The 57,671-nt window shown below is 31.8% G+C and carries 56 protein-coding genes and 1 tRNA gene (2 of these 57 cut by a window edge); 30 read left to right on the top strand and 27 right to left on the bottom strand.

Annotated features, from left to right (window positions below):
• Together Z053_RS0115990 and Z053_RS0115985 are read left to right on the top strand one after the other, a co-directional pair.
• Positions 1-75 carry the end of a hypothetical protein gene (locus tag Z053_RS0115990; RefSeq protein WP_025666002.1) on the top strand. The gene continues 111 nt to the left of window position 1, outside the view, so 75 of the gene's 186 nt are visible here — the last part of the coding sequence; its start codon lies off the left edge, out of view; its stop codon occupies positions 73-75.
• A gap of 71 nt (positions 76-146) precedes the next feature.
• Positions 147-353, top strand: coding sequence for a hypothetical protein (locus Z053_RS0115985; RefSeq protein ID WP_035096297.1), 207 nt, complete (start codon positions 147-149; stop codon positions 351-353).
• A gap of 130 nt (positions 354-483) precedes the next feature.
• Here the strand turns inward: Z053_RS0115985 and Z053_RS0115980 are convergent, their stop codons facing one another.
• Entirely contained in the window at positions 484-2,688 is a 2,205-nt protein-coding gene (locus Z053_RS0115980) for a RecQ family ATP-dependent DNA helicase (RefSeq protein ID WP_025666000.1), read from the bottom strand.
• Positions 2,689-2,923: 235 nt separating this feature from the next.
• Here Z053_RS0115980 and Z053_RS0115975 point away from each other — a divergent pair, with 235 nt between their 5' ends.
• The 4 genes from Z053_RS0115975 (at position 2,924) to lptB (ending at position 5,900) form a co-directional block, all read left to right on the top strand.
• Positions 2,924-3,892, top strand: a complete 969-nt coding sequence (locus tag Z053_RS0115975) for a KpsF/GutQ family sugar-phosphate isomerase (protein ID WP_025665999.1) — start codon at positions 2,924-2,926, stop codon at positions 3,890-3,892.
• On the top strand, positions 3,892-4,728 hold the full coding sequence (gene tatC / locus Z053_RS0115970; RefSeq protein WP_025665998.1) for a twin-arginine translocase subunit TatC: 837 nt from the start codon (positions 3,892-3,894) through the stop codon (positions 4,726-4,728). The genes Z053_RS0115975 and tatC overlap by 1 nt, the downstream gene beginning before the upstream one ends.
• Positions 4,729-5,079, top strand: a complete 351-nt coding sequence (locus tag Z053_RS0115965) for a carboxymuconolactone decarboxylase family protein (RefSeq protein ID WP_025665997.1) — start codon at positions 4,729-4,731, stop codon at positions 5,077-5,079.
• 80 nt (positions 5,080-5,159) lie between these two features.
• Complete coding sequence (gene lptB, locus Z053_RS0115960) at positions 5,160-5,900, top strand: LPS export ABC transporter ATP-binding protein (protein ID WP_025665996.1); 741 nt, start codon at positions 5,160-5,162, stop codon at positions 5,898-5,900.
• Positions 5,901-5,955: 55 nt separating this feature from the next.
• On the opposite strand, the gene Z053_RS0115955 is transcribed toward lptB, so the two are convergent.
• The 5 genes from Z053_RS0115955 to Z053_RS31565 all read right to left on the bottom strand — a co-directional run bounded on the left by Z053_RS0115955 (position 5,956) and on the right by Z053_RS31565 (position 8,294).
• Positions 5,956-6,720 carry a CDP-alcohol phosphatidyltransferase family protein gene (locus Z053_RS0115955; RefSeq protein WP_025665995.1) on the bottom strand — a complete coding sequence of 255 codons (765 nt, stop codon included), beginning with the start codon at positions 6,718-6,720 and terminating at the stop codon, positions 5,956-5,958.
• A gap of 318 nt (positions 6,721-7,038) precedes the next feature.
• Positions 7,039-7,233: a hypothetical protein gene (locus tag Z053_RS0115950; protein ID WP_025665994.1), complete on the bottom strand. Its 195-nt coding sequence runs from the start codon at positions 7,231-7,233 to the stop codon at positions 7,039-7,041.
• Between the two features lie 38 nt (positions 7,234-7,271).
• Complete coding sequence (locus tag Z053_RS31575; RefSeq protein WP_160170110.1) at positions 7,272-7,448, bottom strand: hypothetical protein; 177 nt, start codon at positions 7,446-7,448, stop codon at positions 7,272-7,274.
• A gap of 498 nt (positions 7,449-7,946) precedes the next feature.
• On the bottom strand, positions 7,947-8,111 hold the full coding sequence (locus tag Z053_RS31570; protein WP_160170109.1) for a hypothetical protein: 165 nt from the start codon (positions 8,109-8,111) through the stop codon (positions 7,947-7,949).
• Between the two features lie 18 nt (positions 8,112-8,129).
• The gene (locus Z053_RS31565) at positions 8,130-8,294 is read right to left on the bottom strand and encodes a hypothetical protein (protein ID WP_160170108.1); all 165 of its coding nucleotides are present in this window, start codon (positions 8,292-8,294) and stop codon (positions 8,130-8,132) included.
• A 718-nt stretch (positions 8,295-9,012) separates the two neighbouring features.
• Between Z053_RS31565 and lnt the strand changes: the two genes are divergently transcribed.
• Positions 9,013-10,605 carry an apolipoprotein N-acyltransferase gene (gene lnt, locus Z053_RS0115925; protein WP_025665993.1) on the top strand — a complete coding sequence of 531 codons (1,593 nt, stop codon included), beginning with the start codon at positions 9,013-9,015 and terminating at the stop codon, positions 10,603-10,605.
• A gap of 10 nt (positions 10,606-10,615) precedes the next feature.
• Here the strand turns inward: lnt and Z053_RS30250 are convergent, their stop codons facing one another.
• Positions 10,616-12,052, bottom strand: coding sequence for a C-type lectin domain-containing protein (locus Z053_RS30250; protein ID WP_025665992.1), 1,437 nt, complete (start codon positions 12,050-12,052; stop codon positions 10,616-10,618).
• Between the two features lie 483 nt (positions 12,053-12,535).
• Between Z053_RS30250 and Z053_RS0115915 the strand changes: the two genes are divergently transcribed.
• Complete coding sequence (locus Z053_RS0115915) at positions 12,536-14,404, top strand: ABC-F family ATP-binding cassette domain-containing protein (RefSeq protein WP_025665991.1); 1,869 nt, start codon at positions 12,536-12,538, stop codon at positions 14,402-14,404.
• 43 nt (positions 14,405-14,447) lie between these two features.
• Positions 14,448-15,020: a hypothetical protein gene (locus Z053_RS0115910; protein ID WP_025665990.1), complete on the top strand. Its 573-nt coding sequence runs from the start codon at positions 14,448-14,450 to the stop codon at positions 15,018-15,020.
• A 125-nt stretch (positions 15,021-15,145) separates the two neighbouring features.
• Here Z053_RS0115910 and Z053_RS0115905 read toward each other — a convergent pair whose 3' ends face one another.
• Positions 15,146-15,742, bottom strand: coding sequence for a PAS domain-containing protein (locus tag Z053_RS0115905; protein ID WP_025665989.1), 597 nt, complete (start codon positions 15,740-15,742; stop codon positions 15,146-15,148).
• A 251-nt stretch (positions 15,743-15,993) separates the two neighbouring features.
• Between Z053_RS0115905 and Z053_RS0115900 the strand changes: the two genes are divergently transcribed.
• On the top strand, positions 15,994-16,680 hold the full coding sequence (locus Z053_RS0115900; protein ID WP_025665988.1) for an ABC transporter ATP-binding protein: 687 nt from the start codon (positions 15,994-15,996) through the stop codon (positions 16,678-16,680).
• Between the two features lie 32 nt (positions 16,681-16,712).
• Here the strand turns inward: Z053_RS0115900 and Z053_RS0115895 are convergent, their stop codons facing one another.
• Together Z053_RS0115895 and Z053_RS0115890 are read right to left on the bottom strand one after the other, a co-directional pair.
• Positions 16,713-17,519: a ThiF family adenylyltransferase gene (locus Z053_RS0115895; RefSeq protein WP_025665987.1), complete on the bottom strand. Its 807-nt coding sequence runs from the start codon at positions 17,517-17,519 to the stop codon at positions 16,713-16,715.
• Between the two features lie 127 nt (positions 17,520-17,646).
• Entirely contained in the window at positions 17,647-18,321 is a 675-nt protein-coding gene (locus Z053_RS0115890) for a hypothetical protein (RefSeq protein ID WP_025665986.1), read from the bottom strand.
• Positions 18,322-18,538: 217 nt separating this feature from the next.
• Between Z053_RS0115890 and Z053_RS0115885 the strand changes: the two genes are divergently transcribed.
• Positions 18,539-19,978, top strand: a complete 1,440-nt coding sequence (locus Z053_RS0115885) for a sodium:solute symporter (protein WP_025665985.1) — start codon at positions 18,539-18,541, stop codon at positions 19,976-19,978.
• On the opposite strand, the gene Z053_RS0115880 is transcribed toward Z053_RS0115885, so the two are convergent.
• Positions 19,955-20,317: a CoA-binding protein gene (locus Z053_RS0115880; protein WP_025665984.1), complete on the bottom strand. Its 363-nt coding sequence runs from the start codon at positions 20,315-20,317 to the stop codon at positions 19,955-19,957. The two genes, Z053_RS0115885 and Z053_RS0115880, sit on opposite strands and share 24 nt — an antisense overlap.
• A 438-nt stretch (positions 20,318-20,755) precedes the next feature.
• Between Z053_RS0115880 and Z053_RS0115875 the strand changes: the two genes are divergently transcribed.
• Complete coding sequence (locus Z053_RS0115875; protein ID WP_025665983.1) at positions 20,756-23,125, top strand: TonB-dependent receptor domain-containing protein; 2,370 nt, start codon at positions 20,756-20,758, stop codon at positions 23,123-23,125.
• A 272-nt stretch (positions 23,126-23,397) separates the two neighbouring features.
• Here the strand turns inward: Z053_RS0115875 and Z053_RS0115870 are convergent, their stop codons facing one another.
• From Z053_RS0115870 to Z053_RS0115855, 4 genes are all read right to left on the bottom strand, one after another.
• Positions 23,398-24,405, bottom strand: coding sequence for a 3-oxoacyl-ACP synthase III family protein (locus Z053_RS0115870; RefSeq protein WP_025665982.1), 1,008 nt, complete (start codon positions 24,403-24,405; stop codon positions 23,398-23,400).
• Between the two features lie 218 nt (positions 24,406-24,623).
• Positions 24,624-24,896 (bottom strand): T9SS type A sorting domain-containing protein, encoded by a 273-nt coding sequence (locus tag Z053_RS0115865; protein WP_025665981.1) that lies wholly within the window; start codon positions 24,894-24,896, stop codon positions 24,624-24,626.
• A 136-nt stretch (positions 24,897-25,032) separates the two neighbouring features.
• Positions 25,033-25,665: a response regulator gene (locus Z053_RS0115860; protein ID WP_025665980.1), complete on the bottom strand. Its 633-nt coding sequence runs from the start codon at positions 25,663-25,665 to the stop codon at positions 25,033-25,035.
• A complete protein-coding gene (locus Z053_RS0115855; protein WP_025665979.1) occupies positions 25,658-27,712 on the bottom strand; it encodes a tetratricopeptide repeat-containing sensor histidine kinase in 2,055 nt (684 codons plus the stop codon). Before Z053_RS0115855 ends, Z053_RS0115860 begins: the two co-directional genes overlap by 8 nt.
• Positions 27,713-28,582: 870 nt before the next feature.
• Between Z053_RS0115855 and htpG the strand changes: the two genes are divergently transcribed.
• From htpG to Z053_RS0115820, 7 genes are all read left to right on the top strand, one after another.
• Positions 28,583-30,472, top strand: coding sequence for a molecular chaperone HtpG (gene htpG, locus Z053_RS0115850; protein ID WP_025665978.1), 1,890 nt, complete (start codon positions 28,583-28,585; stop codon positions 30,470-30,472).
• A 136-nt stretch (positions 30,473-30,608) separates the two neighbouring features.
• Positions 30,609-31,598 carry a response regulator transcription factor gene (locus Z053_RS32155; RefSeq protein ID WP_025665977.1) on the top strand — a complete coding sequence of 330 codons (990 nt, stop codon included), beginning with the start codon at positions 30,609-30,611 and terminating at the stop codon, positions 31,596-31,598.
• A gap of 83 nt (positions 31,599-31,681) precedes the next feature.
• Positions 31,682-34,000 (top strand): outer membrane beta-barrel family protein, encoded by a 2,319-nt coding sequence (locus Z053_RS0115840; RefSeq protein ID WP_025665976.1) that lies wholly within the window; start codon positions 31,682-31,684, stop codon positions 33,998-34,000.
• Positions 34,001-34,158: 158 nt separating this feature from the next.
• Positions 34,159-34,392: a hypothetical protein gene (locus tag Z053_RS0115835; protein ID WP_025665975.1), complete on the top strand. Its 234-nt coding sequence runs from the start codon at positions 34,159-34,161 to the stop codon at positions 34,390-34,392.
• Positions 34,393-34,495: 103 nt separating this feature from the next.
• The gene (locus Z053_RS0115830; RefSeq protein WP_025665974.1) at positions 34,496-35,221 is read left to right on the top strand and encodes a LexA family transcriptional regulator; all 726 of its coding nucleotides are present in this window, start codon (positions 34,496-34,498) and stop codon (positions 35,219-35,221) included.
• Between the two features lie 18 nt (positions 35,222-35,239).
• Complete coding sequence (locus Z053_RS0115825) at positions 35,240-35,455, top strand: DUF2024 family protein (protein ID WP_262482490.1); 216 nt, start codon at positions 35,240-35,242, stop codon at positions 35,453-35,455.
• 72 nt (positions 35,456-35,527) lie between these two features.
• Entirely contained in the window at positions 35,528-36,133 is a 606-nt protein-coding gene (locus tag Z053_RS0115820) for a MarR family winged helix-turn-helix transcriptional regulator (protein ID WP_025665972.1), read from the top strand.
• Positions 36,134-36,187: 54 nt separating this feature from the next.
• Here the strand turns inward: Z053_RS0115820 and Z053_RS0115815 are convergent, their stop codons facing one another.
• Positions 36,188-38,500 (bottom strand): S9 family peptidase, encoded by a 2,313-nt coding sequence (locus tag Z053_RS0115815; RefSeq protein WP_081748279.1) that lies wholly within the window; start codon positions 38,498-38,500, stop codon positions 36,188-36,190.
• A 168-nt stretch (positions 38,501-38,668) separates the two neighbouring features.
• On the opposite strand from Z053_RS0115815, the gene Z053_RS0115810 reads away from it, so the two are divergent.
• The gene (locus Z053_RS0115810; protein ID WP_035096295.1) at positions 38,669-40,318 is read left to right on the top strand and encodes a serine hydrolase; all 1,650 of its coding nucleotides are present in this window, start codon (positions 38,669-38,671) and stop codon (positions 40,316-40,318) included.
• 105 nt (positions 40,319-40,423) lie between these two features.
• A complete protein-coding gene (locus Z053_RS0115805) occupies positions 40,424-41,278 on the top strand; it encodes a DUF6503 family protein (protein WP_025665969.1) in 855 nt (284 codons plus the stop codon).
• 83 nt (positions 41,279-41,361) lie between these two features.
• Here the strand turns inward: Z053_RS0115805 and Z053_RS0115800 are convergent, their stop codons facing one another.
• Complete coding sequence (locus Z053_RS0115800; RefSeq protein WP_025665968.1) at positions 41,362-42,414, bottom strand: M12 family metallopeptidase; 1,053 nt, start codon at positions 42,412-42,414, stop codon at positions 41,362-41,364.
• A 202-nt stretch (positions 42,415-42,616) separates the two neighbouring features.
• Here Z053_RS0115800 and Z053_RS0115795 point away from each other — a divergent pair, with 202 nt between their 5' ends.
• Together Z053_RS0115795 and Z053_RS32195 are read left to right on the top strand one after the other, a co-directional pair.
• The gene (locus Z053_RS0115795) at positions 42,617-43,081 is read left to right on the top strand and encodes a hypothetical protein (protein WP_025665967.1); all 465 of its coding nucleotides are present in this window, start codon (positions 42,617-42,619) and stop codon (positions 43,079-43,081) included.
• Positions 43,078-43,425, top strand: a complete 348-nt coding sequence (locus tag Z053_RS32195; RefSeq protein WP_025665966.1) for a DoxX family protein — start codon at positions 43,078-43,080, stop codon at positions 43,423-43,425. The genes Z053_RS0115795 and Z053_RS32195 overlap by 4 nt, the downstream gene beginning before the upstream one ends.
• A gap of 148 nt (positions 43,426-43,573) precedes the next feature.
• Here the strand turns inward: Z053_RS32195 and Z053_RS0115785 are convergent, their stop codons facing one another.
• Positions 43,574-43,990: a hypothetical protein gene (locus tag Z053_RS0115785; protein ID WP_025665965.1), complete on the bottom strand. Its 417-nt coding sequence runs from the start codon at positions 43,988-43,990 to the stop codon at positions 43,574-43,576.
• Positions 43,991-44,198: 208 nt separating this feature from the next.
• On the opposite strand from Z053_RS0115785, the gene Z053_RS0115780 reads away from it, so the two are divergent.
• Positions 44,199-45,056, top strand: coding sequence for a helix-turn-helix domain-containing protein (locus Z053_RS0115780; protein WP_025665964.1), 858 nt, complete (start codon positions 44,199-44,201; stop codon positions 45,054-45,056).
• A gap of 8 nt (positions 45,057-45,064) precedes the next feature.
• On the opposite strand, the gene Z053_RS0115775 is transcribed toward Z053_RS0115780, so the two are convergent.
• Positions 45,065-45,847 (bottom strand): S1/P1 nuclease, encoded by a 783-nt coding sequence (locus Z053_RS0115775; RefSeq protein WP_025665963.1) that lies wholly within the window; start codon positions 45,845-45,847, stop codon positions 45,065-45,067.
• 258 nt (positions 45,848-46,105) lie between these two features.
• Here Z053_RS0115775 and Z053_RS0115770 point away from each other — a divergent pair, with 258 nt between their 5' ends.
• From Z053_RS0115770 to Z053_RS0115750, 5 genes are all read left to right on the top strand, one after another.
• Positions 46,106-47,032 (top strand): alpha/beta hydrolase, encoded by a 927-nt coding sequence (locus tag Z053_RS0115770; RefSeq protein WP_025665962.1) that lies wholly within the window; start codon positions 46,106-46,108, stop codon positions 47,030-47,032.
• Between the two features lie 39 nt (positions 47,033-47,071).
• Positions 47,072-47,878, top strand: a complete 807-nt coding sequence (locus Z053_RS0115765; protein ID WP_025665961.1) for a Cof-type HAD-IIB family hydrolase — start codon at positions 47,072-47,074, stop codon at positions 47,876-47,878.
• 2 nt (positions 47,879-47,880) lie between these two features.
• Entirely contained in the window at positions 47,881-49,779 is a 1,899-nt protein-coding gene (locus Z053_RS0115760; protein ID WP_241459837.1) for a M61 family metallopeptidase, read from the top strand.
• An 83-nt stretch (positions 49,780-49,862) separates the two neighbouring features.
• On the top strand, positions 49,863-51,167 hold the full coding sequence (locus Z053_RS0115755) for a DUF819 family protein (RefSeq protein ID WP_025665959.1): 1,305 nt from the start codon (positions 49,863-49,865) through the stop codon (positions 51,165-51,167).
• Between the two features lie 103 nt (positions 51,168-51,270).
• Positions 51,271-52,008, top strand: a complete 738-nt coding sequence (locus Z053_RS0115750) for a DUF4369 domain-containing protein (RefSeq protein ID WP_025665958.1) — start codon at positions 51,271-51,273, stop codon at positions 52,006-52,008.
• 156 nt (positions 52,009-52,164) lie between these two features.
• Here Z053_RS0115750 and Z053_RS31560 read toward each other — a convergent pair whose 3' ends face one another.
• Positions 52,165-52,311, bottom strand: coding sequence for a hypothetical protein (locus Z053_RS31560; protein WP_160170107.1), 147 nt, complete (start codon positions 52,309-52,311; stop codon positions 52,165-52,167).
• Between the two features lie 194 nt (positions 52,312-52,505).
• Here Z053_RS31560 and Z053_RS0115745 point away from each other — a divergent pair, with 194 nt between their 5' ends.
• On the top strand, positions 52,506-52,721 hold the full coding sequence (locus Z053_RS0115745; protein WP_025665957.1) for a hypothetical protein: 216 nt from the start codon (positions 52,506-52,508) through the stop codon (positions 52,719-52,721).
• 105 nt (positions 52,722-52,826) lie between these two features.
• Here the strand turns inward: Z053_RS0115745 and Z053_RS0115740 are convergent.
• The 7 genes from Z053_RS0115740 to Z053_RS0115710 all read right to left on the bottom strand — a co-directional run.
• Positions 52,827-52,900, bottom strand: a tRNA-Thr gene (locus Z053_RS0115740).
• Positions 52,901-52,959: 59 nt separating this feature from the next.
• Positions 52,960-53,226, bottom strand: coding sequence for a hypothetical protein (locus Z053_RS0115735; RefSeq protein WP_025665956.1), 267 nt, complete (start codon positions 53,224-53,226; stop codon positions 52,960-52,962).
• Positions 53,227-53,324: 98 nt separating this feature from the next.
• Complete coding sequence (locus tag Z053_RS0115730; protein WP_025665955.1) at positions 53,325-53,786, bottom strand: peroxiredoxin; 462 nt, start codon at positions 53,784-53,786, stop codon at positions 53,325-53,327.
• A 3-nt stretch (positions 53,787-53,789) separates the two neighbouring features.
• On the bottom strand, positions 53,790-54,200 hold the full coding sequence (locus Z053_RS0115725) for a 6-pyruvoyl trahydropterin synthase family protein (protein WP_025665954.1): 411 nt from the start codon (positions 54,198-54,200) through the stop codon (positions 53,790-53,792).
• Positions 54,197-54,763 (bottom strand): isopentenyl-diphosphate Delta-isomerase, encoded by a 567-nt coding sequence (gene idi / locus Z053_RS0115720; protein ID WP_241459836.1) that lies wholly within the window; start codon positions 54,761-54,763, stop codon positions 54,197-54,199. The genes Z053_RS0115725 and idi overlap by 4 nt, the downstream gene beginning before the upstream one ends.
• Positions 54,764-54,993: 230 nt before the next feature.
• Positions 54,994-56,955: an OmpA family protein gene (locus tag Z053_RS0115715; RefSeq protein WP_025665952.1), complete on the bottom strand. Its 1,962-nt coding sequence runs from the start codon at positions 56,953-56,955 to the stop codon at positions 54,994-54,996.
• Between the two features lie 29 nt (positions 56,956-56,984).
• Positions 56,985-57,671 carry the 3' portion of a PorP/SprF family type IX secretion system membrane protein gene (locus tag Z053_RS0115710; protein ID WP_025665951.1) on the bottom strand. Its footprint extends 270 nt past the window's final position, so 687 of the gene's 957 nt are visible here — the last part of the coding sequence; the start codon falls outside the window, past its right edge — the gene reads right to left on this strand; the stop codon is at positions 56,985-56,987.

Below are 57,671 nucleotides of genomic sequence, written 5' to 3'. Positions count from 1 at the left end.
TGTTTTGCAGGCGCTCCTTTCTACTGTAACACACAAGGTTTACCAATTTGCGACCCTATAGATGCAACCAATTAGCAAAATTTAAGACATAAACCTTGAGTGTCTATAAATGTTCGGGGCTCTTAATTATTAAAATGACAAAAATCATGAAGAAAAAAAAGTTAAAAAGCTTATCCTTAAACAAAATGGCGATTTCAAGACTCAACAGCACTACTATTACAGGAGGAACCGGACTTAGTGCTAATGCTTGTTCTGCAGCACTTCCGTGTTTTTCAAAAGATTGTGTTGTGAAAACATCAGAATGTGGGCCTACAGAAGTATTATGCCAATCTATTCAGGTAGCTTGCCAATAATTCTTAATCCTTAAGATTTTAAATCTAAATTATTTTTATTATTTACTATAGCTCATGCTGAAAGTAAATAATAAGGATATAAAAAAGCGGTTTACATTTGAAACCGCTTTTTACATTATATTTATTTTGCTTAATTAGCCACTTCACTAATAAATTTGATGCGATATAGGCGCAATTCTTCATCATCATAATCTCCATCAAATTCTTCTATTGCTGTATCTATTTTATCATTTTCGGCTTCAATAAAATATTCATGAATTTCTTCTTGTTGGTCTTCATCAAGGATTTCATCTATCCAATAGGCAATATTAAGTTTTGTACCACTGTATACAATTGCTTCCATTTCTTTAATAAAGGTAGGCATATCCATCCCTTTTGCAGCAGCAATATCATCTAATGGTAATTTACGATCTACATTTTGTATGATATATAATTTAAGACCACTATTCGCTCCCGTACTCTTCACTACAAAATCATCGGGTCGCATAATATCGTTTTCTTCTACATATTCTGCAATAAGCGCTACAAATGCAGGGCCGTATTTTTTAGCTTTACCTTCACCTACACCATGAACATTTGCTAATTCTTCTACAGTAACAGGGTATTTAAGCGCCATATCATCTATAGAAGGATCCTGAAAAACCACAAATGGAGGGACTCCTAGTTTCTTGGATACCGTTTTTCTCAAATTTCGTAGCATTCCGACTAACTTCTCATCGCTACCACCTTTAGCTCCAGATTTTGCTGCGGTTATTATAGAATCATCATTAGTTTCATCATATATATGATCCTCGGTCATCATAAAGCTAACCGGGTTATCAATAAAACTTTTTCCTTCTGCAGTAATCCTAATCACTCCATAAGTCTCGATATCCTTACGTAAATACCCTTGTACTAATACCTGGCGTGCAAGAGCCATCCAGTATTTATCATCTCGTTCTTTACCACTTCCAAAGAAATCTTGTTGATGCGTTCTATGCGAAATGATTAAGGCATTGCTCTTACCAATAAGTGTATTAACCAGATCTTTAGATTTATAAATCTCTCCTGTTTTATTAACTACTTCAAGTAATAACTTTACTTCATCTTTGGCTTCGTGCTTTTTCTTAGGGTTACGCACATTGTCATCCATATCAGCACCATCACCATTTACATCATCAAACTCTTCACCAAAATAATGTAATATAAATTTACGTCTGGATATAGAGGTTTCTGCAAATGCTACTATTTCTTGTAACAAAGCGTGACCTATCTCCTGTTCGGCAACAGGTTTACCGCTCATAAATTTTTCTAACTTTTCTATATCTTTATATGCATAGTATGCCAAACAATGTCCTTCACCGCCATCTCGGCCGGCACGTCCTGTTTCCTGATAATAGCTCTCTATACTTTTAGGCATATCATGATGGATCACGAAGCGTACATCGGGTTTATCGATTCCCATCCCGAAAGCAATCGTAGCAACCACTACATCTACATCCTCCATCAAAAACATATCCTGATGTTTAGCTCTGGTCTTGGCGTCTAATCCTGCATGATAAGGAACAGCTTTTACGCCATTAACTTCTAATGTCTGCGCCAGCTCTTCTACTCTTTTTCTACTAAGACAATATATAATCCCACTTTTACCACTATTCTGTTTCACGAAACGGGTTATATCTGCATCTACATTTTTTGTTTTAGGGCGTATTTCATAAAACAAATTAGGGCGATTAAAAGATGCTTTAAATGTTTTAGCATCACTCATCCCTAAATTTTTAAGAATATCTTCCTGTACTTTTGGAGTTGCAGTTGCGGTAAGTCCTATAATAGGAATATCTTCTCCTATTCTTTTAATAATATTACGTAGATTTCTGTATTCGGGTCTAAAATCATGTCCCCATTCACTAATACAATGCGCTTCGTCTACAGCTAAAAAAGAAATTTCCTGAGATTTTAAAAAATCTACATACTCTTCTTTAGTAAGTGATTCTGGTGCAACGTACAATAACTTGGTGACCCCATTAATTATATCTTCTTTTACCCTTTTTACTTCGGATTTATTAAGAGAAGAATTAAGTACATGGGCAATACCCTCTACTGATGAAATACTTCGAATAGCATCCACTTGATTTTTCATTAATGCGATCAGGGGTGAAACCACGATAGCGGTCCCTTTACACATTAAAGCGGGCAGTTGATAACATAGGGATTTACCCCCGCCTGTAGGCATGATTACAAATGTATTTTGTTTTTCCAAAATACTCTGTATTACCTTTTCCTGTAGTCCTCTAAATTGACTAAACCCAAAATGTTTTTTTAAAGCACTTTGCAAGTCAGTTTCATTCAAACTCATTAAATCATTTAACTTTTATATACCAATTAAATAAAGATTCACTAACACTAAATCTATTTCCCCAAATACAGACTTAGTGGATGTTTCGTTTTTAATTTTAGTATGCCAAAGATAAACAAAGCATAAATTAATACGCTTTTTTTTATCACTATTTAAAATTAATAAGGTATTGTATACCTTTGCGTAAATTAAAGATAGTAAAATCTTTATTTATAACACGAAAATTTTTTAAATTTTGAACACCCAGGACACTATAATTTCATATGCTAAAAAAACTGTTGCCGAGGAAGCTCGTGCAATTGCCCACCTAGAAGAGCTCATTGATAAAGAATTTTCTGATGCTGTAGAAACGATACATAACTCAAAAGGTAGAGTTATTATTACCGGTATAGGCAAAAGTGCTATTATTGCCACCAAAATTGTTGCTACAATGAATTCTACAGGTACCCCTGCAGTTTTTATGCATGCTGCCGATGCCATTCATGGTGATTTAGGAAATATTCTCGAAGATGATGTTGTTATTTGTATTTCTAAAAGTGGGAATACTCCAGAAATAAAAGTTCTGGTTCCCTTGATTAAAAACTTTAAAAATCCTTTAATTGGTATTACAGCTAATAAAGAGTCTTTTTTAGGTCAGGAAGCTGATTACGTATTGCATGCCTATGTAGAAAAAGAAGCATGCCCTAATAATCTAGCCCCTACAACAAGTACCACTGCGCAGTTGGTTATAGGAGATGCACTCGCAGTATGCTTATTGCACCTGCAAGGGTTTTCTAGTAGGGATTTTGCCAAATATCATCCAGGAGGTGCATTGGGGAAAAAACTATACCTTCGAGTAAGCGATATCACATCTCGAAATGAAAAACCTGAAGTATCTCCAGAGTCTAATATAAATAATGTAATTGTTGAAATGACAGAAAAAAGATTAGGAGCTACCGCAGTTACAGAAAACGGGGCTATTCTTGGTATTATAACTGATGGAGACTTACGTAGAATGTTAACAAAAGGAACTACTTCTTTTGAAGGTTTGACTGCTAACGACATTATGTCTCCTAACCCCAAACGTATTGATAATGATGCTATGGCAGTAGATGCTTTAGAGAAATTAGAGGAAAACTCAATAACTCAATTACTAGCAGAAAAGGATGGTAAATATGTGGGGTTACTACACATTCATGATTTAATGAGAGAAGGTATTTTATAATGGCTGACAACACTACTCAAAAAGATCCTCAGTCTATGTCTTTTCTAGATCATCTAGAAGAGTTACGCTGGCATTTAATTCGGGCTACTGTTGCAGTACTCATTGCCGGGATCATAGCTTTTGTATCAAAAGAATTCATCTTCGATGTTATAATTTTTGGTCCAAAAAAACCAGATTTCCCTACTTATAATGGTCTCTGTAATCTATCTAAACTTCTAGGTTTAGATGAAAGTTTATGCTTTAAAGAATTACCTTTTAGCGTACAGAGCAGAAAAGTAGCAGGTCAATTTTCTGTTCATATCTGGACCTCAATAACAGCGGGTTTTATTATAGCATTTCCTTATGTACTATATGAATTCTGGAAATTTATTTCTCCCGCGTTATATGATAAAGAGAAAAAGAATTCTAAAGGATTTATTATTATCTGTTCCTGTTTATTTTTCTTGGGAGTACTTTTTGGATACTACGTAATTACGCCATTATCCATTAATTTCTTAGGAGGTTATCAAGTGAGTAAAGAGGTCCTTAACGAATTTGATATTGATAGCTATATAGCACTGGTAAGGGCTTCTGTAATCGCCTGTGGTCTAATATTCGAACTTCCTGTTATTATGTTTTTCCTTACCAAAGTAGGGTTAGTTACTCCTGAGTTCTTAAAAAAATACAGAAAATTTGCTTTAGTAATTGTATTAATACTTTCTGCCGTAATTACGCCACCTGATATTGCTAGTCAGGTTATTGTTGCTATTCCGGTTTTAATATTATACGAGGTAAGTATTTTTATATCTAAAGCCGTTATAAAAAAAGAAAAGAAAAAATTACAAAAAACAATCTAAATGAGTGATATAGTTGACGAATTCAACAGTTACAGAGAGAAAATGAATTCTCGTATTCTGGAGGACAATAATAAAATAATTAAGAGAATCTTTAACCTGGATACTAATGCCTATATGGAAGGTGCTCTAAATGTAAAAACTAAAGAATTATTAGGGTTGGTAGCTTCTGTAGTGCTGCGCTGTGACGATTGTGTACGCTATCATCTTGAAACTTGTCATAAAGAAGGGTTAACCAAAGAAGAAGTGGTCGAATCTCTTAGTATTGCTACCCTGGTAGGAGGTACTATCGTTATCCCTCATTTACGTCGCGCTTATGAGTTTTGGGACGCACTTGAAGCAAAAGCTTCTTAAGTATGTAGCAGTTAAAAAGAATAATGTAAATTTACCAGCTCATTTTAGCAACACCCCCGATATAAAGAAGTCATTCTGATATGAAGTTAAAAGCAGATAATCTTATAAAATCATATAAAGGTAGAAAAGTAGTAAAAGGAATCTCTCTGGAAGTGAATCAAGGAGAAATTGTTGGACTTCTGGGACCAAATGGTGCTGGTAAAACAACCTCTTTTTATATGATTGTTGGTTTGGTAAAACCTAATGGAGGGAAAATTTCATTAGACAATATCGACATCACCAAATACCCAATGTATAAGCGTGCCCAAAATGGTATCGGTTATTTAGCTCAGGAAGCTTCTGTGTTTAGAAAATTAAGTATCGAAGATAATATCTTAAGTGTACTTCAGCTCACCAAACTTTCTAAAAAAGAGCAATTGCATAAAATGGAAGCGCTTATCGAAGAGTTTGGCTTAGGACATATCCGTAAAAATCGTGGCGATCTCCTAAGTGGTGGTGAGCGTCGTCGTACAGAGATCGCAAGAGCACTCGCTACAGATCCTAATTTTATCCTTTTAGACGAACCCTTTGCCGGAGTAGATCCAGTAGCCGTAGAAGATATACAACGTATTGTTGCCCAGTTAAAAGATAAAAACATCGGTATTCTGATTACAGATCATAACGTACAGGAAACTCTTGCGATAACAGATAGAACCTATTTGATGTTTGAAGGAAGTATTCTAAAAGCTGGTATTCCCGAAGAATTGGCCGAAGATGAAATGGTACGTAAAGTTTATCTGGGGCAAAATTTCGAGCTTAGAAAAAAGAAATTGAACTTTTAATGATAATACCGGTATTTGGTTTTTGAATCTTATCGTAAAAAATACTGATCAAAAACTATTCTTCGGTCGGCTTTTTTTCTTTGAAAAATAAAGACATCAAAATATAAAGTAATATCACACAAGGTATTGCTATAAATTTTAAGAGTACAATTAAAATAACAGTAAGTATTATAAAAATATAACGAACCTTATTTTCTGCAAACTTCCAATTCTTAAATTTTAAAGCAAATAAAGGAATCTCTGCATTAAGCAAGTAACAACTTAGTATAGTTAACCCTATCAAAAACCATTTATTAAGGATAATTTCTAAAATCCAGGGTTCTTGTTGAAACTTGAGTATTAATGGCAAACTAACAATTAGTAATGTATTTGCTGGTGTTGGCAAACCAATAAATGAAGTAGTTTGACGGGTATCTATATTAAATTTAGCTAATCGATATGCAGAAGCCAAGGTTATCAATAAACCCAGTAAGGATACATAAGACATATCAAAACTCGCTAAAATCTGTTCAGAATTCCAAGAACCAGGAGTTACATAAAATGGTTTCCCAAAAACTTGAGACAACAATTGATACATCACAATACCAGGTGCGACCCCACTGGTAACCATATCTGCCAAAGAATCAAGTTGCAACCCTAATTCACTCTTAACATCTAATATTCTCGCTGCAAAACCATCAAAAAAATCAAATCCTATACCTAGCATTACAAACAATGCAGTAAATTCTAATTGCCCCAAAACAGCAAAAATAACAGCAATACATCCACAAAAAAGGTTGAGAAGTGTAATGAAGTTTGGAATTTGTCTTTTAATAAACATGAAGTCTGATTTTGTGTAAAAATAGTAAACTTAATGGATACTTTATCTGATAATGGTTTCTAACCAAAAAAGAATTATTCTGCTAGTTACAAATCGTAGATTATAATCAAATTACTATCATAGTATCCTATCATTTTTTCAAATAAAATAAGTCATAACAACCTAATTAAATTTATTTAGAATTAGCTTTCCAAAAATGATTATTTACTACAAAAAAGCACTGATATCTTTATAAAAAAACATCAGTGCTTCATATCAGCGTTTAACTTTTTTGAAAAGAAGAAAAATAATCAGTCTTCTTTATTAACTATTAATCATTTATATATTGCAATATTTTATATACTGCTCAAACACCATACACAGCCCTAATCCGCTACCTCCAGGTCTACAACACCCCATTGATCCAGGGCAATCCTGATGAGAATAGCATGCTGGATGTCCCCCTCCTCCATTAATTTGTTTTTGTTGTGTTTTGGTTAAAATTTTACCTAAGTTTAAAATGTGATTTTTCATAATATAAGTTTTAAGATTACTTTTTATACTCCTAGCAATTAAAGTGGACCTGGATTAAGTCCGCAATTTCCATCAATACATGCATACGCATCTTCTGGTCCCAAAAAATTAGCCCATTCCCAACATTGAAATGCATTTTGACATCTACCTCCATTAATTTGTTTTTGTTGCGTTTTGGTTAAAATTTTACCCAAGTTTAAAATGTGATTTTTCATGATATAGGTTTTAAGATTATTTTTTTACGACAAACATTTTAAGACACTCATCGTTTGTGTCTATTCTGTATAAAAAACATTATTCCTAATTCAAACAATACAAAAGCCATAAAAAGCATTTTATATTTTTATATTTTGAATAAAACAATAGTAACCGATTATTTTCTTCCAAATCCGTAATAAAAAAGAGTAAACCCACTATTAACAACACTATATCAAAATGGATTCTAGCCCTCTGTTTATCCAAAGTTAGGTTGAGGGGTTGGGGTAATAAAACACAACTAATATAATATATCTTATTGAAAAAAAGTAATTTATATTTACATATAACTTTTTATCACATACTTAGAAAAACTTTAGTACTTTCTTGAAAAAAAGCTGAGTTGCTTTTTAATAAAAAGCAACTGCAGCCAAGTTATCAATAACCTACAGTAATATGAACTTTAAAACAATGGTTGTTTACTTTTAAACATATAATTGTAGAATTAATTATACATTCTACCTATCTCCAGGTTCATGCATACATACGTCTGTACATATTGGTCCCATAAAAATATAACATGGATCTCCTAGAGTACATAAATATGGGGCAATACCTCCGTTAATTGATTTTTGTTCTGCTTTACTTAAAGCTTTTCCTAAATTCAAAATTGATTTTTTCATTTTAGAATGATTTAATAATTAACAACATTTAAGATAATTGATATCAGAAGCCGATGATCCATATTTACAAGTTGATTCGTTCCACCCTAATTCTTCGCAAGAGGCTTCCATCTTTCCACCATTAATAGTTTTTTGTTTAGCTTTATTTATAACTTTTCCTAAATTTAAAATTGATTTTTTCATAATTTAAATATTCAATATTTACAGTTGTGATGAACATTTTAAGACACTCATCATGTGTGTCTATTCCTCGCGAGAGAATATTTTCACATTCAAAGCTCATCTTAGAGCTTTGTTTGTTTATGATACTGTTTGCATTCTTTTTTAGGAGTCATCGACTGATATGTTTTTTCATTAAGATCTTTGATAAAGAAAATCAAATCTGATAGGTCATCCTCTTTTCGAATATGATTGCCCATTTACTAATATTTATGGAATAAAATTGAGAGTATTTTTTTTACACATCAGATATATTATTGCTCTAATTGAAGCCTTTACTTTTCTTTTTCCCGACAGTGATCCCAATGCACAAAACAAGTATTAACAACCGAATCAAATATAGTATAAAGGCTAGTAGAAATACAAGGGAATTAGCCATATACCCCTAAAAACGAGGTATGAATTTATAAATTTTGACCGCTATAAATTTTACAAATATCAAGCTGTCAAAACATAAAAAACCTAGAAAAGAAATTAAAAAAGTAACTCTATACTCTTTAAAATAAAATATAGTTTTAAGCAATGAATTTCGTAAACATCGCATTGCAAAGAATTATATCAAATCGCCAGTTTAAGCATTTAAAAGATTATCTATTACTAAACGTTACAAAAAAGAAACATTCAATTATATTAATTGTAACTAAATAAGTTTAATTTCGTTATTAATAAGGAAGCTTTTTTTATGAGAAACATCATATTGTGTATTATTTCAGGCCTTTTACTCGCCATTAGCTGGCCGACCTATGGTTTTCCTTTATTTTTATTCTTTGGATTTGTTCCACTTTTGATTGCAGAATATAGCATTCGCAAAAATAAATACAGTAAAAGCCAGACTTTTGCCTTTGCTTTTCTTACCTTTTTTATTTGGAATATAATTACCACCTGGTGGATCTATAATTCTACTGCGTTTGGTATGTGGTTTGCAGAAATTGTAAATAGCCTTGTGATGACTTTGGTATTTTTGATTTATCATATTGTTGCCAAAAGAACCACATTTACGATTAGTAGTATATTTCTGGTTTGCTTTTGGATGACTTTTGAATATACACACTTACAATGGGAGTTTTCCTGGCCCTGGCTTAATCTGGGTAATGGATTTGCAGGCTTTACCTCCTGGGTACAATGGTATGAATACACAGGAACTTTTGGTGGTACGCTTTGGATCTGGGTCATTAACATTGGTATTTTTAAAAGTATACTGCTTTTTAAAGAACATAAGGATAAAACTATTCTATACAGATCTGCAATTAGTAATGGATTGATTATTTTAATACCTATTATAATATCATTTATTATTCTAAAAACGTATAAAGAAGAAGGTAGCGATATCGAAGTGGTTATTCTACAACCAAACATAAATCCCTATACCGAAAAATATAACACCACAGACACCCGAATAGGTAAATTATTAGACTCATTAACAAATACAGTTGCTACTTCAGAAACAGATTTTATTATTGCTCCAGAAACTGTTTTTGCAGATAACAATAGGCTTACCAATTTCTCTATTTCTATTGCCAAAAAAACAGCACAACATATACTTAACCAATATCCTAATGCAAATGTATTATCAGGAATATCATTAATAGATGTATTTAATGATCCTGGTAAAATTCGCAAACAAACGAACACTTATAAAGAAGGTATTTATTATGATGACTATAATTCTGCATTTTTTGTTCGCCCCGACGGCACTGATGAGTTATATCACAAAAGCAAACTAGTTGTTGGTGTAGAAAATTTTCCATATCAAAGTGTTTTAAAACCTATTTTGGGTGATGCTATGATTGATCTTGGCGGAACAGTCGCCAAGAAAACTACGCAAGAAGATAGAGAAGTATTCTTCTCTAAAGATAGTATTGGAGTAGGAACTTTAATCTGTTATGAGAGTATATATGGAGAATTTGCCACAGGGTATATTAGAAATAAGGCTAACTTTCTGGCAATTATTACTAATGATGCCTGGTGGGGTAATACTCAAGGGCATAGACAACACTTATCTTATGCTAAACTAAGAGCTATTGAAACCAGAAGAAGCATTGCCCGAAGCGCTAATACCGGAATTTCTGCTATTATTAACCAAACGGGAAATATCGTAGCAAAATTAGATTACGAAAAACAAGGAGCATTAAAAGGAACCCTTGTTACAAATGATAAAATCACATTCTATGTAAAAGCAGGAAATTACCTGGCTAGAGTTTCTATATTTTTATCGATTTTTATATTTCTTTTTTCTATAACCCGACGAAAAAGAAAAATGTCTTTACCCTCCTAACAAATAGAACTTAGTTATTTACTCTATATGTTCGTTGTCTATTGGTAATCACAGAGCAACTTATTCTTAATCTAGTTACTCCAGATATCTGTAGAGGTATATCACCTGGCATACCACCATATTCTACAATATAACCTTGTGATTCATAAGCTCCTCCTGCGGTTCCTCCAGCAATAGGTAAGTCGTTCCATGAATTAGGAATCCCTATACCTGGTGCAGTAATATGTGCATAATCTTCATTACCTGCATTATTGGGTTCACCATTATTCCAAAATGCAAATTCACCAGGAACAACAGACCCAGTTTGATTTCCTGTCCAAAAAAGAGTTCCTGCTTCTGGCCCGGTAACCCATGTCCATTGTCCTTCTGCAGCTTCGTCATTTGCTCCTATCCACCCATTACCTGTGATCTGTGATCCAGCAAAAGCAGCTTCAGCAGCACTAGTTAATGTAGCCAAATACCCTTGTAATCCAAAATATGTTCTCGTAGCCGCATCATCTCTTGCATCATCCCAACGAATCCCCGTATCTGGTACGAATTCATAAAAATGTCCCGTCTCAGGCAGGAATAGTGCATTCCCTATCACTATAGAAAATTCTTTTAATTCGGGAGGGCTAGATGCATTTGCTGAATATACTACAGCCAAAATTGCTGCTTCAAACTCGGCAAACGTTGCTGGGCCAGTAAGAAATAGTCTCCCTTCTGTTGCATTCCAAGAACTTGTTATATTAGGGTGACTACCAGTTAATGTTAACAAATCTTGCCCATTAACATATCCTGATGATATTTGTATTGAAATCTCATCGGCAGTTGTATCATCAGGATCAGTAATAGTAACCGATTGTACTACTGGTCTAGAATTGGTAGGGCTAGGACAAAAATGCTGATCACCACTAACTACAATTGTAGGAGGTTGATTAACAGTTACCGCAGTTAAGATCTGAACATTATCGATAAAAACTCTGTCATTATTAGCATCCCAGTTGTTTCCAACATTATCAAAACGAATTGTCGTAGTAGCAGAAATATATGCTGAAATATCTACACTATAAAAACCAGATTGAGTACCTCCAAATGTTGCTAGAGTAGTAAAATTAGTTCCATCACTAGATGCTCTAATAGCTAGCTCCTCTCCTGCTTCGAGGCTAGATGTTTCCCAATTAAAAGAAAGTGTAGCACTTGTTGCTCCAGATAAATTTGCCGTTCTGCTTATAGTCTCAGACCATATCCATCTAAATCTAAGTCGATTACCATTAATACTCATAAAACCACCAGCTGGGTCATTATTAAAATCAAAAGGTTCGATTTCATTCCAGTTTCCTGCCCAATTTAACGTACCATCATTATTGGCATAAGATACAGATCCAAATTCGTCTCTATATGTTCCTTGAGCAAAGGATAACAAAGTAAAAAATAAAGCAAATAAATAAAGTAGTGTTTTTCTCATTTAGTAGGTAAAAAAAGTAATATATCAATGTTTAAAATAGTAATAACTTTAATACTAAGCATATAAAAATCTGTACAATAAGTGTGACATCAAAGAAGTAACATAACACTACCTCTCCCAAACTTTTATGTTTGCTATTTAAGAATTAAGCATAATCCAATACATATCTTGCCCATGTATTAACCTAGTAAAAAATGATTGTAGTGTGTAAATAATATCTGCAAGATATAAAAATTCCTATAACTCATATTTAAATTACTGTATCTCACAAAAAATACTCCAATAGATTTAATGAATTTATTTTGAATTACAATAACACATAATTCTCTTATTTTAATCAATAACAATACAATTAAAATTAACCGCTATAAAACATTAATACTGTAATAAATCTTCTATTTATCGTTTCACAATACAGAAACTTCAAAACTTTGCTTCTTTGTAACTTATAAACCTTGTACCTTTGCAACTTTATAAAAAATTGTGAATTACGTATCAGTAGAAAATATCGCTAAAGGATTCGGAGAGCGTATCCTTTTTAAAAACATTTCTTTCGGAATCAACGAAGGGCAAAAAATTGGTTTTGTCGCCAAAAACGGAACTGGAAAAACTTCTCTCCTCGATATTGTTGCCGGTGATGAAGAACCTGATGAAGGCCAAGTTGTATATCGCAAAAATCTTAAAGTAGCTTTTTTGCCTCAGGAACCTAATTTGGATCCTGCTCTTACTATAGAACAAACTATTTTTGCCTCAGACAATGATATTCTTCAAGTAATTAACACTTATGAAAAAGCGTTGTTAAATCCCGACGATGTAGAAAGCTATCAACAAGCATTTGAAAAAATGGACGCAATTAATGCTTGGGACTTTGAAACACAGTATAAACAAATACTTTTTAAACTTAAACTAGAGGATCTTAATAAAAAGGTAAGTGAATTATCTGGTGGACAAAAGAAACGATTAGCTCTTGCCAACATATTATTAAGCAAACCCAATCTATTATATCTTGATGAGCCTACTAACCATTTGGATTTAGAAATGATAGAATGGTTAGAAGAATATTTTGCCAAAGAAAATTTTACGTTATTCATGGTAACCCATGATCGTTATTTTCTAGAAAATGTATGTAATGAGATTATAGAATTAGAAAACGGTCAACTCTATAGTTACAAAGGTAATTATGCCTATTATTTGGCCAATAAAGAGGCTAGGATAGTAAATGAACAAATTACAACAGATAAAGCCAAGCAACTTTACAAAAAAGAATTAGACTGGATGCGCCGACAACCAAAAGCGCGTACTACCAAATCCAAATCTAGAATTGATGATTTCTATGAAATTAAAGAACGCGCTCATAAACGTCGTAATGATCATGAAGTTCAACTCGAGATTAATATGGAACGTATGGGAAGTAAGATCCTCGAACTTCATAAAATCTCTAAACGTTTCGACAAACTTATCTTGTTAGACCAATTCGAATATGTTTTCAAAAAAGGAGAACGTATTGGTATCATTGGTAAAAACGGAACCGGTAAATCCACTTTTCTTAACATGATTACAGGTTCTATACCTCCTGATCATGGAAAAATTGTGATTGGCGATACTATAAAATTTGGATATTATACACAAAGTGGTATTACTATTAAAGAAGGTCAAAAAGTTATCGATGTGATTCGAGAATTTGGAGATTATATTCCTTTAAAAAAGGGAAGACAAATTTCTGCACAACAACTGCTTGAACGCTTTTTATTTGACCGAAAAAAGCAATATGATTTTGTAGAAAAATTAAGTGGGGGCGAGCGTAAAAGATTATACCTATGTACCGTTTTAATCCAGAATCCTAATTTTTTAATTCTTGATGAGCCCACCAACGATTTAGATATTGTAACTCTTAATGTGCTTGAAAATTTCTTATTAGATTTTCCGGGATGTTTGATTGTAGTATCTCATGACCGTTATTTTATGGATAAGATCGTAGATCACTTATTTGTGTTTAGAGGTAATGGTGTTATTCAGGATTTTCCTGGTAATTACACAGACTATCGTATTTATGAAGATAGTAAAGAACCCGAAGTAAAAACACCAGATGCAACAGAAACAAAAGTTAAAAACACCTGGAAAAAAGACAATAAAGCTGCTCTTTCTTATAATGAGCAAAAAGAATTCAATAAAATTGAACGAGAGCTTAAAAAACTAGAGCTGCAAAAAAAAGAAATCGAAAACCTTTTTGCCGAAGGTAATCTAGACGAAGAAAGTATAAATACCGAGTCCAAAAAACTTCAGAAAATCATTCAGGAAATTGAAGAAAATGAAATGCGATGGTTTGAACTTTCTGAAAAAATGGAAGAATGATATGGTTAACAAATAGTGTTAGATTTTTGATTTAGACTAAAAAATGTATTTCAAAATAAAAGCATATCTCAGATTTCTTTCTAAATCTACCAATCAACACGGAGTACATTCACCTTTTGTGTATAATTTGGTTACCCAATGTTTTTATAATACTGAAAAACGAAAAGCGTATATTGCTATAAAATCAATATATAAAAAAGCAGACAAAAAAATTCCTGTTAGATATCGTACTGCTAAACTTCTTAATCGTATACTTTCTTATTTTGACATTAAAACTGGTCTTGTTTTGACAGATTCGAAGGTTATATCAGAGATTTTATCAATAGATAATTTGGTTGAGATTGATCATAATATCCAATCGAAGAATGATTATGATATGATTTATCTAAACATAAATCAATTACACTCTCTCTTTAATATAGAATTATTGTTGTCTGTGGTGCATAACGACAGTGTTATCATACTCAATTCTATATATGAATCTGAAGACAATACCATTTTATGGAAAACAATACAAGAACATCCAAAAATTACTGTAACTATTGACACTTTTCATTTAGGTTTTGTATTTATTAGAAACGAGCAAGCAAAAGAACACTTCACCATCAGAGCATAAAAAAAGCCTAAAGATCAAATTAATCCATAGGCTTTTACATCTAAACATAAACTAAATCACATGAGTATACCCACTCATATAAAATTTTAAAAAAGTAATTATTGTATCATAAATATCATCATATATTATCTAAACATTCTTGAAAATACTGTTCTTCGTTTATGATATTGTAATTCTTTTGGATCATAAGGCTTGGTCTCTTCAGAGAAGCAAACCTCTTCAATAAACTCATGATAGGTCATCCCTTTCTCTTCAAGAAATCCAACGAGATATTTTTCTGTTGTTTCGACTCCACTAGCCTGTTCGATTGCTAGTAGTTTTTTATACAGTTTATCTATTTTTTCAATTGCTTCTCTAGGCGGAGCTTTTCTTCGTGCAAAAAAAGAAGTAATTTGCCCTTCATCATCCAGTTTTACATCAAAATCTGTAATCACCCAGTAATATCTACCGTCTTTTGCCAGATTCTTAACCAAAGCATGTATATTTTTCTTTGCCAGCAAGTGTTCCCACAACCATTTAAAAATGATTTTAGGCATATCTGGATGGCGAATCACATTATGAGGTTGACCGATTAGTTCTTGCTCTTCGTATCCACAGACCTCCATAAAATAATCATTCGCATACTCTATTATTCCTTTAGGATCAGTCTTACTCATAATTGTTTCTTTAGGATCTAAGACAATCTCTACATTAATGGGTTCGGGGCGTTTTAGTGCTTTCATATTTGTTTTTGTTAGTTAACATTCCAGAGCAAAACTAATCGTAACATCAAATGCAGAAAATGACAAAAATCATAGTATTATTAGGAGGGTTTAAGGGATTTATTTTTTAACTTACTTTTAACCCATCTGTCTTTCCCAAAGCAGCACACAGAATCAACAAAAGAACATTTTGCAATTAGAGTGTAACAACTTTTTATCTGCTGCGTCATATAGTCTAAAATTGTATCTTAACCATCTGTAAAGATTACTATATGGGAAATGTTATTGAAATTAGAGGAATTATCAGAAATTTTCAATTAGGTCAGGAAACAGTATACGTACTTAAGGGTATTGATCTTGATATTGCTCGTGGAGAATACCTAGCAATAATGGGCCCTTCTGGTTCTGGTAAATCTACTCTAATGAATCTACTGGGATGTCTTGACACGCCAACTGGTGGGACTTACAATCTAAACGGAAATGATGTTAGTAAAATGACCGATAATGAATTAGCTGATATTCGAAATCGCGAAATTGGTTTTGTTTTTCAGACTTTTAATTTATTGCCCAGAACTACTGCATTAGATAACGTTGCCTTACCTATGGTCTATGCCGGTGCTTCTAAAAAAGACAGAACCGTTAGAGCAGAAGAAGTACTTACCGATGTTGGGTTATCTGATCGAATGGATCACAAACCTAATCAACTTTCGGGAGGGCAGCGACAACGTGTAGCAGTTGGTCGTGCCTTGGTAAATAAGCCTTCAATAATATTGGCCGATGAGCCTACAGGAAATCTGGATTCTAAAACCTCATTAGAAATCATGCAGCTTTTTGATGAAATTCATGCCGCAGGAAATACTGTTATTCTGGTTACACACGAAGAAGAAGTTGCTGCACATGCACATCGTGTTATACGCCTTCGAGATGGAATGATAGAAAGCGATGTAAGGAACAAGTAGTTTCTTACATTAAAAAAGTATTCCAATCAAAATTATCTCGTCGATAAAAAATAAGGTTCTGGAAAAGTTTTTACCTCTAAACCGTTAACCAAACTAAATAATATATTGGTTACTAATGCAGCTGCCAAAGAGGATCCAACTACCAATTGTGGTGGTGTGATTTTAGTAGAATTCTCTTTATAGGATTCATAAAATTCGTAAAACCATGTTAAATTCATCTCTGCCTGATATTTAAAATATTCTAGCATATTCTTTATCAAAACCAATTCAAAACATTGCTTGTTGCGAGCAACATCATATATTTGTTCACTATCCGGAGTAACAACATAAGCTGCACCTGCCCATCCAAAATTTAAAGGATGAATTACAGGAATCCCTTCTTCTTTACATTTTTCATCAAAAACAAATGGAGTATCTTCTACATCAAAATCAATAGCATTAATAGCAATATCACAACCATTAATATATTCTGCGATATTATCTGGGTTCAAAAAAAGATGATGATATTCTATTTTTGCATTTGGGTTAATAGATAAAAGTCTTTTGGTAATAGACTCCACCTTAGACTCATCAATATCATTTTCTTGATAATTCTGCCGATTTAAGTTAGATAATTCTACGGTATCTCCATCTATAAATACAAAATTTTCAAAACCTAATCTTAGTGCTGTTTCTGCCAATACACTACCCAAACCAACGCCTCCAAAAACTATTTTTACATCTTTAATCTTATCTTGTTGTTCTGGAGTTATGTACAATGCATTTTTATAATATCGTTCGTTATGATGCATTTCTGGGATTGTTTTTTTTCTACTACCCAAAATTGAATTTTCTATCATAGATATTTTATTTATAGTCTTACCATTATTTCTCTTATAAATGATTGTATACAATCATTTATAACTCAAATCCTTTAAAAGAAAATAGAGAGATAGATCCCCTCCTATTTTTACATTAGAATTGGTATTATATAAAAAACTTTTGTCGTTCTTCTTTTTCTAAAAAATTCTTCTCTAACCATTTTTTCATATTATCTGATGTTAAAATAACGGGATACGTTGGACTACCCAGACAATCTCTAAGTTCTCCTACAATCTGCATATTAATCCCTAAATCCTGAAATATTTGATAAATCAAAACATCAGATTCTGCTATCATTAAACTATTAGGGTTATAATTGATGACCCCTAATGAATGAATTAATAAAATATGCAGCATTTGCCTAGAGGTAAAAGATGAATTCTGTAAACGTAATGCATTAGAATCTATCGCTAAACGTCCTAAATGCCATATTTCATTTACTTCTAAACTTTCTTTTTCAATTATTTGTTCAATGCTAATATTAAACTCATATTCTATAGGAAAAACAATGTTATTAGTTCTTTTAGTTGCTTTTATAGTCCCCAGAAGTTCTTGTTTTGAATTTCTAAATCCAAAATATACAGAATCTTCAAATTGATTAATATCACCATGTATCATATGTTCTAATTCCCGGTCATCTGGTAACCATTGGTATTTTTTAAAATAATGATGCGAATACATCTTAAAAACAAATTGGGATAATTCAGAAAGATTTTTTCTTCCTATTTGATATAAGCTAATAGCGCCAAACTTTCTAATCAAAAAATCGTCTTGAGGCATATCTAATAGTATCACTACGCAAATCTATTTTTGGTTAAAAATAGATTTCTTTTACTACCAAAAATGAGTCTTTTTATATTCGCTGTAGTTTGTAGAATAAGTGATAGTGGTTAAATGATAAGTGAAAAAATATCGAGAGGATGGGAACTAAATTTTAGTCCTACCTAATTCGTGTTCCTAAAATTTGTATTTTGGGGTTCATTTTTAACCAAAATTCATGCAACCATTACATATCCTGCTTCTTATTGCAGCTTATTTTGGGATTCTTCTTCTCATTTCTTATTTCACAGGAAAAAACTCAGGAAATGATGCTTTTTTTAAAGCCAATCGACAATCCCCTTGGTACATTGTAGCTTTTGGGATGATTGGTGCTTCATTAAGTGGTGTTACCTTTATCTCTGTTCCTGGGTGGATTGAAGCTTCGCAGTTTAGTTATATGCAGGTAGTATTAGGGTATATTTTGGGATATACTGTTATTGGTACTGTACTACTTCCTCTTTATTATAAACTTAATTTAACTTCAATTTACACTTATCTGGATGAACGTTTTGGTAATTACTCATATAAAACCGGGGCTTCATTTTTTTTACTATCACGAGTAGTTGGAGCGAGTTTTAGATTGTTTTTGGTGGCAAATGTTTTACAATCTATTCTTTTTGATGCTTTAGGCGTTCCTTTTTGGGTTACCGTTATCATAACCATATTATTAATCTGGCTATACACTTTTAAATCAGGAATTAAAACTATTGTATGGACCGATACACTACAAACACTGTTCATGTTAATCGCAGTAGGTGTAGCGATATATTATGTATCAGATGATTTAGGGATTCAGGGATCAAATTTATTGGGTTATGTATTAGAAAGTGATCTTTCGAGAATGTTCTTTTTTGATGATTTTAAAAGTGCTAATTATTTTTGGAAACAATTTTTATCAGGTGCATTTATTGCAATTGTCATGACAGGGCTAGATCAGGATATGATGCAAAAAAATCTCACCTGCCGAAGCTTAAAAGATGCACAAAAGAATATGTTTTGGTTTACTATTGTATTAACTATTGTAAACTTTATTTTTTTAGGTCTTGGGTTACTACTTACCCAATATGCATCACAAAATGGAATTGATGCTCATAAGGATCAGCTTTTTCCTGTAATTGCTACGCAAAGCGGATTAGGTTTTGGTATTGCAATCTTTTTTGTACTTGGTCTTATTGCTGCAGCATATAGTAGTGCTGATAGTGCGCTGACCTCATTAACCACATCATTTAGTATCGATATACTCGACATAGAAAAAAAATACAGTCCAACAGATCAGGTCAAGACCCGAAAAAAGATCCATATTCTATTTTCTTTCATACTAGTATTGGTTATTATCGCTTTTAAGTACATAATAAAAGACGAAAGTGTAATTGCAAAACTATTTGTATTTGCAGGGTATACCTATGGTCCTTTATTAGGTCTATATGCATTTGGGTTATTTACAAAACTAAAAGTAAAAGATAACTTAGTACCGATTATTGCAATCTTATCCCCAATTTTATCTTATATCATTAGCGAGAATAGTGATTTATGGTTTGGTTTTAAATTTGGTTTCTTTATCTTAATTCTTAATGGGTTTTTAACCTTTTTAGGGTTAATACTGATTCGTAGAAAGTAATACTAGTGTGCAGGCTATCTCTACTTCAATATTTGCTGCTTTAAGTTTTTGATAAAAATCTGGGTTTTCTGTTCCGGGATTAAAAATTACTCTTCTGGGATTTAGCTGTATGATGTCATCATAATAAGGTTGTTGTCTAAGAGGATTTAAGTATAAAGTAATTGTATCTATATTGTTTACATCATTTATATCGGTTTCAATTTTTACTCCTGCAACTTCTCCCTTTTTTAATCCAACAGCAGCGACCTCATGACCATGAGTTACCAGTTTATGAATAGCAAAGTTTGAATATCTATCTGTTTTTAAGGACGCTCCCAGTACTAATGTTTTTTTATCCATAAACTGTATTTGAATTTAAAACAGGAAAAATAGGTTTATTAGGACACCAAATAAAGACTTAAACGTTAAAAATAACCTGAAAACTGTTAAAAATAAAAGATGAATGTAACACAAATCAAAGCACTTCGTCTTACATATAAAAGATATGAATTTTCATAAATTTAGTTAGTTAGTTACTTATAATAATCAAATTTTATTCATAGTTGATGGTTAGTGTTACTATTTGGTTATTATAGAAAACCGCCTCTAATATTAGAGGCGGTTTTTAATTATTTAATATTTTGTTAAAGTCAAAATAAGGTGTAACAGAATAGACTTACTGTCGTCTTACACGTATAACACAATTAATCACAGTGTCAATTTTAGAAACAATTACGTATTTGTATTAGGCAATACAAAGTACAATGCATAACAATTATCAATCAAATAAACGTTCAGATGAAAACAATCAATCAAAAAGTAATTTTATTATTTTTCTCATTTTGGTGTCTAATCCTAACAGCACAACCAAGTAATGAAGCTGTAGTAGGTACTATACAAGGAAAAGTAATAGACAAAAATCTACAGCAACCCATACCCTATGCTACCGTAGCAATTCATGATGGAGCAGATAAAATTATAAGTGGAGGTATTAGTACCGATAGTGGAGACTTCTCAATTTCTGATATACCAAAAGGAAATTATACTTTAAAAGTACAATTTATAGGATACAAAACGTATTCTCAACCGGTTGAGATTTCTAAAAAAAATAAGGATATCAATGTTGGTACCATATCATTAGAAGAAGAAGCCGAATCTCTAGACGATGTAACTATAGTTGCCGAACGAACAACAATAGAGCAAAAAATTGACCGTAAAGTTATAAATGTAGGAAAAGACCTTACCACAACTGGGGGTACTGCTTCAGAAATCATGAATAATATTCCGTCGGTTAATGTAGATCAGGATGGTAATATCGCACTACGCGGGAATCAAAATGTACGTATCCTTATAGATGGTAAACCTACAAATATTGATGCTACACAATTATTAAAACAAATCCCTTCTACTTCTATTAAGAAAATAGAATTGATTACTAATCCTTCTGCTAAATATAATCCCGAAGGAATGAGTGGTATCATTAATATCGTATTACATAAGAATAGTAATATAGGTTTTAATGGTAATATTAATCTAGGGCTTAATTTTGATAAAAATGCGCGTTTTAATAGCTCTATAGATCTAAATTACAGAACAGGAAAAGTTAACTTTTACGGTAATTATGGCAATAACATCACCAAACGACAAAATGCAGGAGGGGTGTTTAGACAAGATCAAAATTACCAAACAGATTTTAAATTCTTAGACAATAATAAGTCTCACCTATTTAAAATAGGCTTAGATTACTTTATTGATGACCATAATACCGTCTCGATATATACCAATCAAAATTTGTTTGACGGACTTACAGACGGAACTACAGATATCACCTTTTTTAATAACGACCAGAGTGATTTATCCCAAAAGTTATTAAGTGATAGTGATAACCAAGGTTCTACATATAATTTCGATTATAAACATGATTTTAAAAAAGAAGGACACAATATAGAGCTAGAAGTTGATTATAATGTTTTTGAAAGTGATAGTGATGATCGTTTTAACTTTGTTGGAGGAGACGGATCGTTTACAAATTATAATGATCTTATTAATAATGAGCGAAAAAACACTACAATAAATCTCGATTATGTAAACCCATTATCAGAAAAAACCAAATTAGAATTAGGATATGAAACTCGTTTAAGAAGAACAGACAATGACTATCGTTCTACACTTTTCGCGAATTCAAAATATAATTACGACCGAAACATACATTCTTTTTATGGTACATATGGTCAAAATTTTGAAAAATGGTCATATCAGTTAGGAGCACGTCTAGAAAGCTATGAAGTTGAAGCTGTTTTTGATGGAGAAAAAATATTTGAAGATGATATTTTTACCGTATACCCTTCTGGTTTTATCAGCTATACTCCGGGAGAGAAAAACAGTTACCAATTAAGTTATAGCCGAAGAATTGATCGACCTGGATTAAACCAAGTAAACCCTATACGTGAATGGAGTACACCAAGAATAGTTTCTATCGGGAATCCAGAATTAAATCCACAGTTTACGAACTCTATAGAAGCGAACTATACACGTAAATTAGGAAAAGGATCGATAACCGGAGGAGTATTTTACAGAATCATTAATGATGAAATAAGTCAGGCTCTTGTAGAAAACCCAGATGTTGAAGAAGGTCAGATATTAACATTCAAAAATTTTGATAATAATTCTTCTTACGGTGTCGAGGTATCTAGTAACTATAGAGCTACAAAATGGTGGAGTTTTAATGCTAGTTTTGACTTGTATTCACAAACGCAAAAAGGAGTGGTAGATAATATCAATAGAGAAGTAGATGCTGTAGTATATAATTTTAGACTTAACAATAGTTTTAAAGCGACAAAAAACTTGACTTTTCAGGTATTTGGATTTTACAGAGGAGAACAGGAAGGTATATTATTTAAAACCAAGCCATTTTATTTTGTAAACACAGGAGCTCGTTATAATTTCTTAAAAGGTAAAGGTACAGCCAGTATTAACTTTAACGATATTTTTAACACAATGCGTTTCAGGTTTTCTGCAAATAACCCATATCCGCAAAATGGACAGTTTCAAGGTGAAACGCAAACTGTTTTCCTAGGATTATCTTATCGATTCGGAAGCGGAAAAAATAGAAAAGTTTCGAGAAAACGAAGAGATAATAATGAAAAATCCGGCGGAGGCATACTATAATCGGGCTTTTCTCAAAAAAAATGTTAATATTATAACTAATAACTCAGATATTTGTTAAATTTAATACAGTTTTCTCAAAAACCTTATTAAAGTTAAATAAATGCAAAAAAATAACAAATTCTGTAACACTTTACAATTTACAACGTTTAATATAGTATAGTCATGGTTATGATTTATTTGAATTAGCCTTTAAAAAATTAATAACCGAGTTATTAGATAAAAAAACGCGAAGCTTAATTGCTTCGCGTTTTTCATTTTTTTCTACTTTGCAATTACCATCTAATAATAGCACTACCCCAGGTAAACCCACTTCCAAAAGCTGCCAGGACTACCAAATCCCCTTCTTTAATTTTACCCTGCTCCCAGGCTTCTGTTAATGCTATAGGAATAGATGCTGCTGTAGTATTGCCATATTTCTGGATATTATTATAGACCTGATCATCAGATAATTTAAATTGTCGTTGTACAAATTGAGAAATTCTCAGGTTTGCCTGATGTGGTATTAACATATCAATATCTGTGGCAGATAAATTATTGGCCTGTAATCCTTCATTAATTACTTCAGAAAAACGTACTACTGCATTTTTGAATACAAATTGACCATTCATGTACGGATAGTAAGGAATATTCTCTTGTGGATTCTCCGAAATAATTTCTGGTACCCAATGTTCTGTACTAGGTCCTTCTAGAGATAATTCTTTGGCATGTGCTCCTTCACTATGCAAATGTGTAGACAAAATCCCTTTACCTTGTTCTTCACTTCTCGTTAATACTGCTGCTCCTGCTCCATCACCAAAAATTACCGAAACTCCTCTTCCTCGAGTTGTCATATCCAAACCACCACTATGGTTTTCACTTCCTATGACCAATACATTTTTATACATGCCGGTTTTGATAAACTGATCTGCTACCGATATCGCATATACAAACCCACTACATTGATTACGAACATCTAACGCCGGGATAGTTCTCATATTCATCATTTCCTGAACTCTAACTCCTCCTCCAGGAAAATACATATCAGGACTAAGAGTTGCAAAGATGATAAGTTCTATATCATCTGTAGTAAGTTTAGCTCTTTCTAAAGCTATTTTTGCTGCTTTGACTCCCATAATAGAAGTACTATTACCATCTCCCTTTTTGATATGACGTCTTTCTTTTATACCAGTACGTTCCTGAATCCATTCATCATTTGTATCCATCACCTTAGATAGATCGTCATTGGTTACGACATTTTCGGGGACATAAGATCCTAAACCAGATATTTTTGAAGTATACATGTTGTAAATTTATTGTGTATTGTGAGTTGTGAGTTATTTTTTGCTTAACTAAAAGTTATCACACAATATATGTATTCTTAACATTTTGATAAAAGAAACCCTACTTATATTATATGCACGCATAACAAAAAAAACCTAAACAACTGTATTGCAAACCTCTGTAAAAAAAGAGACTACTAATTTTAATTAGTAGTCCCCATCCCCCAATCTTCCTAAAACTAGAGTTTTAGAAATTTCTTTATCACTACCTTATTATCATCACGCACCTTAATAGTATACATTCCTGATGGAAAAGAAGTAAATGAAATTGTATTTTTAATCGATAAATTTTTATTCCCTATAACCAAATGCCCATTTAGGTCAAAAACTTCGCAGCTGGCATTAGACATTTCAGTTTTGCAGTCAATATAAACCTCACCTTTTAAAGGATTTGGATAAACCGAAAATGAACTACCCCTAGAACCATTTATTTCAGTAATAATATCCTGCATCGAATTTGTTTCTTTCTATTGTCAAAATCAAAAAAGATTTCTATTCAACTATTATATAGACAAATATATAGATATTCATCTCCTCAAAACATACGTAGCCCCACGTAATTAGGCTACAATAGTGAACATATCCTGGTTAGAGTAGTAATTGTTTATTTTTCTGAGACCAGATCAACAAAGCATTTGGCTTTTGCTCAAGGGTAAGTTTTCGAATTATATTTGCTCTGTGTTTTTCTACAGTTCTCACAGAAATACTCAAAAGATCTGCAATTTCTGTACTTGTCATTTCTTCTGCAATGCGTTTTAGGATTTTAACTTCGGAAGGAGTTAGTTTTTCTATATCCGAATTACGCTCTGAAACATTTGTGAAACGTTTGTATATTTTTTCGCTAAAATAAGGTTCTCCTTTACTTACACTTGCTATACAAGCTTCAATCTCTGTTAAAGCAAATTCTTTTAATAAATATCCATGAATATTATATTTTACTGCATCTTCAAAAAACTTCTTTTCTTTATGAAGAGTTATCAAAATGATTTTGGTATCTATCTGGTATCGCTTACAATTTTTAGCAATATCTACACCTGTAAGATTAGGCATTTCGATATCCAAAATAGCAATATCTGGTTTATCTTTAATGATTGCATTATACGCAGAAAGTCCATCAGAATGCGTATTTATGATGTTATATTTTCGTTCTTTCAAAAATTCCTCTAGCCCTCTTAATAATAGAGGGTGATCATCTGCAATAAGTATATTAGGTTTAAGCATGTTTCGGAATATTAAATATAAGCGTAGTCCCACTATCTATTTCAGACAGTATATCGAAAGTAGCTTTCAAAAATTTTGAACGCTCATTTAATGTTTTAAGACCTATTTTGGAGATCGATATTTTTTCTTTAGAAACATCAAACCCCTTACCATTATCTTTAATAATTATTTCTACATTATTTTCTTTGTTAGTCACTTTAATTTCTGCAGATCTCGCTTTAGAATGTTTAATAATATTATTAAAACTTTCTTGTACTAATCTATAGATATTAACTTCTTTCTCCTGGTCAAACACCTGGTCGATATTATCTATTTCTGCCGAAATAAAAATATCATAATTCTCGTCGATCATCTCTACACTACTTTGTAAAGTTACCGTAAGGCCTAGTTCTTCTAATTTAAATGGATGTAAACTTCTTGAGATGGTTCTCACCTCATCTATTACACCATCTACCACAGCAGCTGTCTTGGTATCTTTGTTCTGTAGAATCCTGTTTTTAATGAGTAATAAACTTTGGCCAACACTATCATGAAGATCTTTAGAGATACGTTTACCAACGCGCTCCTGGGTTTGCAAAAGTTCTTGTAAAAATGATTGTTGTAATTTTTTATTTTTAATAAGAAGTGTTCTGTTTCTATATAAATAGATCAATAAAAACAAAAGAGTTAAACCTATGCCGCCAAATATTAACAGGTTTTTCTTTGCTTCATCTTTTGCTTCAAGCATCTCGATATTAGCTTTCTGAATTGCAATTTTACTATCTCTTTTTTCGGTCTCATATAATGTCTGGTAATAAATAACACTATTAGATCGAGTTAAATTATAGATAGAATCTTTCAATACTTGATATCTATCTAAATGTATTAGAGCTTCTGGTAGTCTATTCAGGTTTTTATTTGCTTCATAGAGTTCTTTTTCCAAATGTACCTGCCCCCTAATGTCATTCGAATTCTTAAAAATCTCAATCTCTTCTTCAAAAACAGGAATTGCCTCTTTATATTCTCGTTTTGCAATTTTATATCTACCTAATGCTTTTAAATAAAATATTCTATCATAAGGGCTATTTATTAAATCAGTAGAAAGTTCGAGGGTGTCTAAATATTTTTTGGCAATATCTGGCTTGCCTTGTTTAGAATAAAACTCTGAAACATATGCCCTTAATCTAAACATATTGGCATGGCGACCAGTCTCTTTTCTCAACAATTCGAGAGCAGTAAGATAGGCTTCCCCTTCTTTTTTATATTCTTTTTTCTTTACAAAATCACGAGCATCATTTACACTTAATTCTGATAAAGCTTGAAAATCCTTATTCTTTTGGCTATTTAATAATACTCTAATTTTCTGCCTTTCTTCAAAAGATTTCTCCAAAAGATAAAGTTGGCTAAAAATTCCGGATACTGCTAACCCACTATATGCTATATAAGCAGTATCTTTCATTTTGGTATATAATCGATTGGCTGCCTGGTATTTTAAAATTGCTTTAGAAAGTTTACCTAATCGCTCATATGCCTGCCCATTAAAATAAGTTGCATCTGCCTCAAAAATAGAATCTTTGGTTTGATGATATATTTTCTCTGCATTTGTATAATCTACAATTGCTTTTTCTAAGTTATCAATTTGATAATTAGCTCCTGCCCTTTTAATATAGAGATGTCCAAGGTTAATTTTATTATTAATTTTGAGACTATCTTTAATACAATTATTTACAATAATCAATGCAGAATCTGGTTTACCAATTACCTGAAGATAATGAAATGTAAGTCGTGAAGTTTTAAAAGCTGCCAGGTCAAAGCTATCCAACTGCTTAGCCAAATCAATATATCGCAGTGTATATTTTGGATAGTTTTGTTTATAAAATTCAAAATCCGAATTTCTTTTCTTATATAATACACTCGATAACGAATCTAATAAATAAAGCTTTTCATTTGTATTTGTTGCATTTTCTACTTGGTCTATTAGTTTTAAAACAGTCTCTCTCTGCTGCGAAAAAGCATAAAAATGAAATGCAGCAACAAAAATAAATATGTATATTTTGCTTCTTAACATTCTAGGGGGTTCTAATTGTGAAGATACACATAAATGTATTTTCAAATTGCATGACAGGTCTCAATTTTTTGTATCTAAACCTTTTTCTTAATGAGAAATCTAAAAAATTAATAGATAACCTTATACTTATCCTATTTCTAAACACCACATTAAAACCTGTAAATCAACAGTGTATAAAACAACTCACAATTTCTATTACATTACATCAAAATAATCTCAATTTCTTGATTTACCTCATTAGAGACGATAAGAAAACACTTACATTATATTAACCCAATACTGCTATAAAACAGCATTAATTCGACCAATTGTTTTTACCGTATTTTTCACATCAGAGAACATCACACCAGATATAAGTAGATTTTACTCTACTATGCGTCATTATTTACGGCTTTGTATACAAAATAGTAACATCTAAAACGAGAAAGATGCGCCAACCACAGCGCATCTTTCTATCAACCTAACCAATAAATAAACAAACCAAGCCAGTCGAGTGACCGACTATAGGTACTTTTAAAAATTCTTATCTTTTTTTAATCTACCAACCCAGATGGCGATAGTAAAAACCATCGCCAAACCGGATTTATACAGTTTACAACTCTAGGGTATGTATTCTCATAGCAAAGTTTCTCCCTCCTAAATTAGCTATACATATTATACCAATATTCATAGCATTTATATATTGAATTGTAAACAAACTATATACTTCAAAAAAAACCCATTTACATCCTTAGTCCATTGTGTCAACAAATCATTACAACAGATATGAAAAAACTTTCTTCAATGCCAGTTTGGCAGATACATACTATTGGTATTTTTTTTGAATACACCACACCATAAGATGACAATTAAACTAAAAACAATATAAAAATGGCAACAGGAAGTATTAATGTATCTGTAGAAAACATTTTTCCATTAATTAAAAAATTCTTGTATTCTGATCATGAGATTTTTTTACGAGAACTTATTTCGAATGCAACAGATGCAACTTTAAAGCTAAAACATTTAACAAGTATTGGTGAAGTTAAAGTAGAATATGGTAATCCACTTATCGAGATTAAAATCGATAAAGACAAAAAGCAATTACATATTATCGATCAGGGAATTGGTATGACTGCAGAAGAGGTTGAAAAATATATTAACCAAGTAGCCTTTTCTGGTGCCGAAGAATTCTTAGAAAAATACAAAGATAGCGCTAAAGATTCTGGAATAATAGGGCATTTTGGTCTTGGGTTCTATTCTGCCTTTATGGTAGCAGATAAAGTAGAAATCATTACAAAATCTTATAAAGATGAGCCAGCTGCACATTGGATTTGTGATGGGTCTCCAACCTATAGTATAGAGGAGCATGATAAAACAGAAAGAGGAACAGAGATCATTCTGCATATTGGGGAAGATGATGCCGAGTTTCTTGAAGATGGTAGAATCAGTGAATTATTGGTAAAATACAATAAATTCATGCCTGTATCTATAAAATTTGGCACCAAAACTGAAACATTACCAAAACCAGAGGATGCTAAAGAAGAAGATCCTGCACCAACTCAAGAAGTTGACAATATTATCAATAATCCTAATCCTGCATGGACCAAACAGCCTACAGATTTAAAAGACGAGGATTATAAAAGTTTCTATCGAGAATTGTATCCTATGCAATTTGAAGAACCTCTTTTTAATATCCATCTTAATGTAGATTATCCTTTTAACCTAACCGGGATTCTGTATTTCCCAAAACTGGGTCAGGATATGAACATACAAAAGGATAGAATACAACTATATCAAAATCAAGTATTTGTTACAGATAATGTAGAAGGTATTGTTCCAGAATTTCTTACCATGCTTCGTGGTGTAATTGATTCTCCCGATATCCCTCTTAATGTATCCCGATCTTATTTACAAGCAGATGGTAATGTAAAGAAAATATCAAGCTATATTACTCGTAAAGTTGCCGATAAATTAAACTCTATGTTTAAAAACAATAGAGAAGATTTTGAGCAAAAATGGAATGATATTAAAATCGTGATCGAATACGGAATGCTTTCTGAAGAAAAATTCTTCGAAAAAGCTGACAAATTTGCATTATACCCAACAGTAGATGGTTCTTTCTTTACTTTTGAAGAATTACAAGAAAAAATTAAAGATACTCAAACCGACAAAGATGGTAAATTAGTTCTTCTTTATGCTTCTAACAAAGATGAACAACACTCTTACATCTCTGCTGCCAAAGATAAAGGATACGAAGTACTTCTTTTAGACTCCCCTATTGTTTCTCATTTGATCCAAAAAATGGAGACTAGTAAAGAAAATATTTCTTTTGCACGTGTAGATGGAGATCATATCGATAATCTTATCAAAAAAGATGAAGAAACCATCTCTAAATTATCTGATGAAGAAAAAGAAGCACTTAAAGCTGATCTTGAAAAAGTAGTACCAAAAGAAACATATACCGTACAATTAGAAGCTATGGATAGTAATGCTTCTCCATTCATGATTACTCAACCAGAGTTTATGCGTCGTATGAAAGAGATGCAACAAACCGGTGGTGGTGGCGGAATGTTTGGTATGGGTAATATGCCAGAAATGTACAATTTGATCATTAATACCAATCATGAACTAATTGGACAAATTGCTGCTACCAAAACAGATAAGAAAAAGGAACGCTTAATAAAACAATCGCTGGATTTGGCCAGACTTTCTCAAAATCTATTAAAAGGAGAAGAATTAACAGATTTTATTAAACGTAGTTACGATATGATAAAATAGTAGTTAAATTAGTAACACTTATAAATATTAAATCGGTTCATTGTTAGTATACAATGAACCGATTTTTTTATACCATACTTTGTTTTAAACCACAAAAATTTTACATTCGTAACGATACCTTCAATACACTATGACCATGAAGAACTGGAACAGTATTTTTATATTCTTATTTCTACTTAATCTAAACATATTTGGGCAAAATTGTATTTCTGGTTATGTACATATAGAGCATCCAAAAAAATGGGAGCAACAAGTCTATCTAAGTCAAATTGAACTTGAAGAAAGTACCAATACTTATAATACAACTACGATTGCATCAACTCCTTTAACAGAGGAAGGTTTTTTTGCATTTGACCAAAATTTATTTACTTCAAAAGAACATATTTATAAGATACAACTTAACCCTATATCTGCCGAAGAAAAAAATAAACTTTCAAACAAGATAAAGAACTTTCAACTATTTATACTATCTAAAAAAGATACTATTCACTTTACCAAAGGAGAAACAATGTTTGGGGAATATACCACAAGTAATTCTGCTGATTTAGAGTGGCAAAAATTAAAAAAGTTTGAAGCCAAATATGAAAATCTAACCGATGATTTTGATCCTAGACAATACCTTATAGAAACCAAAGGCTATGTAAAAGATTCTTTACAAATACTTTTAGTGAAACTTATTGGCATTAAAAAACTAGATGATCAAAACCTATTAGAAAAAGATGCTAAAGCCAATCCAGAATATTATCTAAGTTTTCTGAAAGAATTAAAATCCAGTGAACTTGATCCCTCTACTTATGCTTATCTCGAAAATAAGCTCAATTTTATTACTCGAGAGATCGTTACTCATAAATACAAAGTAAGCTTATGGGTTAATGGTATAGCTTTTTTTGTTATCGTTATATTAGTCTTGATTACCATAAAATCATGGAAAAAATTAAAACCCCATAAAGCAATACCTCTTAGCAAGCAAGAAAAAACAATAAAAAACCTCATCATATCGGGAAAAAGCAATAAAGAAATTGCAAACGAGTTGTTTATAAGTCTAAGCACTGTAAAAACACATATCACCAACATTTACAGCAAATTAAACATCTCTAGCAGACAAGATTTATTACTCAAAAAATAAAATCATACCCGTACTAGTACCTTATTCGGCTTAGTATAATTACTCTTTTTCTCGATTTCGATAGTTATTTGCTTCAAAAAACAATGAAGCGAATTATGTACCTCTCATTCCTTTTACTCTCTTATATTGGATATGGGCAATCAGAATATTCATTATCCGGAACCATTTTAGATCAAAATAATACTACGGTAGAAGCCGGAGATGTAATTCTTTATGATAAAAATTCAAATCTTGTAAAATATACCTTTATAAAAAACGGAAAATTTGTTTTTGAAAGATTAAAAGCTAACGAATATACTTTATCTATAGTTGCTTTAGGGTACTTAGAAAAGTCAGAAGTAATTCTGTTAGACAGTAACAAAAATATAACTATCGAACTCAAAGAAAACACAGTCATACTAGACGAAGTAACCGTTAAAGCCATTAAAAACAATATAACAATGGCAAATGGTAATCTGAAAATACGTATTGAAAATTCTGTTTTAGAGTCATTACCATCAACAGTAGATATATTGTCTAAGCTTCCGGGAATTCAAATCAGTCCTAATCAGGAATCTATTTCTGTTGTAGGAAAAGGAACACCTTTAATCTATATGGATAACCAAAAGATTGACATAGATCAACTTAAATCATTATCTGTAGAAAACATAAAAGATATAGAACTCATCGATAATCCATCTGCAAAATATGAAGCCGAAGGAAGAAATCTTATCCTGATCACTAGAAAACAAAATTCGCTCGATGGTTACAACATTAAATTATCAGAAATCATTTCTTTTAAAAGGAGATTCAATAATTATTTAGGAGTACACTCAAACTACAAAAACAATGCATTAGAATTACGAGGTAATTTTAATTACAATCAACTTGGTCCATGGGAAGGGGCTGACTCTATGCTTAATGTTTTAGATCAAGATATTAAATCTCAATATCAAGTAAGAGCAACCGGTCCCAGGCCACAATTTATCACTGGAGGGGGTTTCTTTTATCAGCTCAACAAAAATGATTATATCTCGGGACAAGTAAACCTGAGAGCTCAAACAGATAAGTTTCCAATCAAAACAAATACGCTTCTGCAAGACCAATCTATAGAAGATCATATTATTACCGAAGGACAAAACGATGAGAAAAGAAATTTTTTAAGTAGTAATATAAATTTCAATAAAAAAATCACTCACACCTCTAATTTGTTTTTTGGGCTTCAATATTCAAATTATGTCAGACACCTCAAAAGTCATATTTTTAATAACATAAATGAAGCCGGGTTCGAATTATCACAAAACAGAAATCAAAGATATGAAATCGGTGTTTTTGCAAGTAAAATTGATATTGACAAAAATTTTGGTGAGCATACAAAATTAGAAATTGGTGGTAGCCTTTCGAACGCCAATGCCCTTGCACTTTCAAGTTTTGAGTTCATAAATCCCATTGATAAAAAGATTTCAAAATACGATTATCGAGAATCTATTTATGCATCCTATATACAACTATCTGGGAATCTAAACAAAATAGAATATTCTACTGGCGTAAGATCTGAAACTAATATTGTAAAAGGTGGTTTTAGAAATGCTAATGAACTATTAGTAAATAGAAAACAAACACGTCTTTTCCCTAAAATAAGGATAAATATCCCCATAGATAGTACCAAAAGTATTACTTTAAATTATGGTACAGTTATAAATCGACCCAATTATCTTAATGCCAGTTCTATTAGTACGTTTATCAATCCGTTTGTAGAATTTTCAAGAAATGTTAATCTAAAATCTACTACAATTGAAGAAATATCAACTACTCTTCAATATAAAAAATACACTTGCAATATTAGTTATTATACAGAAAACAACCCTGTTTTTTATAACGTAGCGTATAATAATACTGAAAACAGAGTTATATCTTCTCCTCAAAATTTTGAAAAAGAATCCGGATATCAAATTCGATTTGCTAATACTGCCACTTATCGATTTTGGAACACTACAAACTCGCTAACATTAGTTCACAATAGTATTAAAAACCCTACAGCAGTTACAAAACAAAGCAAGCCGTATCTCTATTATTATTCGAATAATGAATTTAAACTAGCTGCAAAAACTACTCTTGGGTTAAATTTTTGGGGATTTACCCGACGAAACCAAGGCGTTTTTGAAAGAAATGCTCTTTTTATTATGAATGCATCCGTTTCAAAAACATATTTTGAAAATTTACAAATTGCTGTAAACTTTAATGACATTTTTAGAAATATGACATATAAAGACAAGTATACTTCTAACAATATTGCCGTTCAGGATACTTTTTATGTAGATGGAAATGAAATTTCATTTTCAATTAAATATTCTTTTGGTAAGATAAAAAAGCTATCCTTCAAAAATAAAGACGTAGATGATAACCTGAATCGAATACGCTAATAGATTACTAATCTTTTATTCATTAACGTACAATTTTCACAGTGTAAATCCATGAATAAATCGCTCTATCTATATAAAAAGTTATAAAAATATTTTTTTAGTTAGGATTCCTTACTATATTTGTATTGCAATTTTGCATAACTTTAAAATATATACAAATGAGTAAATCAATTTTTTATCATGCTGGATGCCCAGTATGTATTAGTGCAGAACATGATATTGTTAATCTAATCGGAGCAGACAATGTAGAGATTGTTCATTTAGGAGAAGATAATTCTCAAATTAAGAATGCCGAAATAGCAGGAATTCAATCTGTTCCTGCACTTCTAACACCTAATGGAAATGTGCTACATATTAACTTTGGAGCTTCTATGGCAGATGTAAAAGGGTAATTTTTTTAATTTAAATAGTTAGGAATCCTAATTATAAACACAATTTTGAAATGAGTCAATTATTTATCATGGTTGACTCATTTAAACCAACAATACCAAAAAAATGAAAAATTTAATTATAACTATAGTATTCATGGCACTTAGCAGTACGTTAATTGCCTGTGACGAGTGTAAAAAATACAATACTGATGATCTACAAATAGTAAAGGCTTCTGTTATACATGATACCAATATCAATAGTACTATTTGGGAAATTAATGTTAAAGGAAACGCAGGAAAAACAACTCCAGCTCCGGCAGGGCAATTGCACGGTGCTCCCGTTTTGGGTTATGTTTTTCCTACGACTCTAAAACCAACAGATGTAGGGTTTAATGACACTAAGGGTATTCTAGCATTGGCTTTAACATCTCATCCCGATTTTGATGACACCCCATTATGGGATGAGAACAATGATTCTATCTATGATAACGATGGGATCATATGGCATCCTCATTGGGTGGTTCTTCATAAAGATGATCGGGTCGAAGGCGGATTATCGGTAAAGCAATTCAAAAAAACAGATACCTCGGTAAAATTACCTCCCACTAATCCTGGAATGCCTATGTATATGGATTCACCCGGTTTTCAAGTCATTACCAACAAAACAAGCATTAAAGTAGTAATACCAGATTATAGAATAAACAATCAAACCGACTTTAAGTTCGATGCCGTTTCTGCCTATATGCAGGTAAATACAGAAATCAAAGATAAACCTATGCTTGGTGTGTATAAAGTATATAATGTTTTAAGCACCGACTTGTCTCTTCCATATACCGTACAATCAAAGTAATATTATAATAATGATGGGATCATAATGCATTTTGACATACTCGTCCCCGATTCTATAACAGATCAGGATATGGTGTTTAAATTTGGAGAAAATTACCTGAAGTCTAAACCCTTTAAGACAGAGAAAATTACTACTAATGAATGTAGGCTTTGCCATATTGAACAAGCAACTCCGGAAATGATAAATGATATCGAAATCAAAGGATATTCGATTATTGAAATGGAAAATTGCTAAAAACGACAAATAAATAATTAGGATTACTAACTTTGCTAAAGAGAAAGTGATGCTTTCTCTTTAGCATTTTATATGAATAAAAGTATTTTTGACATATCGTTTCAACATAAAGATATCAATAGCAAAATTGTAATTGGCCTAGAACGTATTTCTGAGGTCTTTAGAACGTTGTTATGGGAACACGCAAAAACTGCAGGCTTAAGTCCTATACAGATACAGATTATAATTTTCATAGCATATCACAAAGAAGATTTATGTACCGTAAGTCATCTTGCAAAAGAATTTAATGTAACTAAACCTACGATTAGTGATGCGGTTAAGACATTAGAAAAAAAAGAAATGATCTTCAAAAATAAGACGTCAACAGATAATAGAAGTTATTATATAAGCTTAACCCCAAAAGGTCAAAAAAATGTTTCTGAAGCCGAAAATTTTGCAAACCCCATCAAGAAGCAACTTTTAAATTTTAATACCGAGGAACAGGAATCTCTGTTAAAGACTATAAACATCTTAATTTATCAGCTAAACAGATCAGGAGTATTATCTGTACAAAGAACTTGTTATGCTTGTAAGTTCTATGAAAAAAATAAAAACAATCATTATTGTAATTTTATTCAAACAGAGCTTAAAGATGTAGATATTAGATTAGATTGCGCTGACTTTGAAGAAAAACCATAAAAACCTCCTGAATCAAGTTTCAGGAGGTTTTTATGTACAATTAGAGAATCTAATTTATCCTTTTACAGGTTTTGTTGTTTTTTTATTATTTAAATGTTTTGCATAAAATCCCATCATAGCTTTATACATCTCTATAGAGTTTTCTTCTTTACCAAAACCATGACCTTCATCATATTTTACCATATAAGGTACATCAAACCCTTTATCTCTTAAAGCCTTAACGATCTGATCTGATTCATCTATATTTACTCTGGGGTCATTTGCTCCTTGCACTACAAATAGTGGTTTTTTAATTTTATCTATTTGATATACAGGAGACACTTCTTCCATGATAGCTTTTTCTTCGGCCACATCTTCATCATACCATATTTCTTTTATAATCTTTAAATAAGGTTTCCAATAAGGAGGAATGGTTTTCATAAAAGTAAACAAATTAGAAACTCCAACGTAATCTACACCACAAGTATACAAATCAGGAGTTTTAGTTAGCCCTCTCAACACAGCATATCCACCATGACTCCCTCCATAGATAGCTACTTTATCTTTATTTACCCAACCTTGATCGATTACATATTTTAATCCATCCTCTACATCGTCCATGGCTTTTCTTCCAATTTCTTTAAATCCTGACTCTAAGAACTTTCTTCCGTAACCCCCAGATATTCTAAAATTCACTTGCAAAGTTGCATATCCTCTACTAGCAAACAATTGAGCTTCTGGATTAAATCCCCATGAATCACGAATACCTTGTGGTCCGCCGTGTGGATTTACAATCAATGGAACTTTCTTTCCTTGTAATGCTTCTTTTGGTAAAGTGATATATCCATTTATAGTTAAGCCATCTCTACTTGTAAAAGTAATTGGACGCATTTCGGCCATATCTTTTTCCTTCAACTGTGGCATTAAGTTGTATAACAACTTAAATTCGCCAGTCTTGGTGTCGTAAGAATAATATACTCCATATAATTTATCACTTTGTAAGAAAATTAAATATTTATCTTCTTCATCCGTTTTATCTGCAATAGAGTATTGATGATCTGGAAACTTCGTTGTAATTTTTGCGTGTAATTTCTTATAATAATCACTTACGGGTACAATTATACTCTTTTCTCCCTCATAAGAAAAGTAGTCTAACTCATACCCTCTTTTTTTTGACACCGAAAGGCTAGACACATCATATTCATCGTTCGAGAAAATTTTCTTAATCACTTTATCTGCCTTAAGATCGTATAAATAAATTTGAGATTTATCAGATTTCAGATTAGAAACCACATATGCATCATGAGGATTATCTGTAGCATAATCAAATCTCAGAATAGAAAATGTATCTTTCCAATTTAACTGTTTAATGATTTCATATTTTCCTTCTTCCTTGGCATAATATAAATCAAAGTTTACTCCATCTCTGATTTTGGCATATCCTTTAAGGTTACCATCTTTATCAAAACTATATCCTGCAATTGGATTTGCAGCATCTTCATTTTTGAATAATTGTTTAATCTCACCAGTAACTATATTGATTTTATAAGGTTCAAAAATTTGTTTGTTATTCTTGTTCATAGAAATGATCATATGATCTTCATCTTCTTTTAAACCTTCAAGAATATTTACCTGAACACCTTCAAAAGGAGTTAATTCTTTTTGATCTGATCCATCAATATTTGCAGCAAAGAGATGATAATCTTCATTTCCTCCTTTATCCATTACATAAACCAAACGGTTATTATTTGCCCAACCATACCCTCGAATCAATTCTTCTTTTTCTTCAATAACACGAGTAACTTTGTTTGTGGCAATTTCTTTTACATATACATGATTCTTTTTATTATCATCTTTTTCTCTATAAGAAAGATATTTCCCGTTGGGAGAAAAGCGAAAAGTTCTGGCTTTAGGTTTGGCAAAATAATCTTCAACTGAATATTTATAACCCCCTTTATCCAAATTACTTAATTCTACAAGAGCAGAATCTGTAGTAACCAATTCTGGGTTACCTGGTATAGTTTTTTCTGATTTTTCCATTTCTAGTGGTAGTTCCATTCCGCCTTGATAAAAAGTTCCTGTAAGTTTTTTTGCATCGACAGTTGCTACATATTTAACTCCTGCTTGTTTTAATGCTAAAGTTAATTGATTGTTTTCAAAAAGTGCTGTATCCATAGGGATTCCTGTTGCTCCTTGAGATGGGCTATCCATTGTTGCTGCTAATGCCCCATTCGTTTTTTCTATATGAAATGCTAAAGGAATTTCTGCCCCCTGAACCGATAATTTCCCTTTCCAAGTTCCTGTAACTTCTTGTCCATACGACTGAGTAAAAGACATGCACAGTAACACGATAAAGGTGGTCCATACTTTTAATGATTTTGTTTTCATTATGTGTTAGATTTTATTGATTAATTAAGAGTGTTTGTAAATAGTAAGTAACCTAATTCTACTTTTTGTTACATCATTCATCATAAATTAGTCAAGTAGTTATTCATTTTTTCTGTAACCATTAATGTATTAGAGCGTCATATGGATAAATCAATCAAAACAAGTATTATGATAACTACAAAACATAGACCAGGGATTATATTTTTGTTACTACTATTATGCATTGCTATACCACTAACTTCTTTTTCACAAAGTCTCGAAGAAAAATTTGATACTCTTCTCCAAGAGAGATATAAACCAGATGGCTCTGGAGCTACTGTTTTGGTAGCTAAACAAGGAAAAATCATTTACCATAAAGCTTTTGGACTTGCTAATATAGAACTAGAAGTTCCTATGAAACCTAGTAATGTTTTCGAAATAGGTTCTATAACTAAACAATTTACCTCGGTTGCTATCTTAATGCTTATGGAGCAAGGTAAACTTACCATCGAAGATGAAATCACCAAATTCATCCCGGATTATCCTACACATGGAAAAAAAATAACAATACATCACCTCTTAAACCATACTTCGGGAATTAAGAGCTACACCTCTATGAATTTATCAGAGATCGCTGCAAAAGATATGACTCCTACCGAGTTGATTAATTATTTTAAAAATGAACCTATGGATTTTGATCCTGGTGAAAAATGGTTATATAATAACTCTGGATATATTATCCTGGGTTTTATAATCGAAAAAATTTCTGGGCAATCTTATGAGGATTTTATAGAGCAAAATATTTTCAAACCATTAGCAATGAATAATTCATACTATGGCAGTAAAAGAGAAATCATCAAAAACAGAGCTTCGGGATATCAAACTCGAGAAGGATATATTAATTCTGCTTACCTAAGCATGACATTACCCTATGCCGCCGGTTCGTTGATGAGTACTGTAGAAGATTTACATAAATGGCAAAATGCAGTTAATACCAATACTCTGGTTAAAGCAGAAACTATCAAAAAAGCATTTCAGAATACAACATTAAATAATGGAAAACCTACTTATTATGGATATGGGTGGAGCGTAAATGAGATCAATGGAGTACCCACAATTGAACATGGTGGCGGCATCTTTGGATATACCTCCTATCAGATTTATATTCCCGAAGAAGATGTACATGCTGCAATATTAACCAATTGCAACTGCAATAGCCCTACAGACATTACAATTCGTATTGCAGCAATAGCGATAGATAAACCATATGGTGAAGAGAAAAAAACAAATGTTTCAGTTTCAGCATTAAAAAAGCTAACAGGTGTATATAAATTTGAAGATGGAGCAGTAAGAAGTATTAGCCTAAAGGATGGTCAATTATACAGCCAAAGAGATGCCGGTAAGCAATTCAAAATTTTTCCTAAAGCAGAAAACACTTTTTTCTTCGAGGATAGTTTTTCTGAAATCTTGTTTAAAACTGGTAGTAAAAAACCTGAAGCTATTTTTAAAAACAGAGTTAAAGAAACTAAAGGATATAAAACAAATGCACCTATTCCTGCAGATAAAAAGGCAATTACTGTATCAGAAAATATACTTAGCCAATATGTAGGGGTTTACCAAATCAAAGAAGGATTTAATCTTACAATATCTTTAGAAAACGGACAGCTAATTTCGCAAGCAACAGGGCAAAAAAGTTTCAAAATATATCCAGAAAGCGAAACTGTATTTTTTGTAAAAGAGTTCTCTGCTTCTCTAGAGTTTATAAAAGAAAATAATAAAGTGGTTAGCGCTGTACTTAATCAAGGAGGGCAAAAAACTCCCGCCAAACGTATTGATTAGTTTTTTTATAAAGTTACCATATCTTTCTGTTACATTTTTCCTAAAAATTGTTTGTTGAAGTATTGGTTTTAGTAATTTTGATACTTATAACACGAACTATTATTTATGAAAAATCTATGGATTTTGATCATGGCCATTATCATTTTAAGCTGTGGTAACAATAAAAAGCAAGAAAATCAAACTACAGATGCTACAGATAACAAAACCGAAAAGATTCCGGTAGAACCAGATGGTGGTATGGGAGATGGTGCTATATCTATTATGGATCATCATATTAAAAACATTGAGAACGCACATAAAAAAGATGATTTCCTAAAGCATAAAGCGGTAAGTTTTAACATTGCGATTTCCTTTGGTGGTAAATTACGTCTGGATGGTAAAATCACTATGTTAACGAATTCTACAAAAATCAGAATTGATAAAAAAGATGAGAGTAAATTGATCTATACTGGCGAAAAAGTTTTTTTGTGCCCAGAAGATGCAAGCGATAAAGGAGCACGTTTCGATATCTTTACCTGGACTTATTTCTTTGCCATGCCATATAAATTAAATGATCCCGGCAGCAAATTAGAGCTTGAAGACATGAGATCTTTAAGCGAAGTAGACTATCAAACTGCTAAGCTTTCCTTCGAAAAAGGTATTGGGGATTCTCCAGATGATTGGTATATTATTTATACAGATCCCAAAGATCACACTTTACAAGCTACAGCGTATATTGTTACGTTTGGAAGTAAAGGTGATATTACTAAGGCAGAGAGTGATCCACATATTATACAATATCAAGATTTTAAAATCATAGAAGGAATACCATTTGCTACGAAATGGATGTTTTATGGTTGGACTGAAGAAAAAGGTATCACTAATGAATTGGGAGAAGCTACAATTACAGATATTACCTTTCTGGATGATGAAGGTTCTATTTTTGAAACTCCAGATAATGCCAAAGAGATAAAACTATAACACATTACTTTTTGCAGCATATAAAAATCCCTTCAGAAAAACTCTGAAGGGATTTTATTTTTCATGCTATTTCCTATGCAGTATTAATTTTTTGCGACATCGTTAAGATGCGACACATCTTGAGCGTTTGATGATTTTGATGTGCCACACTGCCCTATTCGAGTCCAACCACTAGAAGTTCTTTCATACAAATACCCTCTATATGTTACACGATCTCCTACTTGATAATTTTGAGAACTAGACCAGGGAGCTACTCCCTCACAAATATCATTTCCACCACCACCGGGGTACATAATTTTTATTCCGGCAATATCTCCGCTAGAAAGTCCATTCCTTTGTGCATTATAAGTAGATCCATCTTTTTTTACAATAGTAGGTTGGCCATTTGCAGAAAAAGCATAAGAACCATATAACATAATCGAATTAAAATCTAACGAGTTAGTATACTCATCACCATCATACCCTTGCTGAGAATACGTTTTAAAATTAAAATCTCTATTCGCCTGTATATTCTGAAAATTGATTGTGATATACTGATCCCTGTCTTTTCTACTTTGCTCATGCCATAATCCTACAGCATGACCTATTTCATGAATTGTATTCCCTGTAGAGCATCCATTTGCAAGATTGATATTTTGTCTTCTACCTGTTCGGCCCACAGAAGAAGAGCATCCACTACCACTTCTAAAGTAGATATAGGCTGTCTGATTTGTTCTTTTCACAAATTTAAGACTTGTATTTGCCTCCCAATGTGCGATCGCATTGGTTACTCTTGCCTGATTAGGTAAACTACTTTGTATTTCATAATACACTGTGTTGTTTGGCCATCTACTTCCGGTACGTCCTGTACTTTTACCATTTTTAACCATAACATCCTCTTTATCAATAAGGATATCTCCTAAAACATACTGTCCGTCGATTTCCTCGACTTCAACAGATTCCCCATTAAGCTCAATAGTAACTAATTTTCCTGTTCTTTCTGGATAGGCTTGCTCATGCAAGAATCCTTTTTCGACTATTGTCTGGTTTTCTAATTGTTCGTGAGCATTGTCTTGATCCTTCTCACAAGAAACGAAAGTTGTGCATGCAACGAATGCTAAAGCACCTAGTACAGTGCTCTTAAAAACTGTTTTCATAATGTATATATTTGAGTTTGTGTTATAAAGTAAACTTCAGTTTTCTTGTTTTTATTGCTCTTAATGCAATACAATAACCAAAACCTGTTTAACATACTGATACAGATTACCATATAAATATTTTCATAAAAACATCAAGTTATAAAATGATCAGTTTTTTTTGTATCTTTAAGAGACACAAGTTTTTCTAAAATTTATTCTCATGACACCTCTATTTAAAAAATTACAGCTACCTCCCTTTTTAGATGAGATACTAATACTTAATGAACCCGAAGGGTTTTGTGAAGACCTTGATTGTCTTAAAGGTGTAAATGTTAAAGAGTCTTTGATTCAGGTATCAGAGGTTGATTTTGCTGTTATATTTGTTACTGAAAAGAAGCAAATAGAAAATCGTATAGAAACCGTATATCCAAAACTGGTAGGTGATGCAATACTTTGGTTTGCATATCCTAAAAAAAACTCTAAAAAATATACCACAGAAATTAATAGAGATTATGGCTGGGGAGTTCTTGGAGATTATAATCTCGAACCCATAAATCATGTTTCTATTAATACAGATTGGAATGCGCTACGCTTTAGAAAAATAAGCTTTATTAAAATGATAGCTCATAACAAAAATCATTCGCTTAGAGAAGCTGGTAAAGAAAAAGCTACCGGGGTTTCATGAGTTGGCACTTATATGTTTTATCATTCATCTTTGGTATTGCCGGAGTTTTTCATCTAATTCGCCCTAAGGCATTCATGAGAATAATGCCTTTATATATTCCTTATCACAAACTATTGGTTTATTTAAGTGGTATTGCAGAGGTTTCTGTGAGTTTTGGTTTATTATTTGCACCAACCAGAACATTTTCTGCATGGAGTATAATTTTTATGCTCATTCTATTTTTTCCAGTTCATATACACATGCTTGTACATAAAAAAGCGAGTTTAAATTTACCAAAATTCGTTTTAGTCACTAGATTGTTACTTCAATTTGGTTTGATATATTGGGCATCTCTTTATCTTTAATTTTTTATTTATTTCAAATTAGTATGTTGAAGAGGGTGATAATTCGATAAAAAAACCCTTACAAAACTGTAAGGGCGCTTTTAACATCAAACAAAATTAACTTATGAAAAAAAACCTCTCTGCAAAGAGGCAGCTATTTTTTTATATTTTATGATATAACTTGGTATGAATCTTTATCATAGCTTATAGCGTTTAAATTATACTTATCATTTTTTAATAATACCATAGCAATACCGCAAAAAACCAGATGAATAAGTGCCAAAATCAGACAATCTGCATCTATTAAAAACAAAGTGAAAAAAGTAAATAGTATGATGATCGCGATTAAAGCTTTTCTAACAAAAATCTTTAGAATCAAGAACATCCCTATTACAAATTCCTCAAAAGGCACTAATGGAGCAAGGGCTTCTACAAAACCTATATTAAATACCGTAGCATTATCAAAATATATGTCCAGTCGCTCTAAAAACTCAGAATACCTAATTACATTATAAGTACCATACAACACCAGCAACACTCCAAATATCACTCTAGTGAGATGATATAAATAAATTCTAATTTTCATGATAGATTTGTGTGAAATTTTGAGCGGCAAATTTATATTTTACCTTTATTCTAATTCTTGTATAATTTTGTATATAACTTGTACAAAAAGCAATCTAATCAATTAGTTATCAACACAATCAAACATATTTATCTAAAAATACTTGTATAAAAGAATTCCTGTTTTATTGATTTTATTTTTGTAACTTTAAAATGTTAAAGAATTGTTTATGAACCGTTATACCTTGAATGAAACTTTTGTAGTACATCAATATGCTATTGATGAATGGGAAGCGGAACCTCATAATCATAACTATTTTGAAATCATTTTTATTGAAAAAGGAAGTGGATATCATACCATTAATGATATACGGTTTCCTTATAAAGAAAACAATATCTTTTTACTAGCGCCAGAGGACACACATCACTTCGAAATTGAAAAGCGTACTAATTTTACTTATTTCAAGTTTACAGAGCTTTTGTTTTCTAGTAAAGTCAATCTTCCGGACAGAAAATATTGGTTACAACGTATTGAGCAATTATTACACCAACCAAATATTATACCAGGAGATGTAATTTCTCATGAAGAAGACCGAAGTATTATTTGGGATATTCATAATGTCGTCCTAGAAGAGTTTAAAAATGAGAAAGTATATTATCAGGAAATTATTTCTAATGCAATAAGTACTATTCTAAGTATAATAGTTCGTAATATTTCTGAAAAATATAATTCACATCAAAAAAATATCCTTGTTTCTCACAACAAAATAGATTCGATCTTAAGCCATATTAGACAACATGTTTATGACAATGATCTTACTAAGATTAATTTTTTGGCAAATAAGTTTAATATGTCTCAGAGTTCAATTAGCACATATTTTAAAAGAAAAACAGGAGAATCTATACACCAATACGTTACAAAATATAAAATGAAGTTGGTCGAGTATCGTTTACAACATACCGAATTTACTATTGCAGAAATTGCATATCAATTAGGATATACAGATGAGAGTCATCTTACCAAAACTTTTAAAAAGCATTTTTCGATGTCTCCCAAGCAATACCGTAACGAAATGTCTATTAGCTAATCGTGATTTTATCCAAAAATTTCATTTAATATTTTAGCCAGTCGTATTCCTCCTTTTTGCAATTGGGTACGTACTATAGGAAAATAATCATACATATATTTATAACCTAGTTTTTCGCCTACATTTGCCGATCCATATACTTGTTGTGCAAGCTTTTGGGATTCGTGCACCCAGTTTACAATACCACCGTTTTGAATTGCTTTAATCTCATCCTTAGATAAAACTGTCTTATTTATAGATAATTCTGTATAGCTCATACCATAATAATCTATCATATCACTATCCCAAACCCTATGTAAGTTAGATCCGTCTCTAAACCAACGCACCTGAATATCATTTCCTCCTTTATCTTCTCCTCTACCCACATGAAGTGGTTGATGTAAATCACCAATAAAATGCACTAGCATTTTAAGATGAAACATCATATCTTCTTTAGATGATTTTTCATCTTTTAATACCGATATACATGTATTTATCCCTTTTACCAAATCGCCGTATTCACTAGGCTCTTCTTCACCATATTTCTTATCAAATGGAAAATTAACATAATGCCAAGGGCTATAACCTCTATATTTTTTGTCACTCTTAATTTCATCAGCAAATGTAGAAACCAAAGCAAGACTTTGACCATTAAGAAGTTTTGCTATATTACGCCTTGCTTTTTTTGTCAAGTATGAATCTGCGATCTGACCCGTAGCTCTATGCCCTGTCTTTCCCCAATCATAATCTGCAGAAAATCCAGATAATGAAATTATGAATAAAACAAGTAACCATTTATATTGAAGTTTCATTTATATATATTTTGAAGCAAAGATAAAAAAGGGTATGTTAGTGATTCGTTAAAAATGATTAATTACGCGTAAATAACATTAAAATAACAAATAGTAATTGTCTCAAATCAAAATATGCTTTCAAATTTGTCGTTTTATCTGTTTTATGTATGTTGTGTTAGATAATCAAACACGATTCAATTCATATTAAACATTTAGCCAATATCAATTTGATTAATATTCATTTCTTATTTGTTATATAAACAAACCCCACCTACTATGAAGAGTAAATTTTATTTATTTATGATCTTGATTTCTGCATTGACTTTTGCTCAAAAAAAAGAATTTAACTCTGCAGTTGTTAAAATCAATAAATATATAGAGGGTTCTTTGGTTACTCCATATTCTGAAGATAATGTTCCTTTGGTTATTTTTATAATGGATGCCGGAGCGATTAATAGGGATGGCAATGATCGAATGTCTAAAAATGATACTTTTAAGAAACTTTCTTATGAACTTGCTAAAGAAGGTATTGCAACTTATCGCTATGACAAAAGGCTTTTTAAGATGGATGGTTTAGGAATTAAGGAGCATGAAATTTCTTTAGATCATTATATTGAAGATGCAATATCAATAATAGATTATTTCAATAAAAACGGAAAATACAAAAAAGTCATTATCGCTGGTCATGGTCAAGGTTCTTTAGTAGGTATGATTGCTGCAAAAGGAAGGGCAGATGGTTTTATTTCTATAGCAGGAAACGCAGTATCAATAGATCAGGTAATTATAGAACAAATTGCGAAACAGGCTCCTGGTCTAGATAAAAGTGCTTCTGTAGCTTTTAAGCAATTAAAAGAAAATGGAAGGGCTACTAGTTATGACCCAGCATTAGAATCTATTTTTAGATATAATTTACAACCCTTTATGAGTTCCTGGATAAAATATAATCCTTCTGAGGAAATTTTAAAATTAGAAATGCCTATTCTCATAATTTATGGTGATAAAGATATCCAGGTAGAATCAATCCAAGCAGAGAAATTTAAAGAGATTATACCGCAAGCCGAATATCTATTTGTTACAGATATGAATCATATCTTAAAAGAAATTAAAGGAGGTCGACTAGAAAATCACAAATCATATAATGAACCCTTTAGAAAAATAATGCCCGAAGTTCTAACCGGGATTACTAACTTTGTGAATCAATAGTTTATTAAAAAATTATATAACCCTAATCAAAAACACCTAATGCCACATCGCATTGTATTCTCTGATATTGATGGAACACTACTAAATTCTGAAAGAGAGCTTTCTGAACTTACGATTTCAGAAATTAAGAGAATTAAAAACACTATACCTGTAGTTTTAATTTCTTCGAGAATGCCAGATGCTATGAATCATTTGCAAGAAGAATTAGATATAAAAAACCAACCTATGATATGCTATAATGGAGGGTTAATTTTGGTAGATCAAAAACCTGTTCATTCTACTTTTATATCTCCAGATATTATAGAAGAATTAGATACTTTTAATAAAGATCAAAAATTTCATATAAGCTTATATCACAATAATGATTGGTTTGTTCCTAAAATGGATTTTTGGGCCAATCGTGAAGCAAATAACACCAAAGTAAATCCAGTGGTAAAGTCAACCCAACATGTGATACAAGAGTGGAAAACTCATAACAAAGGAGCTCATAAGATTATGTGTATGGGTGAAGAATCCTATATAGATCAAGCCTATGCATTTTTAGAAAATCGTTTCAAAGACACTCTTCATTTATATCGTTCTAAACCAACATATATAGAGATTGCACATAAAAGTATTTCAAAATTAACTGCCATAGAAATACTGCTTGACTCCTATTTTAAAATTCCTATTTCTGATGCAGTTGCATTTGGAGATAATTATAATGATATTGCAATGCTACAAGCAGTAGGAACTGGTGTAGCTGTAGCAAATGCAAAACCAGAAACTTTACAAGCAGCAAATGTTATTACGCTTTCTGGAAAAGAAAATGGAGTAGCAACGTATATTCAAAAAAATATTTTATAACTGTGCAAAGAACGATTCATACCATAAAAACCCTACTATTTGCATTTGCCATATTTAATTTGGCTACTGGTTGTAAGACCACACAACTTCCTGTTGCATCAACAAATGTATCTACCATACGTGCTTCTATAGATCTCGTTAATGTAAAAGACGATAAAGTAAAAGTAGAAATCCAAATCGATAACTTGAATTCGGACACAATAAGTTACTACTTACCAAAAATTGTCCCCGGCACTTATCAAAATAACGACTTTGGTAAATATATCGACGATCTTAAAGCATTTGATCACGAGGGAAATTCTATTGATATTCAAAAATATGGGGATAATCGTTGGAAAATAAATAACGCCAAACAATTAGGCAAAATCACTTACTGGGTAAATGACACTTATGATTCTGAAGATTCTCACGATGTTTTCTCTCCAACAGGATCTAATATTATAAAAGACAAAAATTTCATTTTAAATCTATATGCTTTTGTGGGGTATTTTGGCGCAATGAAAGAAAATAAATACAAGCTATTTATTAAACACCCTTCTTTTCTGGAAGCTTCAGCTTCGGTTGAAGAAATACTTTTTGACAATACAGCGAATACTTCTAAAAATGATATCGATTATTTTTCTTTTAAAAGATACGCTGATGTAGTAGATAATCCTATCATGTATTCTATTCCTGATAAAGCCAGCTTTAAGGTCAATGATATAGAAATACTTCTAAGTGTTTATTCTAAAAACAAAACTCACAAAGCAGCAAGAATAATGCCCCAGATGGAGCGTATGATTAGAGCACAAAAGGATTTTCTTGGTGATATTAACTCTACAAAAAAATATACTATATTATTGTATCTGTCTTCTGCAAAATCTGATGATGCCCAAGGGTTTGGGGCTCTGGAACATAATACCTCTACAGTAGTTGTGTTGCCAGAATCACTATCTCGTGAAAAACTTAATGAAGCGCTTACCGATGTTGTTTCTCATGAGTTTTTTCATATTGTAACACCATTAACCATTCATTCTAAAGAAATCCATAATTTTGATTATAACAGCCCTAAAATGTCTGAGCATTTGTGGTTATACGAAGGTACTACAGAGTATTTTTCGATGCTATTTCAAATTACACAAGGACTTATTACAAAAGATGAATTTTTTGAACGAATTATTGGTAAGATTGAAGCATCCTCTTCTTTTGATGATTCTATAGCTTTTACGACCATGAGTAAAAATATTTTGGTCGATCCCTATCGCAATAGCTATAGAAATGTTTATGAGAAAGGAGCGTTAATTTCTATGTGTCTGGATATCATAATGCGGGAAAGAAGTGATGGAGTTTATGGATTACTCGATCTTATAAAAAATTTATCGGTTCGATATGGTATCGATGTTCCTTTTGATGATAAAGAACTTATTAAGGCTATAGAAGAAGATTCATATCCAGAAGTGAGTGCATTTTTACAAACACATGTTATGGGTAATACTCCTATTGACTATGAATTTTATCTTAATAAAGCTGGAGTACTTTATGGAACAAAGAATGCACCTTCTTCTTATTTTATTTTTAAACAAGAACCTTTTGTAACTGGTTCTGAAGCTACTAAAGAAGTTATTTTTACATCTGATATCCCATTTAACAGCTTTTTAAAAGAACTGGGGATTTTAGAAGGAGACGTTTTGCTAAGCATTAACAAAAAAGAATATAATCTTAATAATATATATGATCTGTTTGGTGATTCTAATAAATGGAAAATTGGAGATGAAATTACATTTAGAATTAAGCGTAACAATAAGATCATGACACTCAAATCCAATGTAACCAAACCTACTATTGAGAAGATAATTTTAGAACAAGACCCAAAGGCTTCAGAACAACAAAAGATGTTATTAAAAAAATGGATTAATGACTAGAAACTCCTATTTTGATATCGTTTTTGTCTTCTTCAAATTAAATGTATTTTGCGATATATCTTTTTTAAACTAAATAATTAATAATGGAGAACGTTCCTTTTTTTACAAATGACACTATAGTTTTTGGGATTTTAATGCTTTGTTTAGGGTTAGTTTTTTATACTTCCTCTATTCATAATAATTTTTGGAAAACCTTCTATAAGTTTGTTCCCGCACTACTACTTTGTTATTTATTACCTGCTATATTCAACTCATTAGGAATCATTTCTCCGGCATGGAAAGAACTAAATGCAGAAGGAGTATTAGTAGAAAAATCTTCTAATGTGTATTATGTTGCCAGTAGATTTTTACTTCCTGCCTCTTTAGTATTAATGACATTAAGCATCGATCTCAAAAGTATTTTTAATTTAGGTCCAAAGGCATTAATTATGTTTTTAACAGGAACCCTTGGTGTCATTATTGGTGGTCCTATTGCAATCCTACTTATTTCTCTCGTTTCACCAGAAACTGTTGGCGGAGCTGGATTTGACGCCATTTGGAGAGGATTATCTACATTAGCAGGTAGTTGGATTGGTGGAGGAGCAAATCAAGCTGCTATGCTAGAAATTTATCAATACAATCCCGAAAAATATGGAGGAATGGTATTGGTTGATATTGTAGTTGCAAATATATGGATGGCTATATTATTACTTGGTATTGGTAAGAGTGATAAAATTGATCGGTGGTTAAAAGCAGACAATAGTGCCATCGAAGCTTTAAAGCAAAAAGTATCCAGTTACGCAGAAAGCATAACCCGAAACCCATCTCTATCGGATTATATCATTATGCTTTCTATTGCATTTACTGTAGTAGGGATTTCGCATTGGGGAGCCGCAGGGATCTCTAATCTATTGTCTGATAATTTTGAAATTTTTAACGATAAGAGTTCTGCATTATCATCGTTTACTTCTAAATTTTTCTGGATGATTACCATTGCTACTGCAATTGGAATTCTGTTATCGTACACCAAAGTAAAACAATATGAAGGAGCAGGAGCCAGTAAACTAGGAAGTGTCTTTATTTATATTCTGGTAGCTACTATAGGAATGAAAATGGATATCGGTAAAATTTTCGAAAACCCTGGACTTATTGCAATCGGACTTGTTTGGATGGCTATACATGTCTTCCTTCTTATTGGAGTAGCCAAGTTGATCAAAGCTCCATACTTTTTTCTTGCTGTAGGTAGTAAAGCTAATATAGGAGGGGCCGCATCTGCACCTGTAGTCGCAGCAGCATTTCACCCTTCACTCGCAACAGTAGGTGTATTGCTTGCTGTTTTTGGATATGTAGTAGGAACATACGGAGCCATTTTATGTACCATTCTTATGCAAATAGCCTCTGGAAGCTAATAAAAAAAGAGATCAAGTTTTTGACCATTAGATTCTATTTTTTTATTTCATTTAAAATAAAACTCGCATCTTTGTGGCCCTAGTAAAAATCAAAAATTAGTACATGAAGTATTTTTCTATTCTATTATTATTAACTGTATTATTAACGAATTGCAGTTCACCTACTAAGGAAGGGAATGTAACAGTAATAGGTAACATCAAAGGATTAAAAAAAGGAATCGTATACTTACAAAAAATACAGGATACATTATTGGTGAATGTAGACTCTGTAAGTATCGATGGTAATTCTGAATTTGTACTTAAATCTGAGGTTAAAGAACCAGAAATTCATTACCTATACCTCGATAAAAATGATGGAAAACAATATAATGATCGTATTGACTTTTTTGTAGAACCTGGAGAGATCACTATAACCACTAATTTACTTGATTTTGAAAATGATGTAAAGATAAAAGGCGGAAAAAATCAAGAGAAGTATACTGAATACAAAAAAATGCTTAAAAGATTCAATGAAAGAAATCTTAGGATCATCAAAGAAGATTTTGAAGCCAGTAAGCAAAAAGATGATGAAAAACTCATTGAAAATGATAAGGCATACAAAAATTTAATGCGTCAAAAATATCTATATACTATTAATTTTGCTGTAACAAACAGAAAATTAGAAGTAGCCCCCTATATTACACTTAATGAAGTTTTTGATGCCAACATAAAATTCCTGGATACCGTTGCCAGATCTTTAAGTCCTAAGGTAAAAAAATCATTATACGGAAAGCAGTTGATCAAGTACATTGATGATCGCAAAGCTAAAGAAGCAGAAGTAAAGGCTAATACAGAAGAATAACTTTCTAAAATTCTGTAGATTTTAAACTATTTAAAATGTCTTATGATTCCCAAAAATAATTTCTGGAAGAAGAATTAGTATACAAATTCTTAGTTGAATTTTATAAAAGCCTTAAACTCATAAAAAAAAGAAAAGCGAACCGAAGTTCGCTAAATTTTATGGCCAACATTTCTTAGGACATGTACGCATAAAAGATTCGAGATCACAATCGTTAGTTGCTCTCCCTCCTTTAATATGAGTTAAACTCAATTTAGAAATAGATTTTTTGTTAAGTTTTAACGACTTAATATCCTTTTTTTTCATGATATATATTTAAAGGTTAATAACATTACCAAGTTAAGAAAATATCTATTTATAAAAGTTAAAAAACGATTAATAAAAGAAGAGTTTGATCTATTCGCGTGAGCGCCTATCACAGAATGTTAATTGAGGTATTACCGTACATCATAGACACGTATTTTCCTTAATTTAGTGATGAAACTTAAAACCTAAATATCATGTTAAAAACCATCTTAGATTTAGAAGGAACAAAAAGCCTTAAAAAGAGTGAACAAAAAGGAATAAACGGTGGTCGTATTCCAGTACTTCGAAAATGTTGTAACCCTGCACTACGATGCTGTACAACTTCTCATGTTGCATTAAATAATCCTAGTTGTGGTGCTACTTATATTCCTGGGTGCTCTTATCACCCATCAAATGGTTGCTGTATATAGAAAAATCGTTTAATAGAATAATTAAATATTCTAAGTATATTCTTTCTTTTTTAAACTGTTTAAAAAAGAAAAAGTCCTAAACTTAATGTTTAGGACTTTTTTAAGAGCCGATAGAGGGACTCGAACCCACGACCTGCTGATTACAAATCAGCTGCTCTAGCCAGCTGAGCTATATCGGCAAAAACGGTTGCAAATATAATTTCTACAACCGTTTTTACAAATATTTTTTAAAGAAAAATTACAATGCATTTACTTTTTTAACTAAAGCCTTAGCTGTTTTTTCTAAATCATCGCGAAGAGATTTAAAATGTTTTTTAGGATTTTCAAGTTTTCGTTCATTAGCTCTAGCCATAAAACTATCAAAAGATGTAATTGCTTCATCAATGATTGCTTCTCCAGATTTACCATCTTTACCAGGGTTTTCTAATTCCCACATATAGACTTCTTCTATAATATCTCCTAAAACGTAGTTTATATCCTTTTTAAGGTCTCTCTTATTTGCCATATCTAATTTATTTTGTGCAAAATTAGTGTTTTCAATTTAATAATGAAGTATGTAAAAGACGAACTGCTTTCTAAATTTTTATTTTCAGAAGAAGTTCGTTACTCGTTTACTATTTCTTTTATTTTTTCTAGTGCTTTATTTACATGTTCTGAGGCTTTCATACTATTAAATTTTAGTTGTATGATTCCTTTTTTATCTATCACATAGGTTTCTCTTCCTGGTAGTAATCCCAATAATTCTGATTTCACACCAAAAAGCTTTCTTAATTCACCATTAGAGTCCGACAAAAACATAAAAGGAAGTTTGTATGTACTCTTAAATCTTGTGTGTGATTTTATACTATCGGCGCTTATGCCTATCACTTCTACACCAAGATTTTCAAAATCTACATAACTATCCCTAAAGTTACAGGCTTCTTTTGTACAACCGGGAGTAAAATTTTTAGGATAAAAATAAAGTACCAGATTTTTTTTCCCGATAATATCAGAGCTCAAAAAATGTTCTCCTTTGTCATTTGTAGCGATAAACTCGGGAACCTTATCACCTACTAGTAGCCCCATGTTTTATTCTCCTTTATAGATTACAAAATTGCGAGGAGTTTCATATAAAGTAACTTCAATATCGTATTGCGAAGCTATCTTTTTACGCAATCTATGCCAGATTACAAAGGCTATATTTTCTACAGTAGGATTTAAACTCTTAAACTCTTCTACCTCTTCATTAAGATTTTTATGATCCATATAGTCTTCGACTTCGGTTTTAATGTATTCTTTTAAGATCTTAAGATCCATCAAAAAACCTGTTTCCGGATCAATCTCTCCTATTACAGCTACGATAAGTTCATAATTATGGCCGTGATATTTTGGATTGCTACACTTGCCGAATATTTGAAGGTTTTTTTCGTCACTCCAATCCTTTCTATATAATCGATGTGCTGCATTAAAATGAGCTTTTCTACATGCTTTAATCCTCATAAGGTTATGTGCGAATAAAATTTTTCAAAAATGATTTTAAACCATTCTGTATATAGTTCGGGATGTACTAATATATCATGTTTTACAGCTTCTATAGGCATCCATTTCCAATTGACTACTTCTTCTGGATTAATAACAGGATCTTCTTCATACTTTCCTAATAATACATGATCATATTCATGTTCGGTAAGTCCATTATCAAAAGGAGCTTTATATATAAACGAAACAGAATCTTTTAATGAAGTGGTAAACCCCATTTCTTCTTGTAATCTTCGTATTCCTGCTTCTATATTAGTTTCTCCTTCTCTTTGGTGGCTACAGCATGTATTTGTCCATAAACCTGGTGAATGGTATTTATGATGCGCTCTTTGCTGAAGCATCAATTCGTTTTTACTATTCATAATAAATACCGAAAAGGCTCTATGCAATACAGCTTTTTGATGTGCTTCTAGTTTAGGCATCAGCCCTATTTGCTCGTCATTTTCGTTAACCAGGATAACTTTTTCTTCTTCTTCCATTGTTTTTAATTGCTCCAAAATTACGAAATCATAAGAGTAATTCATAATTCATATTACCTATAGAGACTAATTTAGCTGTTTCTATTCTTAATAAAAACCTTTACTATAGTACTTAAAAATAGTAAGGCAAAAAATCTGCCATACCTCAAAATTGGTTTACATATTTATTTTGGACTTATTACCCTGCAGTTTTTCAAAAAAAGAATTTCTTCAATAAAAAACGCCTCATGCTATTGAGGCGTTTTAACTATATGTAAAATATATTGTGCTAAAATTTATTTAATAATAATAAATTCACTTCGTCTATTTAATTGATGTTTGTCTTTCTCGCAATTCGATTCATTACCGCAGTCATTAACCAATTGGGTTTCTCCATATCCTTTTCCTGTTAATCGATCTGCAGATATACCATTATCGATCATATAATTTACAGTAGCTTCGGCTCTTTTTTCAGACAAATATAAGTTGTATTGATCTTCTCCATGGCTATCTGTATGTGCTCTTATTTCTAGTTTCATATTAGCATACTGATTCATCACTTCAATTACTTTTGCCAGTTCTATTTTTGCATCAGAACGTATTGTATATCCATTAAAATCAAAATAAATTGGTTTAAGCGCTAATATCTTTGTTAAATCATCTCCTACATCTGCAGTTTTAATTTTCTTTTCTAGTGCAAGTGGAGTATCCATCGTTTGGGATTTATCCGACGTATTCACAAGCTTCTCCAAAGTGTTGTATTCCTCTTTCTCTGCTCGCACAAAATAGCTGGATTCACATTCGACCAGTTGGGAATAGGTAGCTTCATCACCTACAACAAAACTTTGTATTAGATTGTTATTACTATCATATAGAGAGACTTTGGTCCCTGGTAATAATTTCTTAGTATCTTTATCGGTAACCAATCCTGCAATTGTAGTCTCGCAGAAATCTTTTAAGTCTTCTAGTTCTATAAAGCTATAAATATCATCATTTCCTTTTCCTCCTTCACGATTGGATGAAAAATATCCTTTCTTGGTATTTTCATTAATTATAAATGCAAAATCATCTTTAGGTCCATTAATTGGCTTACCAACATTTACTACTAATTTTTCTTTATCTGTTTGCGGATTAACCTTTGTAACGAATACATCTAATCCTCCTAAGCCCATATGCCCATCAGACGAGAAATATAACTCGTTGTCTGCTCCAATAAATGGGAAGGTTTCTTTTCCTTCTGTATTAATTCTATCTCCCAAATTTTTTGGTTCTCCAAAACTACCATCGCCATTAATAGTCACTTCATATAAATCAGAGAGTCCTTTTCCTCCCGGCATATCTGATGAAAAATACAATGTTTTTTCATCACTACTTAATGTAGGGTGTGCAACAGAATACTCATCACTATTAAATGGTAAATTTTGCGGTGTTGTCCATCCTCCCTCAGGATTTTTATAGGAACGATATATTTTCAACTTATTTGTTCCTCTTTGATCACGGCCTAGTTTTCCTTCTTCAAAATTATTTCTTGTAAAGTAAATAGTTCGTGTATCCTTTGTAAAAACGGGTGTTGACTCATGAAATTTTGAATTTATTTTTCGATCAAACCTTTTAATTTTCGAAAAATTATTATTCACCGAGTCATATGTTGCTTCAAAAAGATTTAAGAAAGCTTCTCCATTCCATTGGTGAATAGCTTTTTTAAATGTTAGCGTATCTCTAGAAGAGCTAAAAACTATATTTTTTCCGTAAAAAGCAGTTCCAAACTCAACAAAAGAAGAATTTACTGATGCGTTTTCTATTTCAAATCTACCCGATTGAAAATCGATTCGTTTTAGATAATCAGATCCGTCTAAAAATAATTTTGCACGTAGATCATTCCCATTAGCAGCTGCAAATTTTTGCATGTATGTATCAGAATCCTCGTATCTCTCTATAGTTTTTAGTGTTTGTGCATATCTAAAGTAGTATTCGGGTTGAACTTGATCAGGATAAGAATTTACTAATTCTTCATACCATTTTAGCGCCTCTTCAAACTGACTATTAAAATAATAACTATCTCCCAGATTCATAAAAAGATCTGCACTCTTATATCCTTTTCTAGCTACTTTAAGATACGTTTCTTGTGCATCAATATATTGATACTTATCATATTGTTCTTTGGCTTTTTTGAGTTTTTTTTCCTGAGATAAAAGAGTATTGTTTCCGAAAAACAACAGCATAAAAATCAATAATGATTTAAGTAAATATTTCCCCATTTTTTTACTATTACATTTTAAAATCTTAATTAAAAGAAACGCGGTGTTAGCATTCTATTATATTTTTTGAAAAGTTCGAATCGTAGCATCACTTCATAACTTCCATCATTAAACTGTGATTGTCCTAACTCTGTTGTTTCTCGATCATAAGCAAATCCGATCATCATCGAGTCTGATATCTGGAAGCCCACCATACCACTCACTGCCGCACTCCAACGATATGCTGCTCCCAAGGTTAAACGGTTATATAACAAAAAGTTTGCAGAAACGTCTACTTGTAATGGTGCTCCAAACACTAGTTTGCTTAAAACAGCTGGTTTAAATTTTATATCATCGGTCAAATCAAAAACATGACCCGCTATTAAATAATAGTTGATACGTTCTTCTGCCAAAAAACTCACTGCTGTACTATTACTACTTGTCGTACTTTCATCAAAATGATCTGTTTCTAATAGATTAGGAGCACTTAATCCCACATAAAAACGATTTGTATGATAATAGACTCCAACCCCAACATTAGGGCTAAACTTATTATCAATATTGTTTTCAAACAAAGCATCATTACTATTAAACTGAGATAGTTTTTGAAAATCTACATTTAACAAATGACCGCCCGCTTTTAATCCGAAACTTAGTTTTCCTTCATCTGAAGTAGGAATAGAATAGGAAAAATCAATATCGAAATATGTTTCATCGGTAGGGCCTATCTCATCATT

The organism is Aquimarina megaterium XH134 (genome assembly GCF_000520975.1).
Taxonomy (GTDB): domain Bacteria; phylum Bacteroidota; class Bacteroidia; order Flavobacteriales; family Flavobacteriaceae; genus Aquimarina; species Aquimarina megaterium.
This window is presented reverse-complemented; position numbering and strand designations above follow the sequence as displayed.

What these genes read in the sequence shown, in the direction of transcription:
- Z053_RS0115795 (WP_025665967.1), top strand. Translation starts at nt 42,617, where the DNA reads ATGACACCTCTATTTAAAAAATTACAGCTACCTCCCTTTTTAGATGAG.
- Z053_RS0115805 (WP_025665969.1), top strand. Translation starts at nt 40,424, where the DNA reads ATGAAAAATCTATGGATTTTGATCATGGCCATTATCATTTTAAGCTGT.
- Z053_RS0115775 (WP_025665963.1), bottom strand. Translation starts at nt 45,847, where the DNA reads ATGAAACTTCAATATAAATGGTTACTTGTTTTATTCATAATTTCATTA.
- Z053_RS30250 (WP_025665992.1), bottom strand. Translation starts at nt 12,052, where the DNA reads ATGAGAAAAACACTACTTTATTTATTTGCTTTATTTTTTACTTTGTTA.
- Z053_RS0115840 (WP_025665976.1), top strand. Translation starts at nt 31,682, where the DNA reads ATGAAGCGAATTATGTACCTCTCATTCCTTTTACTCTCTTATATTGGA.
- Z053_RS0115875 (WP_025665983.1), top strand. Translation starts at nt 20,756, where the DNA reads ATGAAAACAATCAATCAAAAAGTAATTTTATTATTTTTCTCATTTTGG.
- Z053_RS0115965 (WP_025665997.1), top strand. Translation starts at nt 4,729, where the DNA reads ATGAGTGATATAGTTGACGAATTCAACAGTTACAGAGAGAAAATGAAT.
- Z053_RS0115810 (WP_035096295.1), top strand. Translation starts at nt 38,669, where the DNA reads ATGATAACTACAAAACATAGACCAGGGATTATATTTTTGTTACTACTA.
- idi (WP_241459836.1), bottom strand. Translation starts at nt 54,763, where the DNA reads ATGAATTACTCTTATGATTTCGTAATTTTGGAGCAATTAAAAACAATG.
- Z053_RS0115955 (WP_025665995.1), bottom strand. Translation starts at nt 6,720, where the DNA reads ATGTTTATTAAAAGACAAATTCCAAACTTCATTACACTTCTCAACCTT.
- Z053_RS0115980 (WP_025666000.1), bottom strand. Translation starts at nt 2,688, where the DNA reads ATGAGTTTGAATGAAACTGACTTGCAAAGTGCTTTAAAAAAACATTTT.
- lnt (WP_025665993.1), top strand. Translation starts at nt 9,013, where the DNA reads ATGAGAAACATCATATTGTGTATTATTTCAGGCCTTTTACTCGCCATT.
- Z053_RS0115905 (WP_025665989.1), bottom strand. Translation starts at nt 15,742, where the DNA reads ATGAAAGCACTAAAACGCCCCGAACCCATTAATGTAGAGATTGTCTTA.
- Z053_RS32155 (WP_025665977.1), top strand. Translation starts at nt 30,609, where the DNA reads ATGAAGAACTGGAACAGTATTTTTATATTCTTATTTCTACTTAATCTA.
- Z053_RS0115765 (WP_025665961.1), top strand. Translation starts at nt 47,072, where the DNA reads ATGCCACATCGCATTGTATTCTCTGATATTGATGGAACACTACTAAAT.
- Z053_RS0115800 (WP_025665968.1), bottom strand. Translation starts at nt 42,414, where the DNA reads ATGAAAACAGTTTTTAAGAGCACTGTACTAGGTGCTTTAGCATTCGTT.
- Z053_RS0115890 (WP_025665986.1), bottom strand. Translation starts at nt 18,321, where the DNA reads ATGCCTCAAGACGATTTTTTGATTAGAAAGTTTGGCGCTATTAGCTTA.
- Z053_RS31565 (WP_160170108.1), bottom strand. Translation starts at nt 8,294, where the DNA reads ATGAAAAAATCAATTTTAAATTTAGGAAAAGTTATAAATAAAGCTAAA.
- Z053_RS31560 (WP_160170107.1), bottom strand. Translation starts at nt 52,311, where the DNA reads ATGAAAAAAAAGGATATTAAGTCGTTAAAACTTAACAAAAAATCTATT.
- Z053_RS0115865 (WP_025665981.1), bottom strand. Translation starts at nt 24,896, where the DNA reads ATGCAGGATATTATTACTGAAATAAATGGTTCTAGGGGTAGTTCATTT.
- Z053_RS0115870 (WP_025665982.1), bottom strand. Translation starts at nt 24,405, where the DNA reads ATGTATACTTCAAAAATATCTGGTTTAGGATCTTATGTCCCCGAAAAT.
- Z053_RS31570 (WP_160170109.1), bottom strand. Translation starts at nt 8,111, where the DNA reads ATGAAAAAATCAATTTTGAATTTAGGAAAAGCTTTAAGTAAAGCAGAA.
- Z053_RS0115735 (WP_025665956.1), bottom strand. Translation starts at nt 53,226, where the DNA reads ATGGCAAATAAGAGAGACCTTAAAAAGGATATAAACTACGTTTTAGGA.
- Z053_RS0115835 (WP_025665975.1), top strand. Translation starts at nt 34,159, where the DNA reads ATGAGTAAATCAATTTTTTATCATGCTGGATGCCCAGTATGTATTAGT.
- Z053_RS0115820 (WP_025665972.1), top strand. Translation starts at nt 35,528, where the DNA reads ATGAATAAAAGTATTTTTGACATATCGTTTCAACATAAAGATATCAAT.
- lptB (WP_025665996.1), top strand. Translation starts at nt 5,160, where the DNA reads ATGAAGTTAAAAGCAGATAATCTTATAAAATCATATAAAGGTAGAAAA.
- Z053_RS0115750 (WP_025665958.1), top strand. Translation starts at nt 51,271, where the DNA reads ATGAAGTATTTTTCTATTCTATTATTATTAACTGTATTATTAACGAAT.
- Z053_RS0115715 (WP_025665952.1), bottom strand. Translation starts at nt 56,955, where the DNA reads ATGGGGAAATATTTACTTAAATCATTATTGATTTTTATGCTGTTGTTT.
- Z053_RS0115725 (WP_025665954.1), bottom strand. Translation starts at nt 54,200, where the DNA reads ATGAGGATTAAAGCATGTAGAAAAGCTCATTTTAATGCAGCACATCGA.
- Z053_RS0115855 (WP_025665979.1), bottom strand. Translation starts at nt 27,712, where the DNA reads ATGTTAAGAAGCAAAATATACATATTTATTTTTGTTGCTGCATTTCAT.
- Z053_RS0115900 (WP_025665988.1), top strand. Translation starts at nt 15,994, where the DNA reads ATGGGAAATGTTATTGAAATTAGAGGAATTATCAGAAATTTTCAATTA.
- Z053_RS0115860 (WP_025665980.1), bottom strand. Translation starts at nt 25,665, where the DNA reads ATGCTTAAACCTAATATACTTATTGCAGATGATCACCCTCTATTATTA.
- tatC (WP_025665998.1), top strand. Translation starts at nt 3,892, where the DNA reads ATGGCTGACAACACTACTCAAAAAGATCCTCAGTCTATGTCTTTTCTA.
- Z053_RS0115880 (WP_025665984.1), bottom strand. Translation starts at nt 20,317, where the DNA reads ATGGATAAAAAAACATTAGTACTGGGAGCGTCCTTAAAAACAGATAGA.
- Z053_RS0115785 (WP_025665965.1), bottom strand. Translation starts at nt 43,990, where the DNA reads ATGAAAATTAGAATTTATTTATATCATCTCACTAGAGTGATATTTGGA.
- Z053_RS0115730 (WP_025665955.1), bottom strand. Translation starts at nt 53,786, where the DNA reads ATGGGGCTACTAGTAGGTGATAAGGTTCCCGAGTTTATCGCTACAAAT.
- Z053_RS0115755 (WP_025665959.1), top strand. Translation starts at nt 49,863, where the DNA reads ATGGAGAACGTTCCTTTTTTTACAAATGACACTATAGTTTTTGGGATT.
- htpG (WP_025665978.1), top strand. Translation starts at nt 28,583, where the DNA reads ATGGCAACAGGAAGTATTAATGTATCTGTAGAAAACATTTTTCCATTA.
- Z053_RS0115910 (WP_025665990.1), top strand. Translation starts at nt 14,448, where the DNA reads ATGTATTTCAAAATAAAAGCATATCTCAGATTTCTTTCTAAATCTACC.
- Z053_RS0115780 (WP_025665964.1), top strand. Translation starts at nt 44,199, where the DNA reads ATGAACCGTTATACCTTGAATGAAACTTTTGTAGTACATCAATATGCT.
- Z053_RS0115985 (WP_035096297.1), top strand. Translation starts at nt 147, where the DNA reads ATGAAGAAAAAAAAGTTAAAAAGCTTATCCTTAAACAAAATGGCGATT.
- Z053_RS31575 (WP_160170110.1), bottom strand. Translation starts at nt 7,448, where the DNA reads ATGAAAAATCACATTTTAAACTTGGGTAAAATTTTAACCAAAACGCAA.
- Z053_RS0115950 (WP_025665994.1), bottom strand. Translation starts at nt 7,233, where the DNA reads ATGAAAAATCACATTTTAAACTTAGGTAAAATTTTAACCAAAACACAA.
- Z053_RS0115815 (WP_081748279.1), bottom strand. Translation starts at nt 38,500, where the DNA reads ATGAAAACAAAATCATTAAAAGTATGGACCACCTTTATCGTGTTACTG.
- Z053_RS0115745 (WP_025665957.1), top strand. Translation starts at nt 52,506, where the DNA reads ATGTTAAAAACCATCTTAGATTTAGAAGGAACAAAAAGCCTTAAAAAG.
- Z053_RS0115830 (WP_025665974.1), top strand. Translation starts at nt 34,496, where the DNA reads ATGAAAAATTTAATTATAACTATAGTATTCATGGCACTTAGCAGTACG.
- Z053_RS0115895 (WP_025665987.1), bottom strand. Translation starts at nt 17,519, where the DNA reads ATGATAGAAAATTCAATTTTGGGTAGTAGAAAAAAAACAATCCCAGAA.
- Z053_RS32195 (WP_025665966.1), top strand. Translation starts at nt 43,078, where the DNA reads ATGAGTTGGCACTTATATGTTTTATCATTCATCTTTGGTATTGCCGGA.
- Z053_RS0115770 (WP_025665962.1), top strand. Translation starts at nt 46,106, where the DNA reads ATGAAGAGTAAATTTTATTTATTTATGATCTTGATTTCTGCATTGACT.
- Z053_RS0115885 (WP_025665985.1), top strand. Translation starts at nt 18,539, where the DNA reads ATGCAACCATTACATATCCTGCTTCTTATTGCAGCTTATTTTGGGATT.